49 protein-coding genes, 3 tRNA genes and 2 pseudogenes (1 of these 54 running past the window's edge) are annotated in these 57,533 nt (G+C 64.3%); 37 read left to right on the plus strand and 17 right to left on the minus strand.

The window, feature by feature from the left end:
* From RYL44_RS00465 to RYL44_RS00475, 3 genes are all read right to left on the minus strand, one after another.
* Positions 1–755 (minus strand): hypothetical protein (locus tag RYL44_RS00465; RefSeq protein ID WP_314974751.1); only part of this gene is annotated, 755 nt, incomplete at its 3' end.
* Between the two features lie 47 nt (positions 756–802).
* On the minus strand, positions 803–1,258 hold the full coding sequence (locus RYL44_RS00470) for a hypothetical protein (RefSeq protein ID WP_073982605.1): 456 nt from the start codon (positions 1,256–1,258) through the stop codon (positions 803–805).
* A gap of 108 nt (positions 1,259–1,366) precedes the next feature.
* Positions 1,367–2,929 carry a TrkH family potassium uptake protein gene (locus tag RYL44_RS00475; RefSeq protein ID WP_314974752.1) on the minus strand — a complete coding sequence of 521 codons (1,563 nt, stop codon included), beginning with the start codon at positions 2,927–2,929 and terminating at the stop codon, positions 1,367–1,369.
* Positions 2,930–3,069: 140 nt separating this feature from the next.
* Between RYL44_RS00475 and RYL44_RS00480 the strand changes: the two genes are divergently transcribed.
* The 3 genes from RYL44_RS00480 to RYL44_RS00490 all read left to right on the plus strand — a co-directional run bounded on the left by RYL44_RS00480 (position 3,070) and on the right by RYL44_RS00490 (position 4,204).
* Positions 3,070–3,288 (plus strand): helix-turn-helix domain-containing protein, encoded by a 219-nt coding sequence (locus tag RYL44_RS00480; protein WP_073982607.1) that lies wholly within the window; start codon positions 3,070–3,072, stop codon positions 3,286–3,288.
* Between the two features lie 84 nt (positions 3,289–3,372).
* Positions 3,373–3,471: a 30S ribosomal protein bS22 gene (locus tag RYL44_RS00485; RefSeq protein ID WP_003792170.1), complete on the plus strand. Its 99-nt coding sequence runs from the start codon at positions 3,373–3,375 to the stop codon at positions 3,469–3,471.
* A 64-nt stretch (positions 3,472–3,535) separates the two neighbouring features.
* A complete protein-coding gene (locus RYL44_RS00490; RefSeq protein ID WP_314974753.1) occupies positions 3,536–4,204 on the plus strand; it encodes a histidine phosphatase family protein in 669 nt (222 codons plus the stop codon).
* 69 nt (positions 4,205–4,273) lie between these two features.
* Here RYL44_RS00490 and RYL44_RS00495 read toward each other — a convergent pair whose 3' ends face one another.
* Both RYL44_RS00495 and RYL44_RS00500 read right to left on the minus strand, forming a co-directional pair.
* Complete coding sequence (locus RYL44_RS00495; RefSeq protein ID WP_314974754.1) at positions 4,274–4,636, minus strand: phospholipase; 363 nt, start codon at positions 4,634–4,636, stop codon at positions 4,274–4,276.
* A gap of 66 nt (positions 4,637–4,702) precedes the next feature.
* Positions 4,703–5,608, minus strand: a complete 906-nt coding sequence (locus RYL44_RS00500) for a ribokinase (protein WP_073982624.1) — start codon at positions 5,606–5,608, stop codon at positions 4,703–4,705.
* Positions 5,609–5,773: 165 nt separating this feature from the next.
* On the opposite strand from RYL44_RS00500, the gene RYL44_RS00505 reads away from it, so the two are divergent.
* On the plus strand, positions 5,774–7,204 hold the full coding sequence (locus RYL44_RS00505; RefSeq protein WP_314974755.1) for an MFS transporter: 1,431 nt from the start codon (positions 5,774–5,776) through the stop codon (positions 7,202–7,204).
* A 122-nt stretch (positions 7,205–7,326) separates the two neighbouring features.
* Here the strand turns inward: RYL44_RS00505 and RYL44_RS00510 are convergent, their stop codons facing one another.
* Positions 7,327–8,220 carry a 1,4-dihydroxy-2-naphthoate polyprenyltransferase gene (locus RYL44_RS00510; RefSeq protein ID WP_314974756.1) on the minus strand — a complete coding sequence of 298 codons (894 nt, stop codon included), beginning with the start codon at positions 8,218–8,220 and terminating at the stop codon, positions 7,327–7,329.
* A gap of 43 nt (positions 8,221–8,263) precedes the next feature.
* Entirely contained in the window at positions 8,264–9,586 is a 1,323-nt protein-coding gene (locus tag RYL44_RS00515) for an AMP-binding protein (protein WP_314974757.1), read from the minus strand.
* 206 nt (positions 9,587–9,792) lie between these two features.
* Here RYL44_RS00515 and RYL44_RS00520 point away from each other — a divergent pair, with 206 nt between their 5' ends.
* Positions 9,793–11,235 (plus strand): L,D-transpeptidase family protein, encoded by a 1,443-nt coding sequence (locus tag RYL44_RS00520; RefSeq protein ID WP_314974758.1) that lies wholly within the window; start codon positions 9,793–9,795, stop codon positions 11,233–11,235.
* 655 nt (positions 11,236–11,890) lie between these two features.
* Positions 11,891–13,624, plus strand: a complete 1,734-nt coding sequence (locus tag RYL44_RS00525; RefSeq protein WP_314974759.1) for a glycoside hydrolase family 13 protein — start codon at positions 11,891–11,893, stop codon at positions 13,622–13,624.
* A gap of 50 nt (positions 13,625–13,674) precedes the next feature.
* On the opposite strand, the gene RYL44_RS00530 is transcribed toward RYL44_RS00525, so the two are convergent.
* Entirely contained in the window at positions 13,675–14,391 is a 717-nt protein-coding gene (locus RYL44_RS00530) for a hypothetical protein (protein ID WP_314974760.1), read from the minus strand.
* Positions 14,392–14,623: 232 nt separating this feature from the next.
* On the opposite strand from RYL44_RS00530, the gene RYL44_RS00535 reads away from it, so the two are divergent.
* A complete protein-coding gene (locus RYL44_RS00535; RefSeq protein WP_314974761.1) occupies positions 14,624–15,790 on the plus strand; it encodes a hypothetical protein in 1,167 nt (388 codons plus the stop codon).
* A 15-nt stretch (positions 15,791–15,805) separates the two neighbouring features.
* Here the strand turns inward: RYL44_RS00535 and RYL44_RS00540 are convergent, their stop codons facing one another.
* The gene (locus RYL44_RS00540) at positions 15,806–16,786 is read right to left on the minus strand and encodes a 1,4-dihydroxy-2-naphthoyl-CoA synthase (RefSeq protein WP_314974762.1); all 981 of its coding nucleotides are present in this window, start codon (positions 16,784–16,786) and stop codon (positions 15,806–15,808) included.
* A gap of 371 nt (positions 16,787–17,157) precedes the next feature.
* On the opposite strand from RYL44_RS00540, the gene RYL44_RS00545 reads away from it, so the two are divergent.
* The 3 genes from RYL44_RS00545 to RYL44_RS00555 all read left to right on the plus strand — a co-directional run bounded on the left by RYL44_RS00545 (position 17,158) and on the right by RYL44_RS00555 (position 21,504).
* The gene (locus RYL44_RS00545; protein WP_314805935.1) at positions 17,158–18,216 is read left to right on the plus strand and encodes an o-succinylbenzoate synthase; all 1,059 of its coding nucleotides are present in this window, start codon (positions 17,158–17,160) and stop codon (positions 18,214–18,216) included.
* Between the two features lie 9 nt (positions 18,217–18,225).
* A complete protein-coding gene (gene menD / locus RYL44_RS00550; protein WP_314974763.1) occupies positions 18,226–20,040 on the plus strand; it encodes a 2-succinyl-5-enolpyruvyl-6-hydroxy-3-cyclohexene-1-carboxylic-acid synthase in 1,815 nt (604 codons plus the stop codon).
* Positions 20,041–20,163: 123 nt separating this feature from the next.
* Positions 20,164–21,504, plus strand: coding sequence for a S1C family serine protease (locus RYL44_RS00555; protein WP_314974764.1), 1,341 nt, complete (start codon positions 20,164–20,166; stop codon positions 21,502–21,504).
* A 120-nt stretch (positions 21,505–21,624) separates the two neighbouring features.
* On the opposite strand, the gene RYL44_RS00560 is transcribed toward RYL44_RS00555, so the two are convergent.
* The 5 genes and pseudogenes from RYL44_RS00560 to RYL44_RS00580 form a co-directional block, all read right to left on the minus strand.
* Positions 21,625–22,545 carry a NotI family restriction endonuclease gene (locus RYL44_RS00560; RefSeq protein WP_314974765.1) on the minus strand — a complete coding sequence of 307 codons (921 nt, stop codon included), beginning with the start codon at positions 22,543–22,545 and terminating at the stop codon, positions 21,625–21,627.
* Positions 22,545–23,723, minus strand: a complete 1,179-nt coding sequence (locus RYL44_RS00565) for a DNA cytosine methyltransferase (protein ID WP_314974766.1) — start codon at positions 23,721–23,723, stop codon at positions 22,545–22,547. Before RYL44_RS00565 ends, RYL44_RS00560 begins: the two co-directional genes overlap by 1 nt.
* A 147-nt stretch (positions 23,724–23,870) precedes the next feature.
* A pseudogene (locus RYL44_RS00570) lies at positions 23,871–24,140 on the minus strand (chorismate-binding protein); the annotation flags it as partial.
* A gap of 119 nt (positions 24,141–24,259) precedes the next feature.
* Positions 24,260–25,246, minus strand: coding sequence for a hypothetical protein (locus tag RYL44_RS00575; RefSeq protein ID WP_314974767.1), 987 nt, complete (start codon positions 25,244–25,246; stop codon positions 24,260–24,262).
* Positions 25,247–25,811: 565 nt separating this feature from the next.
* Positions 25,812–26,900: an isochorismate synthase gene (locus tag RYL44_RS00580; protein WP_314974803.1), complete on the minus strand. Its 1,089-nt coding sequence runs from the start codon at positions 26,898–26,900 to the stop codon at positions 25,812–25,814.
* Between the two features lie 196 nt (positions 26,901–27,096).
* Here RYL44_RS00580 and RYL44_RS00585 point away from each other — a divergent pair, with 196 nt between their 5' ends.
* The 17 genes from RYL44_RS00585 (at position 27,097) to RYL44_RS00665 (ending at position 46,454) form a co-directional block, all read left to right on the plus strand.
* Positions 27,097–27,804, plus strand: a complete 708-nt coding sequence (locus RYL44_RS00585) for a class I SAM-dependent methyltransferase (protein ID WP_276738871.1) — start codon at positions 27,097–27,099, stop codon at positions 27,802–27,804.
* Positions 27,805–28,121: 317 nt separating this feature from the next.
* The gene (locus tag RYL44_RS00590; protein ID WP_314974768.1) at positions 28,122–29,402 is read left to right on the plus strand and encodes a geranylgeranyl reductase family protein; all 1,281 of its coding nucleotides are present in this window, start codon (positions 28,122–28,124) and stop codon (positions 29,400–29,402) included.
* A gap of 28 nt (positions 29,403–29,430) precedes the next feature.
* Positions 29,431–29,790 carry an NADH-quinone oxidoreductase subunit A gene (locus tag RYL44_RS00595; RefSeq protein ID WP_009055563.1) on the plus strand — a complete coding sequence of 120 codons (360 nt, stop codon included), beginning with the start codon at positions 29,431–29,433 and terminating at the stop codon, positions 29,788–29,790.
* A 22-nt stretch (positions 29,791–29,812) separates the two neighbouring features.
* On the plus strand, positions 29,813–30,367 hold the full coding sequence (locus tag RYL44_RS00600) for an NADH-quinone oxidoreductase subunit B (RefSeq protein ID WP_073982686.1): 555 nt from the start codon (positions 29,813–29,815) through the stop codon (positions 30,365–30,367).
* Complete coding sequence (locus RYL44_RS00605; RefSeq protein WP_314974769.1) at positions 30,364–31,101, plus strand: NADH-quinone oxidoreductase subunit C; 738 nt, start codon at positions 30,364–30,366, stop codon at positions 31,099–31,101. Before RYL44_RS00600 ends, RYL44_RS00605 begins: the two co-directional genes overlap by 4 nt.
* A complete protein-coding gene (locus RYL44_RS00610) occupies positions 31,101–32,447 on the plus strand; it encodes an NADH-quinone oxidoreductase subunit D (protein WP_314974770.1) in 1,347 nt (448 codons plus the stop codon). The genes RYL44_RS00605 and RYL44_RS00610 overlap by 1 nt, the downstream gene beginning before the upstream one ends.
* A complete protein-coding gene (gene nuoE, locus RYL44_RS00615) occupies positions 32,444–33,220 on the plus strand; it encodes an NADH-quinone oxidoreductase subunit NuoE (RefSeq protein ID WP_314974771.1) in 777 nt (258 codons plus the stop codon). The genes RYL44_RS00610 and nuoE overlap by 4 nt, the downstream gene beginning before the upstream one ends.
* Complete coding sequence (gene nuoF, locus RYL44_RS00620; protein WP_314974772.1) at positions 33,217–34,521, plus strand: NADH-quinone oxidoreductase subunit NuoF; 1,305 nt, start codon at positions 33,217–33,219, stop codon at positions 34,519–34,521. Before nuoE ends, nuoF begins: the two co-directional genes overlap by 4 nt.
* Positions 34,518–37,079, plus strand: coding sequence for an NADH-quinone oxidoreductase subunit G (locus RYL44_RS00625; RefSeq protein ID WP_314974773.1), 2,562 nt, complete (start codon positions 34,518–34,520; stop codon positions 37,077–37,079). Before nuoF ends, RYL44_RS00625 begins: the two co-directional genes overlap by 4 nt.
* Positions 37,076–38,404: an NADH-quinone oxidoreductase subunit NuoH gene (gene nuoH / locus RYL44_RS00630; protein WP_314974774.1), complete on the plus strand. Its 1,329-nt coding sequence runs from the start codon at positions 37,076–37,078 to the stop codon at positions 38,402–38,404. Before RYL44_RS00625 ends, nuoH begins: the two co-directional genes overlap by 4 nt.
* Positions 38,397–39,047, plus strand: coding sequence for an NADH-quinone oxidoreductase subunit NuoI (nuoI, locus tag RYL44_RS00635; protein ID WP_073982693.1), 651 nt, complete (start codon positions 38,397–38,399; stop codon positions 39,045–39,047). Before nuoH ends, nuoI begins: the two co-directional genes overlap by 8 nt.
* Complete coding sequence (locus RYL44_RS00640) at positions 39,047–40,024, plus strand: NADH-quinone oxidoreductase subunit J (protein WP_314974775.1); 978 nt, start codon at positions 39,047–39,049, stop codon at positions 40,022–40,024. Before nuoI ends, RYL44_RS00640 begins: the two co-directional genes overlap by 1 nt.
* Positions 40,021–40,320: an NADH-quinone oxidoreductase subunit NuoK gene (nuoK, locus tag RYL44_RS00645; RefSeq protein ID WP_073982695.1), complete on the plus strand. Its 300-nt coding sequence runs from the start codon at positions 40,021–40,023 to the stop codon at positions 40,318–40,320. The genes RYL44_RS00640 and nuoK overlap by 4 nt, the downstream gene beginning before the upstream one ends.
* 15 nt (positions 40,321–40,335) lie before the next feature.
* A complete protein-coding gene (nuoL, locus tag RYL44_RS00650) occupies positions 40,336–42,312 on the plus strand; it encodes an NADH-quinone oxidoreductase subunit L (RefSeq protein ID WP_314974776.1) in 1,977 nt (658 codons plus the stop codon).
* Positions 42,313–42,337: 25 nt separating this feature from the next.
* On the plus strand, positions 42,338–43,879 hold the full coding sequence (locus RYL44_RS00655; RefSeq protein WP_314974777.1) for a complex I subunit 4 family protein: 1,542 nt from the start codon (positions 42,338–42,340) through the stop codon (positions 43,877–43,879).
* 11 nt (positions 43,880–43,890) lie between these two features.
* Positions 43,891–45,444, plus strand: a complete 1,554-nt coding sequence (nuoN, locus tag RYL44_RS00660) for an NADH-quinone oxidoreductase subunit NuoN (protein ID WP_314974804.1) — start codon at positions 43,891–43,893, stop codon at positions 45,442–45,444.
* Positions 45,441–46,454, plus strand: a complete 1,014-nt coding sequence (locus RYL44_RS00665) for a polyprenyl synthetase family protein (RefSeq protein WP_073982697.1) — start codon at positions 45,441–45,443, stop codon at positions 46,452–46,454. Before nuoN ends, RYL44_RS00665 begins: the two co-directional genes overlap by 4 nt.
* Positions 46,455–46,975: 521 nt before the next feature.
* On the opposite strand, the pseudogene RYL44_RS10175 reads toward RYL44_RS00665, so the two are convergent.
* Positions 46,976–47,116: pseudogene (locus tag RYL44_RS10175) on the minus strand (IS3 family transposase); the annotation flags it as partial.
* Between the two features lie 389 nt (positions 47,117–47,505).
* Between RYL44_RS10175 and RYL44_RS00670 the strand changes: the two are divergent.
* The gene (locus tag RYL44_RS00670) at positions 47,506–49,017 is read left to right on the plus strand and encodes an FAD-dependent oxidoreductase (protein ID WP_314974778.1); all 1,512 of its coding nucleotides are present in this window, start codon (positions 47,506–47,508) and stop codon (positions 49,015–49,017) included.
* Positions 49,018–49,269: 252 nt separating this feature from the next.
* Positions 49,270–50,148: a zinc metalloprotease HtpX gene (gene htpX / locus RYL44_RS00675; protein WP_314974779.1), complete on the plus strand. Its 879-nt coding sequence runs from the start codon at positions 49,270–49,272 to the stop codon at positions 50,146–50,148.
* A 460-nt stretch (positions 50,149–50,608) separates the two neighbouring features.
* Here htpX and RYL44_RS00680 read toward each other — a convergent pair whose 3' ends face one another.
* Positions 50,609–51,112: a YajQ family cyclic di-GMP-binding protein gene (locus RYL44_RS00680; RefSeq protein ID WP_314769090.1), complete on the minus strand. Its 504-nt coding sequence runs from the start codon at positions 51,110–51,112 to the stop codon at positions 50,609–50,611.
* Positions 51,113–51,211: 99 nt separating this feature from the next.
* Here RYL44_RS00680 and RYL44_RS00685 point away from each other — a divergent pair.
* The 5 genes from RYL44_RS00685 to RYL44_RS00705 all read left to right on the plus strand — a co-directional run bounded on the left by RYL44_RS00685 (position 51,212) and on the right by RYL44_RS00705 (position 52,959).
* A tRNA-Tyr gene (locus tag RYL44_RS00685) sits at positions 51,212–51,293 on the plus strand.
* 94 nt (positions 51,294–51,387) lie between these two features.
* A tRNA-Thr gene (locus RYL44_RS00690) sits at positions 51,388–51,460 on the plus strand.
* Between the two features lie 27 nt (positions 51,461–51,487).
* Positions 51,488–51,564 (plus strand) — tRNA-Met (locus tag RYL44_RS00695).
* A gap of 54 nt (positions 51,565–51,618) precedes the next feature.
* A complete protein-coding gene (gene rpmG, locus RYL44_RS00700) occupies positions 51,619–51,789 on the plus strand; it encodes a 50S ribosomal protein L33 (RefSeq protein WP_003792256.1) in 171 nt (56 codons plus the stop codon).
* A gap of 102 nt (positions 51,790–51,891) precedes the next feature.
* Positions 51,892–52,959: a sialidase family protein gene (locus RYL44_RS00705; protein ID WP_314974780.1), complete on the plus strand. Its 1,068-nt coding sequence runs from the start codon at positions 51,892–51,894 to the stop codon at positions 52,957–52,959.
* Positions 52,960–52,988: 29 nt separating this feature from the next.
* On the opposite strand, the gene RYL44_RS00710 is transcribed toward RYL44_RS00705, so the two are convergent.
* Complete coding sequence (locus tag RYL44_RS00710) at positions 52,989–53,753, minus strand: FadR/GntR family transcriptional regulator (RefSeq protein ID WP_314974781.1); 765 nt, start codon at positions 53,751–53,753, stop codon at positions 52,989–52,991.
* A gap of 67 nt (positions 53,754–53,820) precedes the next feature.
* Between RYL44_RS00710 and RYL44_RS00715 the strand changes: the two genes are divergently transcribed.
* The 3 genes from RYL44_RS00715 to RYL44_RS00725 form a co-directional block, all read left to right on the plus strand.
* On the plus strand, positions 53,821–55,362 hold the full coding sequence (locus RYL44_RS00715) for an ABC transporter substrate-binding protein (RefSeq protein WP_073982701.1): 1,542 nt from the start codon (positions 53,821–53,823) through the stop codon (positions 55,360–55,362).
* Between the two features lie 115 nt (positions 55,363–55,477).
* Positions 55,478–56,428 carry an ABC transporter permease gene (locus RYL44_RS00720; RefSeq protein WP_314769843.1) on the plus strand — a complete coding sequence of 317 codons (951 nt, stop codon included), beginning with the start codon at positions 55,478–55,480 and terminating at the stop codon, positions 56,426–56,428.
* Positions 56,429–56,431: 3 nt separating this feature from the next.
* Positions 56,432–57,533, plus strand: the 5' portion of a protein-coding gene (locus RYL44_RS00725) for a dipeptide/oligopeptide/nickel ABC transporter permease/ATP-binding protein (protein ID WP_314974782.1). The gene runs 956 nt beyond the window's last position; only the first 1,102 of its 2,058 coding nucleotides appear in the window; it begins with the start codon at positions 56,432–56,434; its stop codon lies beyond the right edge, outside the window.

The following is a 57,533-nucleotide window of genomic DNA, read 5'->3' on the forward strand; positions in this document are numbered from 1 at the left end:
AGAGTGAAGGGGTTGACGGGGAGCGTCAGGTCGGTGAACGGGCCGACGGTGCCGTCTTCGGACTCATAAAAGGCTTGTTCGGCATCGGCCTCGACGAGGGGGTCATCCGTGGTGGGGATGGTGGCCCCCTCTTCGGTGTTCCACACGCAGGTTGTCATGTGGACGTTGTCAATCAGAAGCTTGTCGAGCTCCGAATAGGACGGGCTGGCGTTGCACTGGGCGTTCCTTATATCCGTCAGCCGATATTCGAATCGCGTGAAGTGTGCGGTTTCGAAGGCGGAGGCGATCTGGTTCAGGTATTCCATGGGCGCGCGCGCCTGGAATCGTCCGTCCTCGTCGAGAGAATAGAAGGCGTGGCGTGCATCGTAGGCGTAGTCGGCAGTGAGGGTGCAAATGCCGCTCTGGTACTCAGCTGTGCTGTGGTAGTTGGGAGCGCTTCCCGACCAGAAGGTGTCTGTCAGCGTTTTGCATTCGTCCATGGTGATCTCGGAACTCGGATAGATACTCACCAGGGTCATGCCCAGTTTGCTAACGCTGACGAAATCTCCGAGGTCATCGCTGGCGCCGTACGTCAGGGACGCAGTGATCTTGACCTCGCGACCCGGTAAGAGGGGCGTGTCAGGCGCGTTGCTGACGGGGGCCGAGGGAACAGGAACGGGCGTACGTGCTGCGTTACTGGGTGAGGCGACACCAGTGACGCAGGCGAGCACCCCGACCACGCATGCCAGCGTGCGCAGCAGCGTTGTCTTTGTCATGAATCTCCTCCTGTGTGCCGGTAGCTGTAGTGGCTTCGCGGGTTCGCTTAGTAGCGTGGGGGCCGCCTTCTATTTGCGGACAGAACATCTCCTGGATATTGCTTCCAGTACGCTTTCGACTCCTCTGACTCGTAGACGGCGTCGATTCCAGAAAGGGACGTCGTGAGGCCGGCGATCGTTGTGTTCAGTTGTGTTTCCGAGACGGAGTCGGTGTTGGAGATCTGCTGGAGGGCGGTGTCCAGGTGCTGGGCGACATCGGAGGCGTTCTGAGCCATTTGCGTCAGGGCCTTGTATTCGGCGTTGAGGTATTCCTTGTAGGTTCTACCGAAGGTCGCGGGACCCTGCAGGCTGCTCCATTTTTCCGATGTTTGGCCGTCTGCCGCGGCCTTAATTTCCGCGGCGGCACTGTTGAGCTGCGCGACGATCCCATCTCCGTCGCGCGTAATGAGATCAATCCATCCCTTCCATTGTGCTCGTGTGATGTCGAGGCGGTTGTCCTCCATGATGTGTCTCCTTTGCGCGGGCATGCCCAGGTGAGGCACAGACTAGCAGAGGGGAAGGCGCGATAAAAGTCGTTTCGCTCTTTGGAAGCGGCCCGGGAGCGGTGTGCCTTAGCCGATGATCGGTTGTTCTTCAGGCATGCGGATGACGCGGGAACGTTCGCGTAGTGCGAGTGCGGCTGCGACGGTCATCGACCCGGTGCGTCCCGCGAACATGAGAGCGATGAGCACGTACTTTGCGGCCACCGGCAGGTTGGGTGTGATGCCTGTGGACAGGCCGACCGTGGCGAATGCGGAGACGGTTTCGAATAGGATGATGTCGAGGGAATGGTCTGTCATTGACATGAGGAGGACGACGGACATGGCTACCATCGCGAGGCCTAGCAGGGAGACGGCGACCGCCAGACGCACGGTTGAGGTGGGGATGCGTCGCCCGAACGTCTCGATGTCGCGGTCGCCTCGGGCTTCGGCGATGACGGCCAGGACCAGTACAGCGAAGGTCGTTACCTTCACGCCGCCCGCGGTGGAGGCGGAGCCTCCGCCGATCATCATGAGTATGTCCTGAATGAAGTGGGTCTGAGAGTGCATCGCGCCCACGTCGAGGGCGGACAGGCCAGAGGATCGCGAGTTGACGCCGGCGAGCATGGCGTTGAGGATTTTTGACGGGGTGTCGATGGCTCCCAACGTCGCAGGATTGTGCCATTCGGTCAGTGCCAGGGTGAGGGCGCCGATGAAGGCGAGGATCAGGTAGGTGGACAGCGTCAGTTTCGTGTGTAAGCGCCACCGGCGCGGGCTGCGTAGGTTCTTGGAGACGTCCATGATGACGGGGAAGCCGATTGCGCCCACGGTTGTTCCCAGGATGATGGGGATCAGTATCCACCAGTCGGTGACGTGTGGGGTGAGTCCTTCGGGTAGGATTACGAAGCCCGCGTTGTTGAATACGGAGATCGCCATGAAGACTGCGTCCCAGATGGCGCGCGCGGGGTTGATGCCCATCGTGAGGAAGCGTGGCGCGAACATGATGGCTAGGAGTGCTTGCATGCTCAGTGAGGTCGCGATGACGGCTTTGAGTAGCGTGGAGATCTGGCCCATGGCCCCGGTTCCGGTTTCCTGCGTGGCCAGCATGCGCTGGGTGAGGCCGAGGTGTCGGGAGACGGCGAAGCCGAGGATCGATGCGAGTGTCATGACGCCGAGGCCGCCGACGACGATGCCGGCGGCGATGACGGCCTGCCCGAAGGGGGACCAGTAGGTCGCAGTATCAACTGTTGTGAGACCTGTCACGCAGACGGCGGAGACGGCGGTGAAGAGAACGTCGACGAAGGGCGCGGACGTGTCGGTCGCGGACGCGATGGGCGCCATGAGCAGGAGGGTGATGACCCCGATGATGAGCGCGAAGGTGCTCAGGGCGAGTCGGGCGGGTGAGTAGCGTGCCTGCTTCGAGAGCCATGCGCGGATTCGTTGGATGTGTGATGTGGGGACTTGCGGGTGTGGGCCGCTGGGGCCGCCGGGGACCTGGCGAACGATGGGGGAAGGCTGCGGACTCAGGCTTTCAGCTGAAATCGTAGGGGACGAGGCCGTGGATCGTTTCCGTATGAGGGAGCGTGTGGCGCTGGGTTCGGTGCGTAGGCGAGGGGGCTTGGGCCGCCTGGTGTGTCGTTTGCGTGGCCGTGCCATCACTGCTCCTTAACGACTCTGCAACAAACGTGGATAAAGTTGCAGTTTCCATGTGGTTGGGCAGTAGTATATTTCGTGAGGCTACGTAAGCGGTGAACGAACGGGTTTAGCGCGCCTCGCGAGCATACTGGGAGTCATTAATGGAACAGCAGTCGGCGCCGCGCTTTATGACCGTCACGGAAGTGGCGGACATCATGCGCGTCTCTAAAATGACTGTGTACCGGTTGATTCACAGTGGGGAAATGCCCGCGATTCGCGTCGGGAAGAGCTTCCGGGTCCCAGAGGCTGCGGTCGCTCAGATGATTCAGGCAGGTATGGCGGATCACTCCGGTGGCCAGTCTCGCGTCATTGGCGGGTAGTATAGGCACGATGTGCCCGCTCCGGGCACCCATCATCAATCAGCGGTAGTACCTCTGCCGCCCACACTACGAGGGAGGAACCCCATGGGCTCCGTCATCAAGAAGCGCCGCAAGCGCATGGCGAAGAAGAAGCACCGCAAGCTCCTGCGTAAGACGCGTCACCAGCGTCGCAATAAGAAGTGAGCGAGTGGAGGCCCGGCCAGATGGCCGGGCCTCTCGTGTCTGTGGACCCCTATACTTGTCTGTTATGGACCGCACCATCATTCACGTCATGCGTCACGGAGAAGTGGACAATCCCACCGGCGTTCTGTACGGCAGGCTGCCTGGTTTTGGGCTGACGGAGCTGGGGTATCAGATGGCGGCTCGCGGTGCTGCTTATCTGGTGGATTCGGGGGCGGATATTGCCCGCGTCATCTCTTCGCCCTTGCTGCGTGCCCAGTTGACGGCGGCGCCGACTGCCGCCGCCTATGGTCTGAGCATTGCTACCGATCCGCGCCTCATTGAATCGGATAACGTCTTTGAGGGGCTTGCAGTTAATTCGAATCGCGCGATGCTGGCCAACCCGAAGTACTACAAGTATTACTGCAATCCGTTGCGTCCCTCCTGGGGGGAGCCTTATCGCGATGTCGCGTCTCGGATGAGTGCCGCGCTGTCTGCAGCGCTGCGTGAGGCCAGGGGGCGCGAGGCTTTGCTCGTTTCCCATCAGAATCCGATCGTGACGCTGACGCGTTTCATTAATGGTCAGCCTTTGGCGCACTCGCCTCAGTCGCGGCACTGTTCGCTCGCGTCTATCACGTCGTTTATTTTCTCCGGCGCCACGCTCGTGGGAACTTCCTACGTGGAACCGGCGGCGGACCTCGTCGCTCTGGCTCAGGACATGACGCCAGGTGATTCGGCGGCTGATCTTCGTCGGTGACGCGTCGGCGCCTGGTTGGATGGTGCTGAGGCTTCGTGGATTCGCGCGGGTCGCGTCGGGCTGTCTGGCTTAGCTGGCCGGGGGTTCGTCGTTGTCTTCGCCTTGCTCGCGCTTGCGCCGCTCTTCTTCGCGGCGCTTGCGTTGGATGTCGCGTTCGAGGCGGAAGAGGAACTCGGGGTCGTCGTCGGGCGCGATGGGGTGAGAGGGCTTGGTTGGGCGGCTTTGCTGCGTTTTTTCGGCGCGCGACACCCAGCGCAGAACTAGCCATACGATCGGGCCGATGGCCGCGATCGTCGCTGTGAAGAGGATGATGAGTAGCCAGATCGGTTTGGGGAGCTTGCCGGGCATCTCGTCTTCGGGCGTGCGGTGCCAGTCTGCGGCCGCGTAGATGGTGAGCGCAAGCATGACGACGAAGAAGAAAACCCTGGCCATGTCCCTAGTGTACGGGCGTGTGGTGTCTCACGCGGTCGCGTTCGCTTCCCGGGCAATTCGTTGTTCTTAGTTGCGCGTGATCGTCGGTAGTGCCGCGTAGGAGGAGGCTGCGCCTGGTGCGAGGATGGCTGTGGCTCCTGCCCGCATGCCGTCTGTTATGGCTTCGCTGAAGGGTTTGCCGAGCGTCAGTGCCGCCGCTAGTGCGCCGACGAACGCGTCGCCCGCGCCCGTGGTGTCTACGGTTTGTCCGAGGGTGATCGCTGGGGAGTGTTGGGCCTGCGCGCCCGATGCCCATGCTGTGCCTTTGCTGCCCAGCGTCACGACCACGTGGCGCGGACCCATGCCGCGCAGGGCTTGCGCCGCGCCGATCGCTTCGAGCGGGGTTGCGGGTGCGGGTAAGCCGAGTGTCAGTCCTGCTTCGGATTCGTTGACGACCAGGATGTCTACCCGTGAGAGCGTCGTCGGGTCGCTTGCGCGCACGGGTGCTAGGTTGAGGAGGACGCGCGCGCCGAAGGAGTGTGCCCATGCGAGAGCGGCGGCGTTCGCTTCGGCGGGAATCTCCGCTTGGAGGACGACGATGTCCGAGGGGGTGGGGAATAACGAGGCTTTGGCTGGTTCGATTGTTGCCGCGCGGTTTGCGCCTGCGTCCAGGATGATCGTGTTTTCTCCGTTGGCAGACACGGTGATAAGTGCGGTTCCCGAGGGGGAATCCACTTCGCGTAGGTATGAGGTGTCCACCCCGTGGGCGGCGAGGTCTGTGCGCAGGCGGTGTCCTGCTAGGTCGGTCCCGACGGCGCCGATGAAGACTGTGGGGACGCCGGAGCGCGCGGCGGCTGCTGCCTGGTTGGCTCCTTTTCCGCCGAGGCCGTAGGTCAGCGAGGATCCTGAGAGTGTTTCTCCGGGCTTGGGGAAACGGTTGACGGTGACAGTCACATCATGATTGATGGAACCGACAACGATGACGCGTGCCATGAGATCTCCTATGTGAGGGATGCTTCATTGTGTCATGTCACAGAGCGAACATACAGCGTTGGAGTGGCGAGTTTCGGCGAGTTCCCAACAGTTAAGTGTGACTTAATTGTTAAACCAGTTTCCTGCAATACTGCTAAAACGATGCTTTATGGTGAACTATTCGCCGTGCGTAGCCTTCGATACCTCGTTTCAACGCGACCGACAGCCCCTTCCTGCCGCGTCACCACCATCCCCTCCCAGGTAATCCGGACGGGGGCCACGGCCTCGTCCCCCACGCGCGGGGCCGCCACCATGCAGGCCCCAACAGGCCACGCCGCGCGCGTCCTGTTGCCCCTCCTCGGCATCTACGCACTCGGCACCGTCTCCCTGCAAGGCTTCAACCTCGTCTACCTGCGCGTCGCCGCCGACATCGGCGCCGGCGACGCGTCCGGCCTGATCACTGCCATCCCCGGCATCGTCCTCGGCGTCGCATGCTTCCTGTACGGCACCCTCGGCGACTTCATCCCTCTGCGCCGCATCGTCGACGCAGGCGTCGCCCTCATCGTCGCCGGTTCCCTCCTCGGTTTCCTCTTCTCCTCCTCCCTGGTCGGCATCATCATTGCTCGCGCCCTCCAAACCCTCGGCTACCAAGCCGCCGCGTCCGCCTACATGATCCTCGCCACCGGCATTGCTGACCCCAAGCGCCGCAGCCTCTACGTCGGCCTCATGTGCGCCGCCTTCCAGGGGGGAACCGCCATCGGCATGCTTTCAGGGGGCCTCCTCGCCGACGTCAACTGGGCGCTCCTGCTCCTCATCCCCCTCGGCGGACTCGCCTTCGCGCCCATCATGGGGCGCCGCGTCCCCGCCCGCGCCAGCGCCGGTCGCGTCGACGTCGTCGGCCTCGCAATCTTTTCCGGCCTGGCTCTCCTGCTCACCCTGGCCGCTTCCGACCCCTGCTGGTGGCTCATCGGCGGACTCATCCTCGGCGGCGTCATCTTCTGGCGCTACATCGGTCGCGCCCGCTCCCCCTTCATCACCCGCTCCTTCTTCACCAACGTCCCCTGGGCGCGCTCCGTCAGCCTCATCGTCATCATCTACTGCATGAACTTCACGGTCGCGCCCCTCATGAACGGCATCGGTGCCCTCACCTATGGGCTGAATCCCGCGCAAGTATCCATCCGGCTCCTGCCCGCCTACTGTGTCGCCCTCACCACCGCGATGACATCCGGGACCGTCATGGCCCGCATTGGACGCGGAGCCACCGTGCGCGGATGCGTCAGCCTCATCCTCGCCGGAACCGCGCTGCTCGCCCTCTTCATGAGTTCCGGCCCGTGGATCATCACCGCCTCCATGTGTCTCATCTACGCCGGCTTCGGTGCCCTCTTCACCCCCATCTACGACACCGTTTTTGCCACCGTCGCCCCCGGCCAAAACGGTCGCGCCGTCGCCATGAACGACCTGGCCATGCAAGGCAGCGCCGCCATCGGCATCGGCGTCTTCACTCCCTGGCTCGCTTCCGGTTCCTTCCACGCCATCGCCCTCGTCTGCGTCGGGGCCGCCACCACCGGCATCCTCGGCGACTGGACCCACGAATACCTCTACCGCAAGGGACGCTGACCCCCTTTCAGCGAGCGCCCGCCCCCTTTCTGAGGAGCGCTTTCTGAAGAGCGCGCCCCGGCCTCGTCAATGCGCGCGACAAGCGCCCCGTGCCCAGTGCTACACCCGACCCGGCCTCGTCCCTAGGAGAGAACCAGCGCCAGGGCAGCAAGAAGCGCCCACGCGAGCGTAAAAAACCCCGTATTGCGCAGGACCACGATCAACGCCCGACCCGATGCCCCAGTCAACACAGGCAGACTCACCCCCACCGCCCAACTGGCCGCGCCCGCACCCAATGCGCACGTTCCCAGCGGGTGCAAGCCAATCGCAACACCGAGCGCCACGATCATCCCTACCGGCACCCACGCGCAGGCCGCAAACACCCAGCGCGACGCGCGCTCGCCCAAACGCACGGCAGCCGTCGTCTTACCCGACACCCGATCCGTTGGAATATCACGGATGTTGTTCGCCATCAGCAATGCCACCGACAGAAGACCCAACGCCGACGCGCTCATCCACAGCCACCACGGCGCCGCCTGCACCTGCGTCCATGTCGTCCCCACGCACGCCAGCAAACCAAAGAATACGAACACCATCAACTCCGACAGACCGATCCCCATATAAGCGTAGGGGTGCTTGCCGCCCGTATAGAACCACGCGGCTCCCACCGCTGCGCCGCCCGCCGCGATCAGCCACCACGTACCCGACACCGCAACCAGAGTGAGTCCCGCGACACCCGCCAACGCAAAACACCCCAATGCGACCGACAGCACCGTCTTCGGCTTGGCGAGGCCACCGCCCGTCAGACGCGCCGGCCCCTGGCGATTATCATCCGTGCCGCGAATCCCGTCCGAATAATCGTTCGCATAGTTGACACCCACTTGCAGGGCCAATGCCACCACGAGCGCCAAGCACGCACGCCCCACATCAAACCCTCCCAGGTAATGCGCTGCCGCCGACCCGACGATCACGGGTGCGGCGGCAGCAGGCAGGGTGCGCAGGCGAGCGCCTTCAATCCAATCCGTCACGGTAGCCATGGCTACCAGTGTAAGTGGCGGAGCGCCGGGAGCGGACAGTAGGCTAGCGAACCCACTCCCTCTCAGTACCCACGGCCGCGTTCGCGGCCTTCGCGGCAGCAGATCGGTCGATCTTGTCGAAACCCAGATAGGGGAGAGATTCCACCGCGACGACGCGGCGCGGCGCCTGAGCGCGTCCGATGCGGGCGGCTGCGTGGTCGCGCACCGCGTTGCCCAGCTTCGCCATTTCCAGTGAATCCGACGGCATGTGGCGAGGGATAACGAGGGCCGTTACGATGTGACCCCACTTCTCATCGGGGGTCCCCAGCATCCACGCGTCAGAAATGTTTTCGTAGGAGCGCACGGCGCGGCGCACAGGCCCCGGAGCGATCGATAAGCCCCCGGAGACAATGACATCGTCCGCGCGCCCATGCACCTCAACCTTACCGGAGGCGCGGATAGAACCCATGTCGCCCGAGATAAGCCAACGGTGGCCGCCCTCCTCGAAGAATGGGCTGTCCGCGTCCAGGTAGCGCGTCATCAGGATCGGCCCGTTGAACGCCAGGCGCGTGCGCCCATCCCAATCGACCGCGCGAACGGTCACGCCGGGCATGGGTTCGCCGTCGTAGACGCAGCCGCCCGACGTTTCCGTCATGCCGTACGTCGTGCGTACTTTCAAGCCGGCATCCAGTGCCCGCTGCAGCAGGCTCTGGCTGATAGCCGCGCCGCCCACAAGGATTGTTGACAGGGAGCGAAGGGCGCTCATAATCTCCTCGCCGGCCTCCAAACATTGGACGAGCTGTGTGGGCACGAGCGAGAGATAGCTCGGCATGTCGTCCTGCGTCACGCCCGCGATCGCGGGAAGCAGAGCGTCGGGGTCAAAGCCGTCCGTTGTGTCAACGACCTGCGGGTTTGTTCCCGCGACAGCCGCGCGCAGCAGGACCATTGCGCCTGCGATGTGGTGCGTTGGCAGAGCGAGAATCCACCGTCCCGGGCCATCCAGCGTCAGCTCGGTAGCCCTGGCGGAGGCGATCAGGGCGTCGATCGACAGTCCAACGAGGCGTGGCTTGCCCGCGCTCGACCCTGACGTTGCGATGATGAGATCCACGCCGTCGAGAAAGTGCGGATCGTTTGTGATCTGATCGGCGAGACCGGGGTACTCTTCGGGTGCAAACGCCTCTTCGGGCGTCGCCGCGCAGTCGCGTAGCGTGCCCGGCGGAACCGACGCAGGATCGCGCAGAAAGACAACGGTGCGCGGTGCCGGGTGCTTCGGGTCGGCGGTGCGTTCTTCGTGCAGCTCGACGAGCTTGTGGATGGACGCGTTAGCCAACGCGACGGCATTGATCGCTGTGCCGCCAGGTACGACAAGAATTCGCGGTGCAGCCATGATGAGCCTCCCTAGATCGACGTCGAACGCGGATACTATAAGGATAAGTGTTTGTCTTCTCGCAGGTGGCGAGCCTGTTGGCGGCACTGATCACGTTTGAGGCATGAAATCTTGATATTTCGGTCATTTTTATGTGGCCAAGGACGCAGCTGAAAATTCAACCTCCTACTTTCACAAGGATACGCGAGGCGATAGGATGAACGGCGATGTTCAAGAATCTATCCTCCAAAACTAGATGGGCGATCGGCGCCGCATGCGCCCTCGTCCTCCTCGTGATCTGTGCGGTCATCGTGTACGCGGCCAACTACTCCGGTCGCGTCCTGCCTGGCACCACGGTCGCAGGGACCGCCGTTGATGGCATGACCCGTGACCAGGTCATCGCATCCGTCACCTCGCGAGCCGACGCCACGAACGTGACCCTCACCGTTGATGGAATGGCCACCACGGCCTCGCTCAACGAAGCGGGCGTCACGGTTGATGCCGACGCGACCGCCGACGAAGCTATGAAAGGCTCAACCTCCCTTCCCGCCTTCGTGCGCGCAATGTTTTCAGCGCGCTCCGTCGAACCCGTGACGACCGTCAGCGACGACTCCATCAAGAAGCTCGCGGCAACTGTTAACTCCACCCTGACCTCGGAAATGAAGGACGCGCAGGTCGTCATCGCGCAAGACGGTGAATCATTCACGGTCACGCCCTCGCAGAACGGAAACGGCGTCTCCTCCGACGAGATCGCCGCTGCCGTCAAACAGGCAGGCGCCACCCTGACCTCCGTCAGCCAGGACCTCTCCGTCTCCCAGATGGAACCCTCCATCACCACCGAAGACGCCCAGGACGCCGCGGACAAAGCCAACGACATGCTCGACACAGAGATCGACATCTCCGACGGCATTGATACCTTCACCGCCGAGCGCTCCGACAAAGTCCACTGGATCGAATTCCTCACCAAGGACGACGGTACTCTCGACGAACCCAGCATCGATGCCGTCAAGGTCGCCGACTGGGTCAACGCCCTGGCGGCCACCACCGACGTCAAGCCTGAAAACCGCGTCGAGAACGTCGACTCCTCTGGCAATGTTCTGACCACCGCCCGTGAAGGCAAGAAGGGTCTTAAAACCAACAACGCTGAGGAGATCACGAAGGGCGTCGTCGATGCTATGACTGCTGGCACCCCTTACGAGGGTCTCTTCCACTACGACGACGTCGAGTCCGGCTCCGAAACCAAGCAGGTCGCCGAAGGCGTCGAAAACCTGGCGTATCAGGCAGCCGAAGGCGAGAAGTGGGTTGACATTAACCTCTCCGAAGCCACGGTCACCGCGTACGTCGGCGGTACAGTTGCGGGCGGCCCCTTCTACATGGTCCCAGGCGCCCCCGACACGCCCACCGTGACCGGCACCTTCCACGTCTACCTCAAGTACGATGTGCAGACCATGCGCGGCGAGAACGCCGACGGTAGCAAGTATGAAACCGAAGGCGTCCCGTGGGTCACCTACTTCACCGGCTCCTACGCGATGCACGGCGCGCCCTGGCGTTCCTCCTTCGGTTGGAACGGCTACGGTGGCTCCCACGGCTGCGTGAACATGCCCGTGGACGCCGCGAAGTTCATCTACGACTGGACCGATATGGGCGACACGGTGGTCGTGCACTATTGATTGTCGGCACTGAGCATCGCGGGCCGGAACCGAGAGGTTCCGGCCCGCTCTCTGTCGCTGTGGGGTTGGCTGCGTGGCAGTGAGAGCTGCGGGCGCGGTGCTGGGCGTACTGATGGTTCTCGGATCGGTGATGCGTAGACAGATGGGTTGCGGTTTCGCGGATAGGTTGTGCGTATCCGGATAGGTTGTGCGTATCCGGATAGCTTAATAACCTATCCGGATGTTCGTTACCTATCCGGATGTTCGTTACCTGTCCGGATGTGCATGTATCAAGGTATTTCGACGCTCGTCGCGGTGTGAGGTCGTTGTGGGTGGCGCGTTGTGCACCGTGCTGGACCTGCTGGAGTGGTTCCCCCGCAATGTCGCACGCAATTTCCATGTAAACCTTTTGAATCCTGAAATTGTATCGTTGGAATTGCAACGTTTGTGGCGGATCTTGAAGATTCAAGGAAGGGAATTACGTGCGAGATTTATGGGGACACCATAGGGCGCTTGTGTCGGCGTGTCGTTGCAATTGCCCGGCTGGTGGCTGCTCGGCCTGCGAACTTGGCGCGGGCCCTGAGACGCGGTAGTCTGCGGCTGATGGCTGACAGTAAGCCGCTAGTGACACGGGGCTAGCGGCTGCGTGCGTTCCCCGACTCTTGGCAGGTGCTCCATGTTCTTCTCTCGCGATGCTCTGAACCCCGCAGGCAACGGCCCGGGTCCCGACGAGTGGTGGAAGGGCGCGGTCGTCTACCAGATCTACCCGCGCTCCTTCAAGGACTCCGACGGCGACGGCTTCGGGGACCTCGAGGGGATCCGATCCAAGCTCGACTACCTGCAGGCCCTCGGCGTGGATGTCCTGTGGCTCTCGCCGATCTACGCCTCCCCGCAGGCGGACAACGGCTACGACATCGCCGACTACTACGACATCGACCCCATGTTCGGCACGCTGTCAGACTTCGACCGGCTGCTGGAGGGCGTCCACGAGCGGGGCATGCGCCTCGTCATGGACCTGGTCGTCAACCACTCCTCCGACGAGAACCCGTGGTTCGTGGAGTCGCGCTCCTCGCGGGAGAACCCGAAGCGCGACTGGTACATCTGGCGTGACCCTCGGCCCGGGTGCGTGGGAGGCGAGGCCGGGGCGCAGCCTAACAACTGGGGGTCCTTCTTCTCCGGCTCGGCCTGGGCGTGGGACGAGGCTACGGGCCAGTACTACCTGCACCTGTTCCACAAGAAGCAGCCCGACCTGAACTGGGACAACCCCGACGTGCGCGCCGCCGTCTATCGCATGATGAACTGGTGGCTCGACCGTGGCGTTGACGGATTCCGTATGGACGTCATCAACCTGATCTCGAAGGATCCGGGCCTGCCCGACGGCGTCGTCTACCCGGGGCGCGCGTGGGGCGAGGGTTTCCCGCATTTCTCGCAAGGCCCGCACCTGCACGAATACCTCGCCGAGATGCGACGCGAGGTATTCGATGGGCGCGTCGGCACTATGACGGTTGGGGAGTGCCCGGGCGTGCGCCGCGATAACGTCCTGTTGTTCACGGACCCGGCCCGGCGCGAACTTGACATGGTGTTCCAGTTCGACCACGTCGACCTCGGCCTCGAAGCGGGGAAGTTCCACCCGCGCCCGCTGCGCCCCGGCGAGCTCGCCGACTGCCTGAGCGCCTGGCAGGAGGCCCAGGGCGAGGTCGGCTGGAACAGCCTCTACTTGGATAATCATGACCAGCCGCGCGCCGTCAGCCGTTTCGGCGACGAATCGTACCGCTACGAGTCGGCGACCGCCCTGGCCACCGCCCTGCACATGCTGCGTGGCACCCCCTACGTGTACCAGGGCGAGGAGCTCGGCATGACCAACGGGGTTTTCCATGGCCTCGACGATTTCCGTGATGTTGAGGCGCTGCGCTACTACCGCGAGGCCGTGGCGACGGGGGAGAGCCCCGAGGCCGTCCTGGCGGGTATGCGCGCGACCGGCCGCGACAACGCGCGCACGCCCGTCCAGTGGGACGCGAGCGAGCACGCCGGTTTCACGGAGGGGGACCCGTGGATTGGCGTCACCCCGAACTATCGGGAGATCAACGCCGCCTCCCAGGTCGGCGACCCGTCTTCCGTGTACGCCTACTATCGCGCGCTCGCGGACGTCCGCCACTGCCTGCCGGTGATCGCCTCCGGGATGTTCGAGAGAATTGCGACCCCTTCGCCTGCGGTCTTCGCTTACCGGCGCACCCTCGGCGAGGCCGTGGCAACGGTCTTCGTTAACCTTTCCTCACAGTCCGCGTCTCTCGGCGAGGCGGCGCGTGGGGTGGTCGGCGAGCTGCTTCTTTCCAACCGTGACCTGCCCGAGGCCGATCGGGGAGTCCCGGCAGTCCTGGAGCCGTGGGAGGCGCGCGTTTACCTCGCCTGAGGGGCGCGTGGCCCCTGGGTGCTGGCGTATTTTCGTGTACACATCATGAATCATTTATCCGGGGCGCACTCCATCGTCGGCGTCGCACCGTCGTAAGCGAAGTCGATGGTGCACGTAAACCGGGGGTGCTCGTAGTTGATCGTCCAGTAGTCGGGGTTCTTGGGGGTGGCTTCCATGCGGTAGCTGCCGGGGAAAAGGTAGTGCCAGCCTTGTGGGTTGTCGATCGATATATCCCCCACCCGCACACTGCGTAGGTTATCCGGCTCAAGCAGGCTGGTCGTTGTCCCGAAAGATGGATCTTCAATGTGCCACCAGCCGAGCTTGCCGTTGGCCTTGTCCTTCTGTGAGAGAAAGGTGACGATCGGCGCTGAGACGTCTGTTCCATCATTGAAGGAAACGTGCCCTTCGATCGAGTAGGGGTTATCGATGTTATCGACTGGCTCGATGGATATAGTGCTGGGAGCGTGCGCGTGCGCAGCATCGGACAGGAATTCAATGGAATCGCCATCGTCGTGGGGGTCTTGAAGGTATGGCGAATACGACAGCGCTTCGTCGTATTTGCCGCCTTCGATGAGTTCGATATAGCGAGTCCACGCTTCGACGCGCGTCAGGTTTGGAACGCGCGTTGAGTGCCACCAGTATCCGCCTCCTGCGATGGCGGTCACGAGGCCCACGCACGAGGCGGCGGCAACCCAGCGTTTGCGCCGCGACGGGCGCGACGGCGACTCCGTCGACGAGTCGTTCGTTGCTGTCTCGGTGCGTGTCATGGATCCTCCCAGGGCGTGCAACGGTGAAAGGTAGCAAGGGTGCTCTCGGTGATGCAAGCACCGGAACATTCCGGGGCGTCAGTTGTCGGGAGAATCCTTCAAGCGCGGTGCGTTGGTTGGGGTAGGCGTCGTGCTCCTCCTGGGTCTTGGCGATGTGGTGGGTTACTGAGGGTGCTGCCGTTCGATAATATGTGGAACGGTCAGGTTTTTCGCTCCTAGGGAGAGAGGCGTCATGACGGCGAAGGAGCTTTATCACCGCCTGTACGCGCGTGTGGTGCGCGCGCGGCTGCGCTGGTCTGTCCAGCCTCCCGTGTTTTTCGCGCGCCGCCGCTACTGGTTGACGAGCGTGGTGGCCGTCGTGGTCTTCATCGGTGCTGCGGTGTCTGTGCTCGCGTGGCGCTCCCACGAGGAGCGCGTCAACCGGGAGAGGGATAACGAGGCGCTCGCCGGTGCCACCAGCGTCGTGTCCGCCTACTGTGACGCCGTCTTGAGTGGACGCATCGACGAAGCGGCTGCGATGGATGGCCTCGCAGATTCTACGGACCCCAATTGGATGCTGAGCGATGCGGGGGAGGACTTCGCGGTTGCGGCCGGCACCTTCGTGTCCTTGTCGGTGTCCGAGGGGGAGATGTCCGCGGACAGGCTCACTGCGACCTTTGATGTCACGAGCATCCCTCGCGTCGGGATGGCAGCGCGTGAGGAGAGTATTGAGATGGTGGCGCGCCGAGACAGCGTCGACGCACCCTGGACGATCGCCACCAGCCTCGCGCAGACGGTGACGGTCGAGCTGCCCGGCGCCACGACCGACGTCCTCTTCAACGGGGCTACCATCGCTTCCTTTAACCCCGTGGCGGAGTGGCCGGTCAAAGGACGGGCCCTCACGTTGACCCTCTACCCGGGGAAGTATGAGATCGGTGCGCGCTCATTCAGCAGCGAGGCGCGCCTGAGCTCGTTGCCCGGCAAGGGTATGTTCCTGTATCGGGACGACAAACACGGCGCGGTCCAGTCCCAATTCACTGCTCTGCCCTCGCATGCCGGTGCCGTCACGGTTACTCCCTTCGCCTTCGACGCTACCGTCTTGGAAAAGCAAACAGAATACGATCTCGTGGGGCTCATCACGGAGTGTATCGACACGCAGGGAAGCTCATCGCACCTGTGCCCCGACGCGACCACAAACGCCCCACCGAGAGTCAAGCAGGCTGACCTTCGTCACGAGCTCGACTACTACGGCGTTCGTGTGACCATGGACTCTCCGACGACCTTCACGATTAAGAGTCTGCGTTTCCCGGACCCGGCGCCCGGCATGGCCGAGTCATACACGGGTAGTGGCACCATGTCCTACGACGAGAACGGTAACGAAGCGATCACCGGGATCACCCTCGCCCCGAGCCAGACCTGACAACCGCTTGGGCTCTCAGTAGTAGTAGGGGTAGTCCTCCCAGCGGGGGGCGCGGTGCTCGAGGAAGGCGTCACGCCCCTCCTGGGCCTCTGCCGTCATGTAGGCCAAGCGCGTGGCCTCGCCCGCGAAGACCTGCTGGCCAGCCAGCCCGTCATCCGCCAGGTTGAAGGCGAACTTGAGCATACGGATGGCCTGCGGGGACTTCGTCGCGATGGTCGCCGCCCACTCCAGCGCGGTCTCCTCCAGCCGCGCATGCGGGACAGCGCGGTTGATGACGCCCCAGCGCTCGGCAGTCTGCGCGTCGTAGCGCTCGGCCAGGAAGAAGATCTGGCGCGCCCTCTTATCCCCGGCCTGGCGGGCCAGCAGCGCGGAGCCGTAGCCGGCGTCGAAGGACCCCACGTTCGCGTCCGTCTGCATGAAGGCCGCGTGCTCGATGGACGCCACCGACAGGTCCGCCACCACGTTCAGCGAATGCCCGCCGCCCGCCGCCCACCCGGGAACCGCCGCGATGACGACCTTCGGCATCGTGCGGATCAGGCGCTGGACCTCCAGGATATGCAGGCGTCCGGCGCGCGCCGGGTCGATCTGCTCGCGGCGCTTCGCGGTGGCAGCCTCCGGGTCCGCGCCCTCGACCTCGTAACGGTAGCCGTCCCGGCCTCGGACCCTCTGGTCGCCCCCCGAGCAGAACGAGTATCCGCCGTCGCGCGCCGACGGCCCGTTGCCCGTCAGGATGACGGCCGCGACCTGGGAAGTCTGGCGCGCGTGGTCGAGCGCGCGGAACAGCTCGTCGACCGTGCCCGGGCGGAAGGCGTTGCGAATGTCGGGGCGATCGAAGGCGATGCGCACCACCGGCATGTCCTGGCCCTTGGGGCGTCCGTCCGCCTCGGGGCCGCGCGAAATCCCACGGTGGTAGGTGATGTCAGCGAAATCGAAGCCCTCGACCTCGCGCCAGCGGTTCGGGTCGAAGGTGTCGGAGACGAAGGGCAGAGCACTCATGTGTCGGATTCTAGTAGACGAGGCCGGGACGGGTCTGTCCCTATCCCAACCATCTCCGGTGGTTGGGAGAGCGGGGGTGGGGTGTGTCGATGCGCTGCGTCGCGCCCGGCGTGCAGGGGCTGCGCGTGCCCAACGTGCGGGCAAGCTAACCGCACGGCATGGGGGCTGTCTGAAAAGACAGGCGGCAAGTGCTCACTAGTCACATTCGTTGTGATCTGTGAGATAACCTTATTTTCCAGGCGTTTGGCATTCCGTGCGAGTCTGTCATTTCTCAATGGTTAGTTCAAAACGAACCAACAGGTGTCAGTGTAAACGAGTTGAGGAAGAAGGAATGTTGCGCGACAATATTACCGACATGTAAGGAGAGTCTGATGAACGCATCGCAGCAGGCCACGCTCATGCGCATCCCCATGCGCACGCTGAGCCGCCAGGCGCGTTACGTCCTCGAAGGCGTCGACGACATCTTGGTTTACAAGGTAGCGATGACCACGCGCTTCCGTGGCGTGACTCGCCGCGAAGGACTCCTTCTCCATGGACATGCAGGGTGGGGCGAAGCCGCCCCCTTCTGGAACTACGATGACGTCGAATCCTCGCGCTGGCTGGCCGCCGCCCTCGAATCGGCGCGCCGCTTCCCGCCGGTTCCTCGCCGCAAGTACGTGCCCGTAAACGTGACGGTCCCCGTGGTGTCCCCCGAAGAAGCCTACGAACGAGTCAAGGTCTCCGGCGGGTGCGCCACCGCGAAAATCAAGGTCGCCGAACCCGGTGTGAGCGTGAGCCGCGACTGCGCGCGCATCGCCGCCGTCGCCGACGCCCTGCGTGACACCGTCGGAGGGCAAGCCATGATCCGCCTGGACGCCAACGGCGCCTGGGAAGTCGACGAGGCACGCGCCGCTATTCCCACGATGGCTGAGGCCGCGGGCGTGGTTCCCATCGAATACGTTGAACAGCCATGCCTCACGGTGAACGAACTGGCCGAAGTACGTCGCAGCGTCGACGTGCCCATCGCCGCCGACGAATCCATCCGTCGCGCCGAAGACCCCCTCGACGTGGCCCGCAAGGAGGCCGCGGACGTCGTCATCATCAAGGTCGCGCCCCTCGGAGGCGTGCGATCCGCCCTGCGGGTCGCACGCAAGAGCGGACTCGGTGTCGTCGTCTCCTCCGCGCTCGAAACCTCCGTGGGCCTCTCCGTGGGCGTCTCCGCGGCGGCCGCCGTGCCGGGGATCCCTCGTGCGGCCGGACTAGCCACGGCCTCGTTGCTCGTCGCCGACGTCACCACCCCCCTCGTGCCCGAACGCGGCCGACTACCCGTGGGACGCCTCGAACCCGACCAGGAACTCATCGACCGGACCCCCGGCGACTCCGACCTCGCGTCCCGGTGGGGGATGCGCCTCGAAGGTATGGCCGAGCACCTGGAGGCAAGCGCCCGGTAGGCTGGGCGCATGCCCTCCGTCGATACCGCGCGCGCGATCCTGTCCACCCTGGACGCCCTGGGCGTCACCCACGTCCTGTACTGCCCCGGTTCGCGCAGCGCGCCCTTCGCCTACGCCCTCGAATCGGGTTCCTTCAGCGGGCACGCGCGCGCCGTCCTCGACGAACGCGGAGCCGGTTTTCTCGCGGTCGGCCTCGCGCGAGGCGGAGCGCTGCCCGCCATCGTCGTCACCTCCGGCACGGCCGTCGCCGAGCTCACCCCCGCTGTCCTCGAGGCCTCCCACGCGCGCCTGCCCCTCATCGTCCTGAGCGCCGACCGCCCCGGCGAACTCCGCGGCGTCGGCGCCTCCCAGACGACCGACCAGGCCCGCCTCTTCGCCGCGCACGCGCGCGCCTGCGTCGAGCTGGAACCGCAGGAACCCTCGCCCTCCCTGGTCGGCCAGGTCTCACGTGCGTTCGCCGCCGCCACCGGTGCCCCCACCGGCGTGCCCGGCCCAGTCCAGATCAACGTCGCCTTCCGCGACCCCCTCACGCCCCAATCACCGGCCTCCCGCGCGTCGGCCACGCCCGCCTCCTCCTCGATGACCGTCCCCGGCGATGCCGGCCTCCCCGGGGACGAGGCCCCGGCCTCGTTCGTCCCGCGCCCGACCCGGGTGCTCGCCGCCTCCCCTGTGCCCGAGCGCTGGGAGGACGTGGTCGGTTCTGCGACCGCCGGTCTCATCGTCGCGGGTGAGGGCGCGTCGCAGCGGGCCGCCCACTGGTCGCGGGCCTCGGGTTTCCCCCTCCTGGCCGAGCCCGCCTCCGGAGCGTGGGCCCTCGGGGGCGTGACCCCCTTCGAGCAGGCCGTCGTCTGCTCCGACCTCGCGCGCCAGGTCGACACCGTCGTCCTCACGGGGCGCCCGACCCTGTCGCGGCCCATTCACGCGCTTCTCGCACGCCCCGACGTGCGTGTCATCGTCGTGGACCCCTGCGCCCCCTGGGTCGACACTTCCGGCAACGCGACCACGGTCGTGGCCGACCTTCAGGCCCCCGAGGACCCGGTGCCGGGACGGCTCGCCGACTGGGCCTCGCGCGTGCAGGCCCTCTCCGCAGGCGCCGGGGCGCGCATCGACCAGATCCTCGCCCGCGAGTCCGGGCGCACGATGATCGACCTGGCACGCGCCGTCACCTCGGCCACGGCCGGCCCGCTCGTGCTCGGCGCTTCCAACCCCGTGCGCGCCTTCGACCTGGGCGTCGCCTCCCTGTCCGGGCGCCTCGTGTACTCCAACCGAGGCCAGGCCGGCATCGACGGGACCGTCGCCACCGCGGTCGGCGTGGCCCTCGCCCATGGCCTCGCAAGGCGCGACGAGGCCTCGGAAACCGCCACGTCCATCCCTTATACAGAAACGGCGAATGTGGTCACGGCCTCGTCGAATGAAGGCAGCGTCGACACAGTCGATGGTGAGTGGGAGGGCGCCGCCCCACGCGTCACCGCCGTCATGGGTGACCTGACCCTGTGCCACGACGCATCCTCCCTCGCGCTCGCCGCGGCCACGGGAGCCAGGCTCGACATCGTCCTCGCCGACGACTCCGGCGGCGGTATCTTCGCCACTCTCGAACACGGCCGCGCCACCACCCCCGAGGCCTACGACCGCTGGTTCGGCGTCGCCCAGAGCGTCAACTACGAGGCGCTCGCCGCCGCCTACGGCGTCGGTTTCGTGCGCGCCACCCACCCAAGGGAACTCGCCTCTATCCTTGCCGCCCCCGCGGCGGGACCCCGCCTCATCCACGCGCCCGTTGAACGGGCCACGCACCTGTACGCGGCCCTGCGCGGCGCAGCGTGTTGACGGGCGCGGCGTGCCGGTGGATGCGGTCACGGTTTTCAGGGAACTCACAGGGAGCTTCCAGTGCGCCTTGGAGGAAACGACGCATACTGGTGAACAACTTATGAACTGACACCAGAGGACACCATGAACGAGTCTCAGATTCCCGCCTCCGGCGCCGCGGCGGCGCCCGACATCCCGCCCGCAACCCCGGCGACGGAGAACCCCGCCCCCTCCGCGCAGGACACCCCAGCGGCCGGCGGCACCTACTCCGCACCCACGGGCGGAACCTACGGCGCGCCCGCGGGCCAGCCGGTGACGGAGTACCCGGCCCCGACCTCGGCCCCCGCCCCGGTCGTCATCGTCAAGAAGAAGGGACCCGGGTGGGTCGCCCTGCTCGGAGCGATGCTCCTGACGATCGTCCTGACGCTGGGCGCGATGCTCTACGTGCGCCCCGAGCTGCTGCGCGTCTCCACGCCGACCAACCTCAACAATGGCACCGTCGCGACCGTACCGGCCTCCTCCGACGCCACCGACTGGACCGCTGTCGCCTCCGCCGTTTCCCCGGTCGTCGTCACGATTTCGACACAGAGCGCGTCCACGGGAAGCACCGGATCAGGCGTCATCTACGACGCACAGGGTGACATCGTCACCAACTACCACGTCATCTCCTCCGTCCTGGGCGGCGGCCAAATCCAAGTGACTCTCGCCGACGGGCGCCTCTACGCCGCACGCGTCGTCGGCCACGACAAGACCACCGACCTGGCCGTTATTCGCCTGGAGAACCCGCCCGCGGACCTGACCGTCGCGCGCTTCGCGACGTCGGCGAACCTCGAGGTCGGCGCCCCCGTCATGGCGATCGGCGCGCCCCTGGGCCTGTCGAACACGGTCACGACCGGCATCGTCTCAGCACTCAACCGCCCCGTTGAGGTCTCCATGGACGAGGACTCCACCTCCCAGGACCAGACGCAGGCGTCCTCCGACCTGGTCGTCACCAACGCCATTCAGATCGACGCCTCCATCAACCCTGGCAACTCGGGCGGCCCGCTGTTCGACGCGACCGGCGCGGTGATCGGAATTAACTCCTCGATCAAGTCGCTCGCCACGTCCTCCGACGGCCAGGCAGGCTCCATTGGCCTGGGCTTCGCGATCCCCTCCGACCTGGTCGTCTCTGTTGCCGACCAACTGATCGCGACCGGTTCTGCCTCCCACGGCATGCTCGGCGTCACCGTCAAGGCCGCCACCGCCACGGTCGGCTCCGATACCTATGTGGGTGCCGAGGTTCAGGAGGTCTCCTCCGGCTCCGGTGCCGCCGCTGCCGGGCTGCGCTCCGGTGACGTCATCCTCAAGGTTGAAGGCCAGGAAGTCACCAGCCCGAAACAGCTCGTCGGCTACGTGCGCCGCTACAAGGCCGGCGACACCGTCACCATGACGATCGCTCGCGGTGGCTCAACGCAGGACGTGTCGGTCACGATCCAGGGGTCCTGACTCTCATCGACGAGGCTCGCCGCCCCTGCGAGGGGCGGCGAGCCTTTTGCGCGTTGAGTGGAGTTACGTGCAGTGCGCCGACGCGCCGCGACCGCTGGAAGGGCAATGGGCTGTCCTCTCCTATCGCATGCTGTATAACGCGCTCTCGAGCGAAGACCCGTAGACATCGGGTTCAGGAAGGCGGACGCGATTGAATGCGCCCTGCACCCGTTCAACGGTCGTGCAGTCGTATCCCGTCACATCAAGGGGGAGCGGAGAACCGGGTGAAACCTGCGTATCCGCAGCAAAGTCATAGCGGAGGAAATGAAGGGCACCAGGTTGTGGCGCGTAGCCGAAATCGAGATTCTCAGGTCCCCCGAGTCGCGTGAGCAAACGCTCATAGATCGGTGTTGGGGTCACAAACCAGAGACCAGATCGGCACAGGCTTTCTCGTTGCAGAATCTGTCCCTTATAGATGAGCTGCGGAATAATGCGCTTTGACACGTTCTCCCAGTTCAACCCCACCGTGGATTTGGCGATGCTGCGCTCAGTCTTGAGGAGCGCGCTTCGAGAGTCCCTGTAGTTCCCAGTTGTATCGATAGTCTGAACTTCGACGGAGGTAAACTCCGCAAGTTTTCCGTGTTCGTCGATGCGTGCGAGGACCCAGTCGGCGAAGTAACTCCCGACCCCGTCCCTCTTTGGCAGCTTGAGTTCTTTCCCCCATTTGTGTCCAAAGACGGCGACAGCACCGCCTTCTTCCAGCGCATGAGCAAGCGCTCGGCGACCTGGGTAGAGAGCCAGTTTCCTGCCAAAGGTCCTCTCAGCGATGATGTGAAGCACCTTGTACTCGTCGGCGTACAGCCGATGAGGGCAACAAATGACGGGGGTGGGTGATGAAGACTGCCTGATCGTGCAAGCGCCGGAACGCTCGCCATCTCGACCGAGAGGCTTGGTGCATAGCTCGCCAATGAAAGGACAGAACTGTTTCTCAGCCGCTTTGAGAGATGCATCCGAGTGGTCGTCGAATCGGTAGCCGAAAAACTCGTGGATGTAACCTGCCATCACGCGCTCCCAAGATGGGCTGCGATTTGCGTGCCAATCGCTTGGGCAAGCATCGGGGGGACGGCGTTACCAACCTCTGCGTACTGCTCCGCTAAGGAACCCGTGAAGTGGTACGTGTCGGGGAACGACTGAATCCTTGCGGCCTCGCGAACCGTAAATACGCGATCCTCCGAGGGATGGAAGAACGCTCCCCAGTGCGGGTCGCACTTCGTCAGAATCGTTCCGGAAAGATCGCCCCAACGCGGTCGACCGTAGCGTTTCGTGTGGTCGGACTTTCGGGCGCGCCGCATTCCAGCAGGTAATAAGTTGTGTGGGATATTTGTCCAATTTCCGCCCGGTGGGATGTGTGACAGGCGTTCAAGGTTGATTCCCGACAGGTTGCTCGAGAAATGGTTGTACACGCCGGTACTTCCCCGGCGGACCTGGTTTTGGAAGACGGAGGTCGGAGCGGAATCGTATTGGGCGATAGCATCCTGTGAGTTCAGGGGTTTTGGCGAGCGCGGGAGATCGGAGATGGCGTCGCGAAGTGTTGTAGCTGCCTGAGAGGGGGCATCCGAAAGCTGCTCAAGAATGTCTTTTCCGTGGAAATTGTGCGAAAAGTTCGCTCTGACCTGGGCGCAGTGTGTCGGCTGCGGCCACACTGTGGCCTCATTATGCGGAGTGAGGGTTCCGATGATGATTGTGCGCCACCGTGTCTGAGGTACGCCGTGGTAAGCCGCGCTCAAGATCTTCACGGACGTGTGGTAGCCATATTGCTCGAGTGACGAGGTGATCGCGGTTAGTGTCCCTCCACGCTCGAACGAGACCAATCCAGGAACATTTTCGATAAGGATCGCGCGCGGCATAAATTCCTCGGTGAAACGAAGAAACTCCCGAAAGAGATGATTGCGCGGATCCTTGTTTGAGCGGATTGGAGCGTTGATGGAGAAACCTTGGCAGGGAGGTCCTCCAGCCAGTAAATCGAGATCGCCCCTATCGAGTCCAAACCGCGAACGTACCTCGTGCGCATCAACTCGGCGGATGTCGTCAACAACGACATCAGTCTCCCGGTGGTTAAACGCGTAGGCTGCGGCGTATGTGGGATGAAGCTCAGAGGCAAATAGAGGGCGAAAGCCTGCTTGCGTGAGTCCCGTCGACAGGCCGCCGGCACCTGCGAAGAGATCGATGCTAGTGAACATGTGTCCTGGCTCTTTCGTTGTCGGGAATCTGGTTGCCTCACCGACGGAATGAGGGTGTTTGTCGTCTGCTATTCAGGGTAATGCCCCGCGTCCTCATCTGCGTCCGGGTGACGGAAGATGCGGGTACCGAGCCGCGTGGAATGCACCTCACACCCCGAGGGCGTCCAGGAGCGGGCGCATCTTGGCCTCGGTCTCGGTCAACTCCAAGTCGGGGTCCGAATCCGGCATGATGCCTGCCCCGGCAAAAAGGCGCAGGCGAGTCCTGGAGGCCAGGCCGCATCGCAGGGCGATCGCGAACTCGCCGTTGCCGGCCGTGTCGCCCCAGCCCACCGGCCCGGAGTAGCGGCCGCGCTCGGTGTCCTCCAGCTCTTCGATGAGGTGCATCGCGGCGTCACGGGAAGTGCCGCAGGCGGCGGCGATCAGCATATCGGCGGCGAATCCCCCAGCGAATACGACCTACGCCAAGCGGCCTGGATAACAGTCGCATAAACAAACTGTCAACAACGTGCGCACAACTCCACGGGGCAAACCGTGAATTACTTGAGCGGAGTGCAGTCGAGCGTGGGCTCTGCTCCGTCGTAGGCAAAGTTGATGGTGCACGTGAAGGGGGTCGCGGGGGTGAAGCTCTTGCCGGGTGTGGGGGTGGTGGGGCCTGTCGCTACTGCCAGGGGGAAGGTTGTGCCGCGCAGTGAGCTAATAATCAGGTCATTTGTCGCATCCAACGGTTCCGTACTGTATGCAAGAGCGCCACAGCGTCCTTCCTTGGTGGGATCCGGCGTGCCGGTGCGGCAAGATGCTGCGAATGCTTCGCTCTCCGTCTGAATCCAATCCTTCAGCTTGTCGCTTGGCTCAATCTTGAACAGTGTGGTCGACATGCCAGCGCGAATTTCTCCTGCCCCGTCGCCGAGAGGACGCGCGTACTCGATCGTCCAGTAGTCGGGATTCTGTGGGACGGCTTCGACACGATAGCTACCAGGAAAAAGGGAGTAAGAACCCTGTGGGTTGTCGACCGACACATCACCGATACGAATACTGCGAAGGCCAGCTGTATCGATCAAGGCACTCGTTGACCCGAACGAGGAACCACTGATCTCCCACATGCCGAGCCGACCGTTCCTCTTGTCTGTCCTATCGAGAGCGGTGCGGAAGGGACGCTGTGGGGAAGGCCCGTCATTGTATCGAATCCATCCATTAACCCAGGGATGCGGGTCGGTGCCAGTATGCCCATCCGACAAGGTTCCCTCGAAACTGACCGTGCTGGGTGCGTGAGCGTGTGCGGCGTCAGTGAGGAACGCTGTGGAGTATCGCCCGTCGAAATTGGTGACGAGATCCGGAGAGTATGCCAGAGCCTCGTCATATTTCCCATCTTTGATGAGATCCATGTAACGGTTCCACGCGTCCAAGGCCGTCAGGTCGGATAGGTACACGTAGTTGGACCAGTAGCGCGCCCCGGACGCAGCGGCCACGAGGCCAACGCACGAGGCGGCGGCAACCCAGCGCTTGCGCCATGGTGTGTTGTTCATCGATGGCTCCTCATGTGCGGGGGATGCAGGGACGATGTGCGAGGTTTGGTCTGTCGTGGTGGATTAACAGGGCGGACTCTCCGGCGACGGCTCCTACACCGTCCAACCGAAAGGCCTCAACATGCCTCATACTACCTCTTATGGCGGCAGTAACACAGGGCTCAGGCCTGTGTTGTTGGCACTTCGTTAAACGGGTGCGAGTGCCTGCGGAAAGTGGGGTGCCTGTTACGGGAGCTCGTCGTCGTTTTACGCCAGAGCATCGTCGTGCGGTGGGGCTCGTGCTGGATACGGGCTCTACAGATCGCATCTGTCGCCCCGGAATGAGGGCCGCGCGAATCGGCGTTGCGTTGCTGGGTGTGTCTCTGGCGTGGGGAGATGCGCGGATGGCCTTGTTGTCTGGGCGCTCGCGGATAGGTTTCGTCTTCGCGGATAGGTTATCCACTCGTGGATAGGTTACGAAGGTATCCGTATGTTCATAAGCTATCCGCGTGCTCGTTACCTATCCGTGTGCTCGTTACCTATCCGCGAAGGAGAGCAACGAGCTTGAGCGCGCGGCGGGCCGCCGTCACACCCCGAGGGCGTCCAGGAGCGGACGCATCTTCGCTTCCGTCTCGGTCAACTCCAAGTCGGGGTCTGAATCCGGCATGATGCCGGCCCCGGCAAACAGGCGCAGGCGCGTCCCCGACGCCAGCCCGCAGCGCAGGGCGATCGCGAACTCGCCGTCGCCCGCCGTGTCCACCCAGCCCACCGGCCCGGAGTAGCGGCCGCGCTCGGTGTCCTCCAGCTCTTCGATGAGGTGCATCGCGGCGTCGCGGGGCGTCCCGCACACAGCCGCCGTCGGATGCAACGCGGCGACCAGGTCCAGCAGGTGTGCCGACCCGAGCCGGGCGCGCACGTCTGTCGCCAGGTGCGTGACGTTGGGGAGGGCGAGCAGGAACGGGCCCTGCGCGCGCACGTCCAGGCACAGGCGCTCCAGGATGGAGGACACCGACTCCGACGCCAACTCGTGCTCGCGCAGATCCTTCGGGCTGGAGGCGAGCATCGCGCCCTCGCCCGGCTTGCAGGTACCAGCCAGGACGCGCGACGAGACAATCCCGCCGCGCGCAGCGATCAGCATCTCCGGGGACGCCCCCACCAGCGAATCCACGCTAAAACGCCACGTCGACGGATACAGCTCGGTCAGGCGCTCCAACAGGAAACGCTCATCGAAGCCCCACGAGCACCGAATCGTCATGTCGCGCGCCATCACGGCCTTGTCGGCGGCGCCCTCGCGCAGGCGAGCCGCCATCGAGCGCACCGAATCACGCCACTGGGTCCGCGACATCGACCCCTGCCCAAACGTCAAGGACTCCGGCACACGGGGAGCGGGCCTCGCCTCGGCCAGGGCAGCATCAACCGCCGCCAGCGGATCCGGGGCCTGCCCGATGCCCGCCGTGATCGCCCAACGCGCCCCGGCCTCGTCGATGAGAGTCAGCGCCGGCACGAAGGCCACCGAGCGGGCGGGGGACCGGAACGCGAAGGACGCGAACAGGACGGGGGAAGGAGCGTCGCCGGCGGGGGACGAGGCCGGGGTGGCCTCCCACGCGCGGCGCACCTGTGCGATCACGTCCGGGGCTGCGGATTCGAGCGTCAGCGCCCGCCCGAGGCCCACCATCTGGCGGCGCTCACCCAGCCACGCCGCGCCACCCGACGGCGGAAGCAGGGACGTCAGTGAGCAAGTAGACCCCGGGTGCTCGGCGGGCAGGCCCAACGCCTGAAAAACAAGGCGCGAGCAACCAAAGTCTTCATGCATGGGTCCAATGGTAGGAGCAGGGGCGGCGGCGCGCTAAAAGACGTGGGAGGATTAACGCATGACACAAGCCCCACGCGCCGACCTCACCAAGGTCCCCGAAGAGATTGCAACGATGTTCGACTCCGTCGCCACGCGTTACGACATGATGGACACGCTGATGACGGGCGGTTTGAACCATGTCTGGATGACCGCGCTGCGCAAGGCAGTCGCCCCCCACCCCGGCGAACGCATCCTCGACCTGGCAGCCGGCACGGGGGCGTCCGCGGCTGCGCTAGCCAAAGGGGGCGCCGAAGTCGTCGCCTGCGACCTATCGGAGGGCATGATTGAGGTGGGCCGCGAGCGCCACCCCGAACTCGAATTCGTCCACGGTAACGCCATGGACCTCGACTTCGAAGACGGCTCCTTCGACGCGGTCACCATCTCCTGGGGCCTGCGCAACATCCCCGATCCCGCGCTCGCGCTGCGTGAAATGGCGCGCGTCGTGCGCCCCCGCGGACGCCTCGTCATCCTAGAGTTCTCGACGCCTCCCTCGCGCGCGTTCCGCAGCCTGTACAACGTTTACCAGAAGACGGTCATGCCGACGATTGCGCGCTTGGCCTCCACGAACGACGGGGCCTACGACTACCTCGTCGAGTCGATCCGCCAGTGGCCCGCGCAGGAGGAAATCGCGCGCATGGTGGCCGCCAACGGCTGGAGCGAGGTCGAATACCGCAACCTGACCGGCGGCATCGCCTGCATGCACCGCGCCGTCAAGCCGCTCCCGTAGTCTGACTAACGACGAGGCCGGGACCCCCTGCGTGGTGCCCCGGCCTTTGTCGTGTGCAGGTAAGGCGGGTTCTGCGAGTGCGCTCGCGAGAACGAACCCCGGCGGACATTTACGACAGAGAAACGTTGCGCAAATGATGTGTGCGCGAGAGGATCGCGACGGCCCCCTCGCCCGACAATGCGCCGAAAAATGCCCCTACCCGGCGAGGTGAGGGTGACCTAGCTAGGCTGACGAGCGGATCGGGGTGACGTGCACACCTCATCCGCCTTGCACACTTGCGCGGATGCACCCGCGCGCCCACACAACGGAGGAATGCCGTGGCATCCACCATGCCCAGCGACATGAGCGCTGACGTCGTCGTCGTCGGCGCAGGCCCGGGCGGGTCCTCCACCGCCTATCACCTGGCCACAGTCGGCCTCGACGTCATCCTCCTGGAGAAAAGCCCCTTCCCGCGCGACAAAATCTGCGGCGACGGACTCACCCCCGCAGCCGTGCACGAACTCATCGCGATGGGCGTGGACACCACCGGATGGATGCGCAACCGTGGCCTCACCGTCATCGGCGGCGGCCACACCGTCCACATGGACTGGCCCGACCAAAAATCCCTGCCCGGCTACGGCATGACACGAGCCCGCGTGGACCTCGACCACGCGCTCGCGCGCCGCGCCGTCGAAGCCGGCGCCCGCCTCTACGAGGGCGTCACCGTCACCGGAGCAATCCAGGACGGCTCCGGCCGCGTCATCGGCGTCACCGCCAAAAGCGGGCGCGGCAAGGACGCTACCACCACCACGGTGCGCGCCGCCATCACCGTCGACGCCGGCGGAGTGGCCGCGCGACTGGCCACCAGCCTCGGCCTCGAAAAGAAGACGAACCGCCCCATGGGCGTCGCAGCACGCGCATACTTCGCGAGCCCCCGCGGCGACGAAGAATGGATGGAATCCCACCTCGAACTGTGGAGCGGCACCCCGGGCGCCTCCGACCTGCTGCCCGGCTACGGCTGGATCTTCCCCATGGGTAACGGCGTCGTCAACGTCGGCCTCGGCTCCGTCGCCTCGCGCGCCGGCGCCACCAACCTGCCCTACCGCGAGGTCTTCAAGACCTGGACCGCGAACCTGCCCGAAGAATGGGGCTTCACCCCCGACAACCAAATCGGCCAGCTACGCTCCGCGGCCCTGCCCATGAGCTTCAACCGCAAGCCCCACTACACCCAGGGCCTCGTCCTCGTCGGCGACGCCGGTGGCATGGTCTCCCCCTACAACGGCGAAGGCATCGCCCCCGCCATGAAAGCCGGACGCTACGCGGCCTCCTGCATCGCCCAGGCCCGCTCCCGCTCCCACCGCGCCGGCATCGACCGCGCCATGAGCGAATACCCCCACATGCTTCGCGACGAATACGGCGGCTACTACCAGCTGGGCCGCATCTTCGTCGCGCTCATCGAAAACCCGACGATCATGCGCGCCTGCACGAACGTCGGGCTGCCCATCCCGCGCCTCATGACACTCGTCCACAAGCTCCTATCGGACGGGTACGAGAGGAGCGGAGGCGACTTCGACGACCAACTCATCACCATGCTGACCAAGGTGGTGCGACCCGCATGACCACCACCACCCATAACCGGGAGGAACGATGACGAATCCCTACGTGCCGCTGCTCATCATGTCGGCAGCCGCCCTCGTCCTAGCCTTCGGAGGCCTGGTCGCCTCCGCGATCCTTGGCCCCACCAAGAAGTCCACAACCAAGGCCGACAACTACGAGTGCGGCATCCAGCCGACCAGCGCTCACCTCACCGAGGGCCGCTTCCCGGTGCGCTACTACCTGGTCGCGATGACCTTCATCATCTTCGACATCGAAGTTGTGTTCATGTACCCGTGGGCCGTCAGCTTCAACCAGCTGGGCCTGTTCGGACTGGTCGTCATGATGAGCTTCCTGGTCACCCTCTGCGTCCCCTACGCCTACGAATGGCGACGCGGCGGCCTGGATTACTGAGATATAAGTAAGGAACAGACAAGTGGGACTTGAAGAATCCCTGCCTGCGGGCATCGCGCTCACCAGCGTCGAAAAGGTCCTCGGGCTCGCACGCAAGTACAGCCAGTGGCCCGTCACCATGGGTCTGGCGTGCTGCGCCATCGAAATGATGGCCGCCGGTACCCCCCGTTTCGACATGGCGCGCTTCGGCCTCGAAGTCTTCCGCGCTTCGCCGCGTCACTCCGACATGATGATCGTGTCCGGTCGTGTCTCGCACAAGATGGCTCCCATCATCCGACGCGTCTACGACTCAATGCCCGAACCCAAGTGGGTCATCTCCATGGGCGCGTGCGCGTCCTCCGGCGGCGTCTTCAACAACTACGCCGTCGTCCAGGGCTGCGACCACATCGTCCCCGTCGACGTTTACCTGCCCGGCTGCCCGCCCCGCCCCGAGGCCCTCATCCACGCTGTCCTCGTCCTGCGTGAGCAAATCGGCAAGGAACCCCTCGGCGTCCACCGCCGCGAGATCGCCCGAGCAGCCGAGAAAGCCGCCCTCGAAGCGACCCCCACCCACCAGATGAAGGGACTCCTCGCATGAGTGACGTGTCCATCCCCGAAGGTGACGCGCCCGCCGAAGCCACCCGGGCCTCGTCCCAGCGCGGCTTCGCCCTGCCCGAACCCATCGCCCACCGCGAGGGCCTCTTCGGCGCGGGCACCGACTCCTCAACCTCCGGTTTCGGCGGCCTCGTGACCGACTCCTTCCTGCCCGGCGAGGCCTCCCGCCCCTACGGCGGCTGGTTCGACCAGGTCGTTGACGTCCTCGAAGAACTCATCGTCGCCGATGGCCTGAAGGTTTCCGACGTCATCGAAAAGGTCACCATCGACCGCGGACAGCTCGGCATCTTCATCGCCCGCGAGCACATCGCGCGCGTCGCCAAGTACCTGCGCGACGACGCCGACCTGCGCTTCGAGCTGTGCCTGGGCACCAACGGCGCGCACTACCCCCTCGATAAGGGCCGCGAGCTGCACGCCATCTACCCCCTGTACTCGATCACGCACAACCGCATGATCCGCCTCGAAGTCACGTGCCCCGACGAAGACCCCCGCATCCCCTCCATCGTTTCCGTCTACCCCGGAAACGACTGGCAAGAACGCGAAACCTGGGACCTCATCGGCATCGTCTTCACCGGGCACCCCTCGCTGACGCGCACCGCGATGCCCGACGACTGGGTTGGGCACCCCCAGCGCAAGGACTACCCGCTGGGCGGCATCCCCGTCGAATTCAAGGGCGCCGTCAACGCTTCCGCTGACGTCCGTAGGAGTGTGAACTGATGACCACCGCCTTCCACGCGCCTGCAGGCCAGGCCGACCTGCCCATCGAAGACATCCCCGAAGTCCTCACCCAGGGCGGCGACTGGGACGACGTCCTGCACGAGATCGAGGCCATCACATCCGAACGTATCGTCGTCAACCTGGGTCCCGTCCACCCCTCGACCCACGGCGTCCTGCGTCTCATCCTCGAACTTGACGGAGAAAAGGTCCGCGAGACCCGCGTCGACACCGGATACCTGCACACCGGCATCGAGAAGAACATGGAATACCGCACGTGGACCCAGGGCGTCGCCTACTGCACGCGCATGGACTACGTCGCCCCCTTCTTCCAGGAGACCGCCTACTGCCTCGGCGTCGAAAAGCTCCTCGGCATCGAAGAGGACGTACCCGAGCGCGCGACCCTCATCCGTGTCGTCATGATGGAGCTGTGTCGTATCGCCTCACACCTGGTCGCCATCGGCTCCACCGGCAACGAAATGGGCGCCACGACGATCATGACGATCGGCTTCCGCGCCCGTGAGGAAATCCTGCGCGTCTTCGAACGCATCACCGGCCTGCGCATGAACCACGAGTACATTCGCCCCGGCGGCGTCGTACAGGACATCGGCGAAGGGACGACAGACTACATCCGTGAACGACTGCGCCGGGCCCGCAAGGACATCGGCGAGCTGCAGGACATCCTGGTCGAGAACCCGATCTTTAAGAAGCGACTGTGTGACGTGGCCGTCATGCCGCTGAGCGCCCTCATGGCTCTGGGCCACACCGGCCCCGGCGTGCGCGCCGCCGGCCTGCCCCTGGACCTGCGCAAGAGCCAGCCGTACTGCGGCTACGAGAACTTCGAGTTCGACGTTCCCACACGCGACCACTCCGACGTCTACAACCGCACGATGGTTCGATTCGACGAGTGCTACCAGTCGATGCGCATCGTGTGGCAGGCCCTGGCCAAGCTCGACGAATGCGAGGGCGCGCCCACCATGGTTGCGGACCCGGAGATCGCATGGCCGGCGCGTCTGGCGGTCGCCACCGACGGCCAGGGCAACTGCGCTGAGCACGTGCGTGAAATCATGGGGGAGTCCATGGAATCCCTCATTCACCACTTCAAGCTCGTCACGGAGGGCTTCCACGTGCCCGCCGGCCAGGTCTATCAGACCGTCGAGCACGCGAAGGGCATCCTGGGCGTTCACCTCGTCTCCGACGGTGGCACCCGCCCGTTCCGCGCGCACTTCCGCGACCCCTCCTTCGCTAACCTGCAATCACTGGCCATGATGACTGAGGGCGGCCAACTGGCCGACGTGGTTGTTTCCCTGGCCGCTATCGACCCCGTTCTCGGAGGCGTTGATCGATGAGCTATACACCCGACACACTGGCACGCCTGGAGGCGGATGCCGCCCAGATTATCGCCCGCTACCCGGACGGTCACGCGCGCTCGGCACTGCTGCCCATGTTGCACCTGGTCCAGTCCGTCGACGGCTACGTCAGCCCGGACGGCATCGACTTCATCGCCGCCACGCTGGACCTGCCCCGCGCAGAGATCAGCGCGGTCGCGACCTTCTACACGCAGTACAAGCGCCACCCCACCGGCGACTACCTGGTGGGCGTGTGCACGAACGCGCTGTGCGCCGTCATGGGCGGCGACGAGATCTGGGAAAAGGTCTCCGAGAAGGTCGGCGTCGGCAGCGACGAGACCAGCGAAGACGGAAAGATCACGCTCGAGCGCATCGAGTGCAACGCGGCGTGCGACTACGCGCCCGTCGTCATGGTCAACTGGGAATTCTTCGACAACCAGACCCCGTCCTCGGCGCTGGCCATGATTGATGACATCCAGGCTGGTCGCGATATTCACCCGACGCGCGGACCGATCGTGGCACCCACGTTCAAGGAGAACGAGCGAGTCCTCGCTGGCTTCCTGGACGGCCACGAGGACGAGGGCCCCTCCGCTGGCCCCTCGACCCTGCTGGGCCGAAAGATCGCCGCGGCGAAGGGCTGGACCGAGCCGGTGGCTGACAAGGCCGCCGACCAGGCCCCCACGAAGGCCTCGAAGGCATCCACGAAGGCCACGAAGGCCCCCACGAAGGCATCCGCGAAGGCCTCGGAAAAGAAGGGAGTGAAGGCCAAGTGAGCACCACATATGTTGCGCCTGGGCCGCTGACCCCGATCCTCACGAATGGGTGGGGAGAGGAACGTTCCTGGACGCTGGACTCCTACCGGGCGCGAGGAGGCTACCGGGGCCTCGAGAAGGCCCGTACGATGGAGCCCGCCGACATCATCGCGGCCGTGAAGGATTCGGGTCTACGAGGCCGTGGCGGCGCCGGTTTCCCCTCCGGCCTCAAGTGGTCCTTCCTGCCCCCCGCTGATGGTGGTCCCCGCTATCTCGTGGTGAACGCTGACGAGTCCGAGCCGGGCACCTGCAAGGACATCCCGCTCATCATGGGCAACCCGCATGTTCTCATTGAAGGTATCGCGATCACGTCGCGTGCGATTGGTTGCGACCACGCGTTCGTCTACTTGCGCGGCGAGGTTACGCACGTGTATCGCCGTTTGCTTCAGGCTGTGCGTGAGGCCAGTGAGGCTGGCGTGCTCGGCGACCTGCGTATTACCGCTCATGCGGGCGCCGGCGCCTACATCTGCGGTGAAGAGACGGCCCTGTTGGATTCCCTTGAGGGGCGCCGAGGCCACCCGCGTCTGAAGCCCCCGTTCCCCGCGGTTGCCGGCCTGTACGCCCGTCCCACGGTGGTTAACAACGTGGAGACTATCTCCCAGGTGGCGGGTATCTTCCGTAACTCGCCTGAGTGGTATGCGTCGATGGGCACTGAGAAGTCTAAGGGTCACGGCATTTTCTCTGTGTCGGGTCACGTGGAAAACCCAGGCCAGTTCGAGGCTCCCTTCGGTATCACGATGCGTGAGCTCATTGAGATGGCGGGCGGTATCCGTTCGGGCCACCAGCTGAAGTTCTGGACCCCCGGCGGTTCTTCTACCCCGATTTTCACCGAGGATGAGCTGGATACTCCCCTGGATTATGAGTCCGTGGGCGCAGCCGGGTCGATGTTGGGTACGCGTGCGCTGCAGGTGTTCGATGAGACGGTCTCGGTTGTGCGCGTCATCGCCCGCTGGTCGGAGTTTTATCAGCATGAGTCCTGCGGTAAGTGCACGCCCTGCCGTGAAGGCACCTATTGGATGAAGCAGATTATGCTGCGTCTCGAGCGGGGTGAGGGTCGCCCCGGCGACGTGGATCTGCTTGACGAGATCGCGCATAACATTGCGGGCCGTAGCTTCTGCCCGCTGGGTGATGCTGCAGCAACCCCGATTATGTCGGGCATCAAGCGCTTCCGCGACGAGTTCGAGGCCGGGCTGGCCACGCCCGCACGCGAGCTTTTCCCCTACGAGGCGTCCGCTAACTACGCGCGAGGAGGTGGCCGATGAGCGACGCGCCCAAGATGATCGACGTCACCATCGACGACGTTCAGGTTTCTGTCCCCCAGGGTACGCTCGTGATCCGCGCGGCCGAGCAGGCCGGCATCAGGATCCCGCGTTTTTGTGATCACCCGCTCTTGGCTCCGGTGGCCGCGTGTCGCCAGTGCCTGGTCGAGGTCGGCATGCCCGACCGCAACACGGGTCAGCTGCGTTTCATGCCCAAGCCTCAGCCCTCGTGTGCGCAGACGGTTACCCCGGGCATGGTCGTCAAGACCCAGCACACCTCCAAGGTGGCGGATCGCGCTCAGCGTGGCGTCATGGAGTTCCTGCTGATCAACCACCCGCTAGACTGCCCGGTTTGCGACAAGGGCGGCGAGTGTCCCTTGCAGAACCAGGCGATGAAGGAGGGACGCGGCAAGTCCCGCTTCACGGACGCTAAGCGTACTTTCAAGAAGCCGCTGCGTCTGACCTCCCAGATTCTGCTGGATCGCGAGCGCTGCATCCTGTGCCAGCGCTGCGTGCGTTTCGGCAAGGAAATTTCGGGCGACGTGTTCATGGACCTGCAGGGTCGTGGCGGTGGCACCGCCCCCACGGACGACCATTACTTCATGGGCGAGCAGGTCGGCGGATTCGACACGACCACCCTCGGCTTCTTCGACCCTGCTGCCAAGGAGGCCCGGACCTCGTCATTGTCGTCTCCGTTCGGCACGGACGCGATCGTCGGTTCGCTCAACGAGGGTGAGCTTTCCGTCGCCGAGCGCGACGTGTCGGGCCGCGCTTTCGCGTCCTATTTTTCGGGCAACATTATCCAGATTTGCCCGGTCGGTGCTCTGACTGCCGCGTCGTACCGCTTCCGCGCGCGCCCCTTCGACTTGGTTTCCACGGCTTCGGTCACGGAACACGATGCGTCCGGCTCCGCGATCCGTCAGGATATGCGTCGCGGTGAGGTGGTGCGTCGGATGAGTGGCAACGACCCGGAGGTGAACGAAGAGTGGATCACCGACAAGGACCGCTTCGCCTTCGAGTGGGACAAGGTTGATCGTTTGACGTACCCGCTCGTGCGCGTGGATGGCGAGTTGGTGCCCACCTCCTGGTCTGACGCGCTTGACCGCGTCCGTGAGGGCCTGGAGCAGGCCGGTTCGTCCGTGGGTTTCCTGCCCGGCGGCCGCCTCACCTTCGAGGACGCGTGGGCGTGGTCGAAGTTTGCGCGCATGGTCGTGGGTTCCGATTCGATTGACTTTCGTTCGCGCCCGTCTTCCGAGGAGGAGCGCTCGTTCCTGGCCTCGTTCGTGGCGGGGTCCGGCCTCGAGGTCACGTACGCGGACCTGGAGAGCGCGGGTCAGGTTTTGTTGGTCGCTCTCGAACCTGAGGACGAGTGCGGTGCCGTGTTCCTGCGCCTGCGCAAGGCAGCGCGCAAGTCGGGCGTCAAGGTCGCGACTGTCGCGCCCTTCACCTCCAACGGTTCGCGTAAGATGAACGCGCGGGTTCTGCACGCCGCCCCCGGCGCTGAGCCGGGCGTCGTGGACTCCATTAAGGCGGGTGGCGCCTGCGCTGACCTGGCGCAGGCCCTGTCTGGCGGCGTCGTCCTCGTGGGCGAGCGCGCTGCGCAGACCCCCGGCTTGCTTTCAGCCGTCGTCGCTCTCGCGGAGCGTACGGGCGCCCGCCTCGCGTGGGTTCCTCGCCGCGCCGGTGATCGTGCCGCCGTCGAGGCCGGTCTCCTCCCGGGTCTGCTTCCCTTCGGCCGTACGATCGACGAGGCCGGGGCCGCCTCCCTGGGGTGGGGTGAGCTGCCTGAGCGCGGCTTGGATGCCGCGGCCATGATTGAGGCGGCTGCCTCCGGTGAGCTTGCGGCTCTCGTCGTCGGCGGCGTCGACGTGCGCGACTTTAGTGATCCGGCCCGCGTGCGCGCCGCGCTCGACGAGGTCCCCTTCCTGGTCTCCCTCGAGGTTCGTGCCTCTGAGGTCACTGAGCGCGCCGACGTTGTCCTTCCCGTGGCCCCCGCGGTCGAGAAGAACGGTACGTTCATCAACTGGGAGGGACGTCTGCGTCCCTTCGGCCAGGCCCGCTCCGCGACGTCCCTGACGGACCGCGACGTGCTCGTGCGCCTCACCGAGGAGTTCGATACTGACCTGGGGATCACCACCCTGGCCGACCTGTACGAGGAAGTCAACCCCCTCATGGAGTGGGACGCAGCACCGCAGGGCTTTACCCCGGTTCCGGCGCAGGTCCCCGTCACCGCCGGGAAAGGCGAGGTCGTTCTCGCTTCCCATAAGCCGATGATCGACGCCGGTCGTCTCCAGGATGGTGCCCCGTGGCTGGCCGGTTCGGCCCGCTGCCCGATCCTCCTGGCCTCGGCCGCGACGCTGGCCGCCGCGGGTATCGCACCCGGCGCGGATGCGACGCTTCAGACCGAACGTGGACGCGTCACTCTCCCGGCCGCCATCGCGGACCTGCCCGACTCCGTCGCGTGGGTGCCCGAGTGCTCGACCGGCTCCGTTATTCACGACAACCTCGGCGGTGTCGGCACCGTCGTGACCCTGCGCGCCACGCAGGAGGTGGCACGATGACACTGACCCCCTTCGCAGTCCCGGAATACACCGCCGCGGACTTTAGCCAGGAAACCTGGTGGCTCAGCCTCATCAAGGCCGTGTTCATCATCGTCTTCCTGATCGCCAACGTGCTGCTGGCCCTGTGGGTCGAGCGCAGAGGCCTGGGCCGCATGCAGACGCGTCCCGGCCCGAACGTGGCTGGTCCCCTCGGCCTGTTCCAGGCGTTCGCCGACGCCGGTAAGCTCCTCTTCAAGGAGGACATGTGGACCCGCCGAGCCGAGAGGTTCCTGTACTTCCTGGCTCCCGCGATCGCGGCTTTCGCGGCGTTCAGCGTCTACGCGGTCATCCCGATGGGTCCGAACGTGACGATCGGAAACATCTCGACGCCGCTGCAGTTGACCGACATGCCCGTCGCCTCCCTGTACATTCTGGCGATCGCCTCGCTGGGCCTGTACGGCATTGTTCTGGGTGGCTGGTCGACCCGCTCGACCCTGCCCCTGTACGGCGCCGTGCGTTCCTCCGCGCAGGTCATCTCCTATGAACTGGCCATGGGACTGTCCCTCGTGAGCGTGTTCCTCATGTCGGGCTCCATGTCAACCTCGCAGATTGTGGCCGCTCAGGGCCAGTTCTGGTGGGCGTTCACCCTGTTCCCCGCGTTCGTCATCTACTGCATCAGCGCCACCGGCGAAGTTAACCGCCTGCCCTTCGACCTGCCCGAAGCCGAAGGCGAACTCGTCGCCGGCCACATGACCGAGTACTCGTCGATGAAGTTCGGCTGGTACTACCTGTCCGAATACGTCAACATGCTCAACGTCTCGGCCGTGGCCACCACGATGTTCCTCGGCGGCTGGCACGCCCCCTGGCCGCTCTCCCACGTCGAATTCCTCAACTCCGGCTGGTGGGGGATGCTGTGGTTCTTCCTGAAAATCTGGTTCTTCATGTTCCTGCTCATCTGGACGCGCGCCACGCTGCTGCGCTTCCGCTACGACCAGTTCATGAACCTGGGGTGGAAGCGCCTCATGCCCATCGCACTGGGCTGGCTCGTGCTCGTCGCCCTCGTGCGCGGCATCACCCAGTTCGTCCAGCTCTCCACGCCGGTCCTCTTCGGCAGCGTCGGCGGACTCTTCCTGATTGCCCTGGCGATCATCTGGCTCACCGACAAACCCGAACCAGAGCCGATCCCAGCGTCCGAACGCGAATACACCGGCTTCGAAGACGGCTTCCCCGTCCCACCGCTGCCAGGACAAACCCCCATCCCCAGCCCGCGCGCCACCGTCACCATTGACGGCGAACTGGCCACGGCCTCGGCAATTAAGAACCCGAAGGAGGCCACCGATGAGTGAGAAGACCACCGACGAGGAGATGCTCTTCGAGCACGACCCCAAGGGCGCTTTCGCCCAGTTCGTCGCGCCCATGGCCGGCTACGGAGTCACCCTGTCTTCCTTCTTCCGGCCCACCGTCACCGAGCAGTACCCGCGCGAACCCGCGCGCGTCATGCCCCGCTTCCACGGACGGCACCAGCTCAACCGCTACGACGACGGCCTCGAAAAGTGCGTCGGCTGTGAACTGTGCGCTTGGGCCTGCCCCGCCGACGCGATCTTCGTGGAGGCCGCATCCAACACGCCCGACGAGCAGTACTCCGCGGGTGAGCGTTACGGTCGCGTCTACCAGATCAACTACCTGCGATGCATCTTCTGCGGCATGTGCATCGAGGCGTGCCCAACGCGCGCTCTGACGATGACGAACGACTTCGAACTCGCCAAGTACACGCGCGCGGACGACATCTACCAGAAGGAAGACCTGCTGGTCCCGCTCGCAGACGGCATGCTTGCAGCACCCCACCCGATGGTCGAGGGTAAGAATGACATCGACTACTACCGTGGGGAGGTCACCGGCCCCACCGCCGCCCAGGTCGACTGGGTCGCGAGCCGTCGGCCCGACGACCCGTCCCTCGAGACGGTAAGAGTCGTGAAGGAGACACACTGATGAACCTGTCCAACGGTTGGCCCATGATGGGGTCAACGGGGGAGATCATCCTCTTCGCATGCACGGCCATCGTCATGGTTGCCTGCGCTCTGGGTGTCCTCTTCTGTAAGAAGGCCGCACACTCGGTCATCTGCATGGTCGGCGTCATGCTCGGCCTGGCCGTCCTGTACATCGCCAATAGCGCCCCCTTCCTGGGTGTCGCGCAGATCGTCGTGTACACCGGCGCGATCCTGATGCTCTTCCTCTTTGTCATCATGCTGATCGGCATCGGCACCTCCGACGACTACGCCCGCCAGAGCCGCGGCGCGATCGTCGCGTCGGTGCTCGGCGGCCTCGGCATAATCGTGATCATGACGACCGCGATCCTGAAGTCCATGCCCGCCGCCTACGCGCCCAGAGAGGCCGACCCCTACTCCGACCAGCCGATCACCGACCTGGCGATCACCCTGTTCCAGGAGCACTGGCTGAGCATGGAACTCGCCGGTGGCCTGCTCATCACCGCCGCCGTCGGCGCGATGCTGCTCACCCACTCTGACCGCCTGCGCCCCAAAGCCGACCAAGCTGAGACGGCGCGCTCCAAGATGCGTGCCTTCGCCGACAAGGGTTCGCGCATCGGTCAGCTGCCCGCCCCCGGCGTCTACGCCCAGTCGAACGCGGCCGACGTGCCCGCCATCTCGGGTGAGACCCTCAGCGCCCTCGAAGAATCCGTGCCCCGCGTGCTGCGCGTGCGCGGCCTCGTCCGTACGATCGGTGAAGTCACCCCCGAGGTGTCCGAACAGCTCGCCATCGCGCGCAGCGAGGCTGACGCCGCCGAAGCATTCGAGGAATCGCCCTACACCATCGGGCGCACGCCCGACGTCCCCCGCTCCGGCTCCTTCGGGATGCCCGGCGCCGCCGCGCCCACCGGACTAGCCCAGCCGCGGGCCCGAAAGGCGCGCACCACCACCCCCACTGAGAAGAAGGAGGAGAGCAAATGAGTCTCGCCTGGTACCTCATCCTCGCGGGTGTGCTGTTCGCCATCGGAGCGACCACGGTCCTCGTGCGCCGCAGCGCGGTCATCGCGCTCATGGGCGTCGAAATGATGCTCAACGCCGCGAACCTCGTCCTCGTGACGTTCTCGCGCATCAATTCCAACGTCGACGGAGAGATCATGGCGTTCTTCGTCATGGTCGTGGCGGCCGCTGAAGTTGTCGTCGGCCTGTCGATCATCGTGTCCATCTACCGTTCCCGCTCGACCACGAGCGTGGACGACATGAACCTGCTGAAGAACTGAAGGAGGACGTAACTCATGACCACCTTCATGTCCGCGCAGGCTCCCAGCGCCGCCCAGACGGTCGGCGTCACCGGAGCCGCCTCCTACGCGTGGCTCCTCATCCTCATCCCGCTCGTCAGCGCAGGACTGCTTCTGCTGGCGGGACGCTCAGCCGACAAGTGGGGCCACCTGCTGGCGACCCTCGCATCCTGGTCGACCTTCGTCATCGGTGCGACCATCGCCGCCCAAATGTGGGGTTCCCCCGAAGACGCGCGTCGCTACGCGCAAACCCTCTTCACGTGGATCCCCGCCGGTGATTTCACCGTGAACTTCGGCCTGCTCGTCGATCCGCTGTCCATCACCTTCGTCCTCCTCGTCACCTTCGTCGGCTCGCTCATCCACGTGTACGCGATCGCCTACATGGAGCACGACGAGGCCCGCCGACGTTTCTTCGCCTACCTGAACTTCTTCATCGCTGCGATGCTCACGCTGGTGCTGGCCGACTCTTACGTCGGCCTCTTCGCCGGGTGGGAAGGCGTAGGCCTGGCCTCGTACCTGCTCATCGGCTTCTGGAACCACGTGCCCGCCAACGCGGTGGCCGCCAAGAAGGCGTTCGTCATGAACCGCGTCGGCGATATGGGCATGCTCATCGCCATGATGGCCATGGTCGCCTCCTTCCATTCCGTGTCCTTCGCGGACGTTTCAGCCCAGGCCTCGACGATTCCCGTCGCCTCCGCCACGTTCATCGGCTTCTTCCTGCTCGTGGCTGCCTGCGGTAAGTCCGCTCAGTTCCCACTGCAAGCATGGTTGGGCGACGCCATGGCGGGTCCCACCCCCGTGTCCGCCCTCATTCACGCGGCCACGATGGTCACCGCAGGCGTCTACCTGATCGTCCGCTCAGGCGCCATCTTCGTCGCCGCGCCCGTGGCCTCCACCGCTGTCGCCATTGTCGGTGCGATCACCCTCCTCTTCGGAGCGATCGTCGGCTGTGCGAAGGACGACATGAAGAAGGTCCTCGCAGCCTCAACCATGAGCCAGATCGGCTACATGATGCTCGGCGCGGGCCTGGGTCCCATCGGCTGGGCCTTCGCGATCTTCCACCTCTTCACGCACGGCTTCTTCAAGGCCCTCATGTTCCTCGGTGCTGGTTCCGTCATGCACGGCATGGGCGACCAGGTCAACATGCGCCGCTTTGGGGCCCTGCGCGGTGCCATGAAAGTCACGTGGCTGACCTTCATGATGGGCTGGCTCGCGATCCTCGGCGTCCCGCCCTTCGCCGGTTACTGGTCGAAGGACAAGATCATCGAGGCCGCGTTCAGCGCCCACACCTTCGCCACCACAGAAGCCACCTGGATCGGTTGGGTCTACGGAACCGTCGCGCTGGTTGGCGCCGGCGTGACAGCGTTCTACATGTCCCGCCTCTTCTTCATGACGTTCCACGGCAAGGCCCGCTGGACCACCGAAGCTGAGGGCGCGCCCGTGCACCCGCACGAGTCCGGTCCCCTCATGACGATCCCCATGATCATCCTCGCGATCGGCGCGGTTGTCCTGGGCGGTGCCCTGTCCGTGGGCGACGCGTTCGTCACCTGGCTGGCCCCCTCTATCGGCCAGCTCGAACACGGACACCCCGTCATGAACGAGTACGTTATCCAGGGAGCCACGCTCGCCCTCGTCATCGTCGGCGCGCTCATCGCGTGGATGAAGTACGGGCGCGACGAAGTCCCCACCTCCGTCCCCGCAGGTAACGCCCTGACCGAGGCCGCTCGCCGCGACCTCTACCAGGACACCGTCAACGAAACCCTGTTCATGATGCCCGCCAAAGGCCTCGTCACCGTCGCAACCGTCGGCGATGCGAGTGCCATCGATGGAGCACTGAACGGCCTCGGAGGCGGCTCGCAACTGCTCGGACGCCTCGTCGGTGTCACCCAGAACGGCCTCGTACGCACGTACGCCGCCTACATCCTGGGAGGCGTCATCCTCGCCCTGGCCATCGTCCTCGGATTCAGGCTCTAAGGGGTTTACGACAATGGAAAGTGCAATGGTTGCTGCTAACTTCCCGTGGCTGACCGTCCTCGTGGCCATCCCGGCCGCGGGCGCGGCCCTCCTCGGCTTCGTCCCGCCCCTGCGGCGCGCCGCTGGGCGCCTGGTCGCCTTAGTTATCGCCCTCGTCGAGCTCTGCCTCGGCGTGTACGTGGCCGCCACCGCGTTCAACTGGTCGGCCCCGGCCTCGTACCAGCTCTACGAGTCCCGCACGTGGATCCCGCAGATCGGCGTGACCTGGTCCGTGGCCGTTACGTCTCTCGGCCTCGTCATGATTCTCCTGGCTCTCGTCCTCGTCCCGATCGTTCTGGTCGCAGGCTGGAACGAGAACGAGGACCGAGGAGCACAGCCCGCCCTGGTCCTGTCGCTCCAGGCCTTCATGGTCCTCATCTTCGCGGCCTTCGACCTGGCGGTCTTCTACATCGCGTTCGAAGCGATGCTGGTCCCGCTCTACCTGATGATCGGACGCTACGGCCTCGGCGAGGCGTCAGCGCGCCACAAGGCCGCGATGAAGTTCCTGCTTTACTCGCTCTTCGGCGGCCTCGTCATGCTTGGTGGCATCATCTACATTTGGGCGCGCCTGGCCGCCACCCAGGCGGACACGACGGCCTTCTTCCGCATGGACACCCTCGCAGGTATCCTGCCGACCCAGTCCATGCCCGCGCAGATGGTCATCTTCGTGACCTTCATGGTCGCCTTCGCGATCAAGGCCCCGATGGTTCCCGTTCACACGTGGCTGCCTGATGCGGCCGCCGTTGCTCGCCCCGGCACGTCCGTGCTGTTGGTCGGCGTCCTGGACAAGATCGGCACCTTCGGCATGATCACGATGTGCTTGCAGCTCACCCCCGGCGCCTCCGCGTCCGCCAAGTGGGTCATGTGCGTCCTCGCTGTCGTCTCCATCCTGTGGGGCGGCCTGTCCGCCAACGGACAGAACGACATCATGCGCCTCGTGTCCTACACCTCCGTGTCGCACTTCGGGTTCATGGTGCTGGGCGTCTTCATCGGCTCGCAGATCGCCCTGGTTGGCGCCATGTTCTACATGGTCGCTCACGGCGTCTCCATCGCCGCGATGTTCCTCCTGTCCGGCTGGCTCTCGCGTCGCGGCGGCACACAGGATATGCGCGAGTACGTCGGCATGCAGAAAGTTACGCCGGTCCTCGCCGGCCTGTGGCTCTTCTCTGGGCTTGCTTCCATCGCGCTTCCAGGCCTGTCCGGCTTCGTCCCCGAGTACCTCGTGCTCATGGGCACATGGACGGTCAACGGCCCGCTGGCGCTCTTCGCGGTCCTCGGCGTCGTCATCGCCGCCCTCTACATCCTCATGCCCTACCAGCGTGTCTTCACGGGCGCGCCCGGCAAAGGCAAGGAGGACCTGGCGGACCTTGGGGCGCGCGAACGCGGCGTCATGGCACCGCTCGTGGCCGCGATGCTCATCCTTGGTATCTGGTCGGCGCCCCTCGTGAGCGCCCTGACCCCGGTTGCTTCAGACCTCGACCTGGCCACTTCGCAGGTCGGCGCCACCTCTGAAGGGAGCGCACAGTGAACGTCCTACCCATGGCTAACTTCCAGGCCCCCGAGGTTCACTGGTTGAGCCTCGCGCCTATCCTCCTCGTGCTGGGTGGTGCCGTCTTCGGCATTCTCGTTGAGGCCTTCGCCCCAGCCAAGGCGCGCCGCCCCATCGTCATCGCTCTGTCGGTCCTAGCGACCGCTGGCGCCGCCGTCATACTTGCTTTGCGTTGGGCACCTGTCCTCGCTTCCCCGGCCTCGCTGGGGGAGTACATCGAGGACCCGCTTTCGGTTGGCGCTCAGTCCATCCTCGTGATCATCGGTTTCCTGGCCGTCCTGGTCATGGCGGACCGTACCAGCGTCGGCGACGGCGCGTTTGCGGGCCAGCCCTCCGACCGTCCTGAATCGGCGGCTGAGGAACTCACGGAACGCGCAAACTACCAGCGTTCTGAAATGTTCCCGCTCACCCTCTTCTCGCTGGGCGGCATGATGATCTTCCCAGCGGCCGACAACTTCGTGACCCTGTTCGTGGCGCTCGAAGTTATGTCGCTGCCTCTGTACACCATGGCCGCGACGGCACGCTACCGTCGACAGTTGTCGTACGAGTCTGCACTCAAATACTTCGTGCTCGGCGCATTCTCCTCCGCTTTCATGCTCATGGGTATCGCGTTCCTTTTCGGGTTCGGCAACACGTTGCAGATTTCCGCGCTGGGCGCGGCTATCTCCGCTCACACGAACATGGACTGGATGGTCCTGGTTGGCGTGTTCTGCGTGATGGTGGGCTTGCTGTTTAAGGTGGGTGCCGCGCCCTTCCACGCGTGGACTCCGGACGTCTACACGGGCGCCCCGACCCCGGTGACGGGTTTCATGGCCGCAGCCGTGAAGATCGCGGCCTTCGCCGCGATGGCGCGCTTCTATCAGGCCGTTGCCGCCTACCTGCAGTGGGACTTCCTGTACGTCTTCGCGGCGGTCGCCGTGCTGACGATCATTGTCGGTACCTTCGCGGGCCTTGTGCAAGACGACGTCAAGCGGATGCTGGCCTTCTCGTCCATCGCTCATGCGGGCTTCATCCTGATGGGTATCCTCGCGATCCAGAAGGGCGGCACGGGTCATGTGTTGTTCTACACGTTGGGTTACGGCCTGGCCACGGTCGGAGCATTCGGTGTGGTTGCGCTCGTGCGCGGTCGCGATTCCGAGGGCAACGTCCTGGGTGAGGCGACGAGCATGCGTAAGTGGGCGGGTATTGGCCGCACGAACCCGTGGATTGCGGGTTCGATGCTGGTCTTCCTCCTTTCCTTCGCGGGTATCCCGCTGACCGGTGGATTCATCGGGAAGTTCGTGATTTTCTCCGATGCGATCAAGGGTGGCATCGGCTGGCTCGCGGTCGTTGGCCTCGTTGCTTCGGCGATTACCGCGTTCTACTATTTCCGCCTGGTGCGCGTCATGTTCTTCACCGAGCCTGGTGAGGATTCTGTCGTGGTTCGCTCTGAAGGCCTGTCCGCTTTGGCGATCGTGGTGTGTGCCGTCGGAACCGTTGCGCTTGGCGTGTTCCCTGGCCCCGTGTTGAGCCTGCTTGAAAAGATCGTCATACTGATCCCGTGAGTGCTCAAACACCCGATCTTCATGTTCCCGACCTCGAGGCCCGTATCACGCCGGGGCTCGAGGTCGTCGAGCGTCGTTTGCTCGAGGCGGTGTCCTCGTCTCGTGACCTCATTGACGAGATGACGCGTCATCTGGCGGTGGCGGGCGGCAAGCGGATGCGTCCGCTGCTGACCCTCGTGTGTGCGCAGTTGGGTGATCCCGAGCGCGCACTCGGCGATAAGGTCATCGCGGCCGCGACGGCTGTCGAGCTGACGCACCTGGCGTCGCTGTATCACGACGATGTCATGGATTCTGCTCCGACGCGTCGAGGGGTGCCCTCCGCCCAGCACCTTTGGGGTAATAATCGCGCGATCCTGGCGGGCGACATTCTGTTCGCTCGTGCGTCGCTGCTTATCGCCTCCCTGGGTCCTGACATGGTCGCTAGCCATGCGCGTACCTTTGAACGGCTGTGCGAGGGGCAGCTCAATGAGACGTTCGGGCCGACCGACGGGGTGGATCGTGTGGACTTCTACCTGCAGGTTTTGGCTGACAAAACGGGTTCGCTTGTGTCAGCCGCCGCGTCTTTCGGTGCGCTGCTGGCGGGCGCTGGGTCGCTCGTTAGTGATGTCTTGGCCGAGTTCGGGGAAAAGGTGGGGGTCGCCTTTCAGATCGCTGACGACGTGCTGGATCTTGCTTCGTCGGGTGAGCAGTCCGGTAAGACGCCCGGCACTGACTTGCGTGAAGGCGTGGATACGCTGCCGGTTTTGCTGCTGCGTCGCCGGGAAGCCGCCGGCACGATCGACCAGGCGGGGGAGCGCATTCTGCGGGATCTGAGCGGAGATCTGTCGTCCGATGAGGCTCTCGCGTCCGTCGTGGAGCAGTTGCGCTGCCATGACGTGCTTGGAGAGACGCGTGAGCTTGCGCGCACGTGGGCGGATGACGCGGTTGCAACGCTCGCGCCGCTGCCGAAGGGCGAGCCGAAGAAGGCGCTGGAGGCCTTCGCGCATCTCATGGTGGATCGCTTGGCTTGATTTTTTCACGAGGCCGGGGCTCGGTCGTGCTGTTGCGCGCGGCTGGCCCCGGCCTCGTCGTATGTGTGCCCCGCGTCCGGGCTCGTTGTATGTGTGCCCCGCGCCCGGGCTCGGCGTATGTGTGCCCCGCGCCCGGGCTTGATGCCGCGCAGCGCCGCGAGCCGCGCGCTCGGTGGCCCGCTCGTTGTCTGCGCCGCGAGCCGCCCGCTCGGCTCGTCGTCTCGAAGGCCCGTCAGGCCCTGCCGCCCTCGGGCCCGGTTGGCTGTCTGGGGTTCGTTGCCGCCGGGCCCAGCCAAGCCTGTCGGGTCCGTGGACGTCCTTTCGGGCAGGTCCGCATGTGAGCTTGTGGCGGGGGTCGTGCACCCGATCTGTAGGCATTGCACCCCTTCTGTTCGGGTGCAGCGCGACGTAACGGGTGCAGCGCGACGTAACGGGTGCAGCGCCACGTAAAGGGTGCAGCGCCACGTAACGGGTGCAATGCCCCTTAGCGGGTGTGTCAAATCCCGGGTTTTGTGGAGGCTTGTTGAGGCCGCTTCCTTTCGTGTTGTTGTGTGTTGATTTTCTGCTTGTTGTGGTGTGATGCCGCCCAGGGAGAGGGGGCGGCGGGTGTTGTACCAGTGGACCCAGGCGGCGGTTTCGCGTTCGCATGTCTCTCGACCTGTCCCGGTCGTGGCCGGATCGTGTATGGGGCATCGTCGTGGTTCCCCAACAATGTCGCATGCAATTTCCCTGTTAACCTTTTATGTATTGAAATAGTGTCGTTGCAATTCCAACGTTTCTGGGTGATGGGAAAAGTTCGGTCAACCGAATTGCATGCGACTTTTGGGAGGGCTGCGCAGAGGTTGCCTCTGAACCGAACATGCCCAGGCCTCGTCCGTGGGGGATCCGCCGCGCCCCGGCCTCGTCCGTGGGGGAGCCGCCCAGGCCTCGTCCCGCGCGACGGCTGAGGCTGTGTTTGGTGTCTCAGCTTAGGATGCCCTTGGCCTTGGGGCGCTAAACTTGGTGCCCAGGTGCGCGCATTCGCGCGCGGTCACGAAGAAGGAGAACTCGCTTGGCACCGCTCAACGTTGCCGTCATCGGCGCCGGTCCCGCTGGCATCTACGCGTCGGACATCCTCTCGAAGTCTGGGCTCGAGGTGAACATCGACCTGTTTGAGCGGCTTCCCGCCCCGTACGGACTGGTGCGCTACGGAGTGGCCCCCGACCATCCGCGCATCAAGCAGATCATTGTGGCCCTGTACAAGATTCTTCAGCGCGGTGACATCCGCCTGCTCGGTAATGTTGAGGTGGGCCGTGATGTGACGATCGATGACCTGCGCGACCACTACGACGCGATCATTATTGCGACCGGCGCGGACCGTGATCACCCGCTTGACATTCCTGGCGTGGACCTGCCCGAGTCGTACGGTGCCGCGGACTTCGTGTCCTGGTATGACGGCAACCCGGATTACCCGCGCACGTGGCCGCTGAAGGCTCGCGAGGTCGCGGTCTTGGGTGTTGGTAACGTGGCTTTGGACGTCTCGCGCGTCCTCGCCAAGCACGCTGAGGACATGCTCAAGACCGAGGTGCCGGCTAATGTCGCCGAGGCCCTGGCCGACAACCCGATCACGGACGTGCACGTGTTCGGCCGCCGCGGTCCGGCGCAGGTGAAGTTCACGCCGCTGGAGCTGCGCGAGCTGGGCAAGGTGCCGGACGTGGACGTCATCGTCTCGGAGGAGGACTTCGACTTCGACGAGGGCTCTGAGGAGGCGCTGCGCGCGTCGAACCAGCAGCGCCAGGTGGTTAAGACGCTGACGAACTACGCGATGGCCGATCCTGAGGAGCACACGGCGTCGCGTCGCATCCATATTCACTTGTTCCAGGCGCCCGTGGAGATCGTCGCCGACGAGCGCGGTCACGTGAAGGCGCTACGTACCGAGCGCACGGCTCTGAACGGCGACGGCACGGTGTCGGGCACGGGCGTGATCACGACGTGGCCCGTGCAGGCCGTGTACCGCGCGGTGGGCTACTATTCGTCGCCGATCCCGGGCCTGCCCTTCGACACTCGCGCTGGCGTGGTCCCTAACGTTGAGGGGCGCGTCATTGAGGGTGACACCACGAAGGATGAGTCTGCCCCTGTTATTCCTGGCGTGTATGCGACCGGCTGGATTAAGCGTGGCCCTGTTGGCCTCATTGGCTCGACGAAGTCCGACGCGCAGCAGACGATCACGCACCTCGTCGAGGATGCGTCTGAGGGGCGCCTGCATGCGAAGACTGCCGAGGTGGGGCACGATGCGATGGTGGCGCTCTTGGAGTCCCGCGGCGTCGAGTTCACCACCTGGGAGGGCTGGGAGCTCCTCGACGCCTACGAGCAGTCCTTGGGTGAGGGTTACGGTGAGCTGCCCGGTGGTCGCGGCAAGCGCGAGCGCATCAAGGTCGTGTCCCGTCGCGTGATGACCGACATTTCGCGTGGCGCGCAGGTGGACGCCGCCTCCGCCGACCTGATCGGCGAGATGGGCGAGATGGGCGTGCCCACCGCCCCCGAACGTTTCGACGACTACACGGGTCCGGGACGACGCAACTGAGGTCGTTTCGTTTCCTGACGAGGCCGTGGCCGGTTACTCCGGTTGCGGCCTCGTTTGTGTGGGGGAGGTGAAGGCGGCGGCTGTTAATGTGGCTTCGTCCGCGCGGTGGAGTTGCTGGTGCCCGAGGGGGAACGGTACTGCTGGTAGTGTGCCCAGGCTTCGTCCGCGTCCTTGTGTTTGTCTGAAAGATTCCCACTCGTGTTGCGGCTGGCTTTCAGGGCCTTCCCAGGTAACCCCTTTAGGCTCTCGATCATGGTGCATCGCAACTATCACAATGGACTGAAGACGACGCTCCTGCTGGGCGGCATGTGGGCGTTGTTGGTGTGCATTGGGGCACTCGTCGCGCAGAGCACTGGGCGTGCAGTATGGATCCTGGTGTTCGCCGGTATCGGCCTGGCACAGACCGCGTTCTCCTACTGGAATTCCGCTTCCATCGCGCTGCGTTCCATGAACGCCTACCCGGTCAGCGAGTTTGAGCGCCCTGAACTCTACGCCATTGTGCGCGAACTGTCGCAGCGCGCGGGACAGCCTATGCCCCTCATTTGGGTTGCACCCACGATGACGCCGAACGCGTTCGCGACCGGCCGCAATCCCAACAATGCGGCCGTGTGCTGTACGGAGGGTATCCTCGAAATCTTGAACGAGCGTGAGCTGCGTGGGGTCCTCGGGCACGAACTCATGCACGTGTATAACCGTGACATCCTCACCTCTTCCGTGGCAGCGGCGATGGGCGGGGTCGTGACGTCGGTCGCGCAGTTCCTGATGTTTTTTGGGGGCGGTCGCCGCGATGACGAGGACGGGGGAGTGGGCGTCCTTGGCCTGGTCGCGATGAGTATCCTCGCGCCGATCGCGTCGATGCTTATTCAGTTGTCGCTCTCGCGCACCCGCGAGTTTGACGCTGACGAAGATGGGGCGATGCTCACCCAGGATCCGTTGGCGCTCGCTTCGGCGTTACGCAAACTGGAGATGATGACGGATCGGCGTCCGATGGCCGACACTCCTCGCACTCGCACCGTCGCCGCGATGATGATCGCGAATCCTTTCAGAGGGCGTTCTTTTGCTCGCCTGTTTTCCACCCACCCGCCGATGGAGCAGCGCATCGCTCGCCTGGAGGAGATCGCGGGGTACTGAGGCCACTGGTCGCAGGCGTTGACCTGTCTGTCTGGCCGTCCGTTGGTGTTATGCGCTCACGTGTTGAGCCATGTACCGTGAGGAGTTATTAAGCGATGACGCGCGCCTACAATGGTTTCTTTGCGTCGGCGAAGCGTTTGCAATGATCGTTTCCGGCAGTGTTTCCGCGCCTGCGAGCCAAAAGTCCTAGCGTCATCAACGCGTCGCGTCGTAGGGGGCTATGAGGGCGCTCTTCGACTGCCACCTGCCGGGAACCCTGTGAGATCGGCTTGGTGATCCAGTGGAACTGGTAACAAAACGGTAGGGGGGTGACTAGGGGCAGGATCATCTCATCGCCCCGCTCCGCGTTCGCTTAACGCGTCCGCCCCGTGCCTTCCCCTGTGGCGCTTGTCCCGTCGCCCCGCGTCCGCTTACCGTAATGTGGCTCAAAGGCGGCCTGTCTGACACGTGCGGGAGGCGATTAGCGGTAGTTCACAAACTGGAGTGCGACATCTAGTTCCTCGCCCTTGGGTCCTTTCAGGAGGGCAATGATGGCCTGCAGGTCGTCGCGAGACTTGGAGGAAACGCGAAGTTCGTCACCCTGAATCTGGGCTTTGACTCCCTTGGGTCCCTCCTCACGGATCAGCTTGGAAATTTTCTTTGCGGTGTCCTGGGGGATGCCTTCCTTCAGTGGGCAGACCAGCTTGAAGAGCTTGCCGGAGGCCTTGGGTTCGCGGTCCTTGTAGTCGAGGACTTTCAGTGATAGGCCGCGGCGGATGAGCTTGGACTGCAGGACGTCGAGGATTGCCATGACGCGGGAAGCTGAGTTTGCTTCCATCGTGATTGTGTCCCCGCCAAGCGTGATGACAGCGTCGACGCCGCGGAAGTCGTAGCGGTTGGCGATCTCCTTGGCGGTCTGGTTGACGGCGTTATCGACTTCTTGGCGGTCGAGTTTGGAGACGACGTCGAAGGAGGAGTCTGCCATGAGGGGCACCTTTCGTTGGTATTCCGCTGATCTGTGTTTCGATTGGCGTTCGAGTCTATTTTAATGCTATTCTTTCACGGCACCGCGAGAGCGGCGCATGGCAGGTTACCAAAGCGGCCAAATGGACCTGACTGTAAATCAGATGCTTCGTGCTTCGGGGGTTCGAATCCCTCACCTGCCACCGCTCACTGGTTCCAGTGAGAAACGCCTGTGAGGTCATTCTCAGGTTCTGGGATTGCTTCGGCACCCGGGCATGAGATACGCTTTGCGACGTTGCCCCGATAGCTCAGTAGGCAGAGCGTCTCCATGGTAAGGAGAAGGTCAAGGGTTCGATTCCCTTTCGGGGCTCCGGTTGCGGATGTATCCGCTTCCGGCGGCGGGGTAGCTCAGCTGGTCAGAGCGCACGACTCATAATCGTGAGGTCGCGGGTTCGAGCCCCGCCCCCGCTACCAATTCTTTGATCCGACAGGTCGCATGAGCGACGAAACTAAGCGAGGGAAACAACCGTGGCAAGCAAGTCTCAGGACGTTCGCCCCAAGATCACTCTGGCCTGCTCGGAGTGCAAGGAGCGCAACTACATCACCAAGAAGAACCGTCGTAACACGCCGGATCGTCTCGAGCTGGCGAAGTATTGCCCGCGCTGCCATAAGTCGACGGCGCATCGCGAGACCCGCTGACGGTTTCTAAGCGAGAACCCCGAGGAATGTGTTTCCTCGGGGTTTTCTGTCTGTCTGTTGGGGCCTTCACGCGTGGTGTGGGTGCTCGTGTATGCTGGACAAATGAGTGAGAGGTATAACACACCTGTTCGGGTGGGTGTTCGTCAGATCGTCGCACCGATCGGCGCGGGCGAGGCGCGCATCCCAGCCCTGGTGAGGCTACCCGATGCGCGCATCCTGCTCTTCTATGATGAGCGCCCCGCCCCGGCCTCGGGCACGGGATCTGACTTCAACGGGCTGACCATGGCCTCGGACCTGCCGAACCCGAACCGGATCCGCTGGATGGAGTGCGACGCGCGCGGTGAGTGGTCGGACCCGCGTTCTTTGCCGGAGGGTGCGCCTCCCGTGTCTTCGGACGCGTGCGTCGGCGTTGATGCCGACGGTGTCATGCACCTGGCGTTTGCGTCGAGCGAGGGTGCAGTCGGCTACATGGATTCGCGTGCGCACGGTGAGCGGCTGCGGGCTTGGTGGGCGTGGGGGAGTGGGCCTGAGGACCTGACCTACGCTGACGTGACCGATGCGCTGTATGAGTGCACGGGTGCGGACGCCTTGTTTGCGACTTCTGGCGGCGCCGCGAGCGTCGACGGCGACGTCGCCATGCCCTACGTGGTGCGTGTGGGGGAGCGAACCTGCGTGCGGGTCGTCTATGCGCGGGGTGGGTGTATTGTGCGCCTTGCTGACTGCCTTGTGGGGCCGGAGGGTATCCTCCTGGATGAGACGTCGGTGACGGTGTGGGGTGGCCGCGTCGTCGCGAACTGTCGTCTGCAGGGCTTCGAGGGGCGTGGTTCGGGTGCGCGCTATCTGGCGTGGGGTGATGGTCAGTGCTGGGAGGGTGGGTGCTTGTGGGAGCTGGACGACCCGGGGTGTAATGCGTGTCAGATCGGTGATGTCTTTGTGCATCCCGGTGGGCGAGGCGCCCGGGCGTTGGGCCAGATCGTGCGAGTGAGTCCGCCGTGGCGGGGGCCGGTGCGCGCGCGGGTGGTCGCGTCGTTGGGTCGGGGCGCTTTTGGTTATTCGGATGCTCTCATTGGTGGGGGCGAGGCCGTGGTGGTCTTCGAGCGTGGGCGCGGTCTGTGGGAGGTTTCGTGTTTCCCGGAGCAATGGGAAATGGCGGTCCCGGCGCCGGGCTGAACTTGTGAACTGTGCGCCGTGACTTCTTGTCAGCGGCCTTCAATGATGGCGATGAGAGGCGCGTAGTGAGCGTCGACTGCTGCAGTGTAGGCGTCTGTATCTCCGGCTTCGCATGCTCGCAGGATGGCGGCGTGTGCGGCGGCGGTGTCGACCATTTCTTGGCGCGAGGCCGTGGCCAGTTGTGGGGTGACGCTTTGGTGGACCAGCCACATGGCTGCGACGAGTTGGTGCATGAGTGGGTTGTTGAGGTAGGCGAGCAGGCGGGAGTGGAATGCGATGTCCTCGTCGAGGTAGGAGATGCCGGCGTGTGCGTGTTTTGTCATCGTGTGCACGAGTTTCCACAGCTGTGGGTTGGAGGTGCCTGTCATGGCGCGCGTGAGGGGTAGGGCGATTCCGAGGTCGAGGGCGCGGCGTGTTTCGATGATCGAGTGCAGGGATTGGACGCCGTTGATGTCGTCGAGGGCTGCGCGCAGCACGAGTGTTTCGACGAGGGGCTGCATGGACATGTTGCCGACGTAGGAGCCTGATCCTTGTCGTACGGTGACGATGTCGAGGGCTTGGAGCTTACGTAGTGCTTCGCGTACGGAGGAGCGGGAGACTCCGAGGTCGGCGCACAGTGCTGACTCGGTGGGTAGGCGGTCGCCGGGTCGCAGCCCGTGGCGCAGGATGTAGGACTTGATTGCGTCCATTGTGACCGTGGAGCGCATATCAGTCTGCGCTGCTGCTGGGCGTTGTGTGTTGGTGGTGTCGGGTACTTGTGCTGTAATCTCTTGCACGGATTTGTCTGACAACATAGGATTAGTATAGCGAGCGGAACAAAAGATCCGCACGTTCCATTTCTCAAAGATGAGGAGCGAGAGCATGCGAATGCGCAAACACTTCGCAACCGGCGCTGCGCTGGCAGCAGCAGCCGCGATGGCCCTGACCGCTTGCGGCGGCACCGGAACGGTCGACACCGGTACTCAACTCAACGTTGGCCCGGCCTACACCACGACCGACTACGGCCCTCTGACCAGCTCAGCGCTGGCCATGGGCAGCAACTGGCAGGTCCTGGAGGGCCTGTACCGCCTGGACCGGACTGACTACAGCGTCACCCCCGCCCTGGCCTCCGGCGATCCCGTGAAGGTGTCCGACACCGAATATGAGGTCACGCTGCGTGAAGGCGCCAAGTTCTCCGACGGTACCGATGTGAGCGCCGCCGACGTCGTTGCAGCCTATGGAAAGGCCACTGCGGAAGGCTCGCTCTTCGCGCAGTTCTACACCTTCGTCGACTCAGTCGAAGCCAAGGATGACAAGACCGTCACCATCCACCTGAAGTACCCCTTCGCTGCCCTGAAGGAGCGCTTCGCGATCCTCATGGTGACCCCCGCCTCGGCTGACGCGGACGCCATGAAGGCCAAGCCGATCGGCTCGGGTCCCTACAAGTACACCGAGGTCGGCGAGCAGAAGATCGTCGCGGTTCCCAACGAACACTACAACGGCAACACCCCCGCGACCGTTGACACGATCAACTGGAACCCCCTGAAGGATGACGCTGCGCGTCTGACCGCCGCCCTCGATGGCACGATCGACGTCGTTGAGTCCGTCCCGGCGTCTTCGCAGAAGGACCTGACGGACGCCGGTTGGACCGTCGAATCCAAACCCGGCTACGGTAACGCCTTCATGATGTTCAACACGCAGAAGGCGCCCTTCGACCAGCCCGAGGTTCGTCGCGCGTTCCTGAAGGCCATCAACAAGAAGGCCATTATCGAGACCGCGTTGGACGGCGAGGCCGTTGAGGCCACCTCCTTCCTGCCCGAGGTCAGTTCCGCTTACAAGAAGCCGACGACCGACCTGTCCTATGACAAGGATGCGGCCGCGCAGCTCCTGAACGATGCGGGCGTCTCCGGTATGAAAGTCAACCTGCTCACCACGGATCACCCGTGGATCGTGGCCATGGTCCCCCAGATCACGGCTGACCTCGAGGCCCTTGGCCTGACCGTTAACCACACCAGCCAGGCGACCGGCGACCTGTACAGCAATGTGACTGACGTCAAGGATGCTGTGCCCAGCTACGACGTCATTATCGCCCCCGGTGACCCTTCGGTCTTCGGCAACGATCCCGGCATCATCATCTCCTGGTGGAACGGCAACAATAACTGGACCAAACAGCGTGACGGCTGGCAGGTCTCGGATCCTGAGTCCTTCAACCAGCTTCAGACCATCATCGAGGAGGCCGGCCAGCTCGAGGGCGATGCAGCCAACGCGAAGTGGGGCGAGGCGCAGGATCTTCTCGCCGAAAAGACCGTCCTGTACCCGCTCGTATTCCGCAACGTGCTCACCGGATCCAACCCGGCCAAGGTTCAGGGCTTCCACGCGATTCCCACGACCGGCCTGCAGTTGGTCGGCGTGAACGTTCAGTAGGCCCCCTCGGGGGCACATCGAAAGGAGGGGCGGCGCCCGCCCTGAGGCAGACGCCGCAGCCGGGCGCCACCCCTCCTTTTTCGTAACCAAAATCCGTTGAAATGGAGGTCTAGCAGTGAATAACCTTCTGCGTCTCATCGGACGACGACTGGTGGCCTTGCCGATCATGGTGGTCGGCGTGTCCTTCCTCGTCTTCTTCATCATGTCGCTGTCTCCCGTGGACCCCGCGTACTCGGCCCTGGGTGAGTCAGCGACGCCCGAAGCTCTCGAAGCCTACCGAGAACAGCACGGTCTCAACGAACCGTTTTTAGTCCAGTACGGCACGTACCTGTGGAACATGCTCCACGGCGACCTCGGTACCTACGGTGCCGGTTCCTCCAGCGTGACGGATCTGGTGGCTAAGGCCCTGCCCATCACCCTACAGTTGACATTCCTTGGTCTCTTTTTCGCCGTTCTGATCTCATTCCCCCTCGGGGTCCTTGCCGCCCTGTACCGTGATCGCTGGCCCGATCAGGTCATCCGCGTCTTCTCCGTGGTCGGCATCGGCACCCCCTCGTTCTGGCTGGCAACGCTGCTGGTCATGGCTTTCGTCGGGAAGCTCCCGGTCTCTGGTCCCCTGCCTGATGTCACGGTGAACCCGAGCGGTTGGTTCCTGCGTATGCTCCTGCCTGCGATCGCACTGGCCGTTCCTGTCGTCGGCCAGATGACGCGCGTCGTGCGTACCTCGATGGTTGAGGAACTCGACCGCGACTACGTTCGCACCGCCGTTGGCGCGGGCATCCCCAAACGCATCGTTGTGGCGCGCAATGTCCTGCGCAATGCGCTCATCACCCCGGTCACTGTTCTTGGTCTGCGCGTCGGGTACCTGATGGGCGGTGCGGTCGTCATCGAAATTATCTTCTCTATCAACGGCATGGGCACGGTCGTCCTGCTGAAGGGCATCCAGGAAAACTGGGTCACTCTGGTGCAGGGAGGCGCTCTCGTTGTTGCGATCGCCTTCATCGTCGTCAACATCATCGTCGACATGCTCTACCTGCTCATCAATCCACGTATTAGGTCGGTGTGAGGCATGACCCAGAAAGAAAGACTCGCAAAGGTCACGAAGAAGGGCGTGCGTTTCTCTCGCATTGGCGCCATGTCCATGGGATCCAAGATCGCGATGGGCGTCCTGGCGCTCGTCGTCCTCGTATCGATCCTGTCGCCCCTCATCGCCCCCTACGGACCCGATGACATCACCAGCAAGTGGTTGCCTCCCTCCAGCGAACACTTTTTCGGCACTGACCACGTGGGTCGAGATGTGTTCGCCCGCGTACTCTACGGTGGTCGTTTCTCGCTGCTGATCGGCTTGTGCTCGACGCTGGTCGCTCTCTTTTTTGGCGCGATCATCGGTTCTGTTGCCGCTGTTGTGCGTCGGAGTATCTCCGAGACGATCATGCGTATCCTTGACATCATCATGGCGGTTCCTGGTATCGCCATGGCTGCGGTGACGGTCTTGGTCTTCGGTCGTACCCTCACAAAGTCGGGTAACACGTCCGGCCTGGTCTTCATCATCATTTGTTCGATCGCTTTCGTTTACATCCCGCAGCTGGCACGTATCGTTCGCGCGAACGTGATGTCCGCCTACGGAGAGGACTATGTGCGAGCGGTCATCGTTTCCGGTGCGCGTGCCCCTTGGATTCTCGTCAAGCACGTCATGCGTAATACGGCCGCGCCGGTCCTGGTCTTTGCGACCGTTCTCGTCGCCGACGCGATCATTCTCGAGGCTTCGCTGACCTTTATTGGTTCTGGGCTCCAGGCCACCACCGTGGCCACGTGGGGTAACGTCCTGTCCGAGGCTTCCTCGAACTTGTCGGTCCTGCGAGGCATGTGGTGGACGGCCTTCTTCCCCGGCCTCTTCATTATGATCACGGTCCTGTGCTTAAACCTCCTGTCCGAGGGCATCACGGACGCGATGGTTGCGGCTCCCTCGTCGGCCGCCGTCGCCCAGGTCGACAAGGACGCTGACCGCGAGGCCGACCGCCTCCTGCTGGACCCGCGCCTGGCGTACGCCGAGCAGGCCGCTTCCCTTCAAGCTCGCCTGGATGACCTGAAGTCCGTCGAAGAAAGGCGCACTGACCGCTTTGAGGCCTCCTTCGAGAAGACGCCGCTGCTCGAAGTCAGGGACCTGTGTA

The sequence above is a fragment of the Actinomyces bouchesdurhonensis genome (assembly GCF_963540955.1).
Lineage (GTDB): Bacteria > Actinomycetota > Actinomycetes > Actinomycetales > Actinomycetaceae > Pauljensenia > Pauljensenia bouchesdurhonensis.

Bases quoted from the DNA above. Each gene is read 5' to 3' on its own strand.
- RYL44_RS00470 (WP_073982605.1), bottom strand. From the start codon at position 1,258: ATGGAGGACAACCGCCTCGACATCACACGAGCACAATGGAAGGGATGG.
- RYL44_RS00475 (WP_314974752.1), bottom strand. From the start codon at position 2,929: ATGGCACGGCCACGCAAACGACACACCAGGCGGCCCAAGCCCCCTCGC.
- RYL44_RS00480 (WP_073982607.1), top strand. From the start codon at position 3,070: ATGGAACAGCAGTCGGCGCCGCGCTTTATGACCGTCACGGAAGTGGCG.
- RYL44_RS00485 (WP_003792170.1), top strand. From the start codon at position 3,373: ATGGGCTCCGTCATCAAGAAGCGCCGCAAGCGCATGGCGAAGAAGAAG.
- RYL44_RS00490 (WP_314974753.1), top strand. From the start codon at position 3,536: ATGGACCGCACCATCATTCACGTCATGCGTCACGGAGAAGTGGACAAT.
- RYL44_RS00495 (WP_314974754.1), bottom strand. From the start codon at position 4,636: ATGGCCAGGGTTTTCTTCTTCGTCGTCATGCTTGCGCTCACCATCTAC.
- RYL44_RS00500 (WP_073982624.1), bottom strand. From the start codon at position 5,608: ATGGCACGCGTCATCGTTGTCGGTTCCATCAATCATGATGTGACTGTC.
- RYL44_RS00510 (WP_314974756.1), bottom strand. From the start codon at position 8,220: ATGGCTACCGTGACGGATTGGATTGAAGGCGCTCGCCTGCGCACCCTG.
- RYL44_RS00515 (WP_314974757.1), bottom strand. From the start codon at position 9,586: ATGGCTGCACCGCGAATTCTTGTCGTACCTGGCGGCACAGCGATCAAT.
- RYL44_RS00520 (WP_314974758.1), top strand. From the start codon at position 9,793: ATGTTCAAGAATCTATCCTCCAAAACTAGATGGGCGATCGGCGCCGCA.
- RYL44_RS00525 (WP_314974759.1), top strand. From the start codon at position 11,891: ATGTTCTTCTCTCGCGATGCTCTGAACCCCGCAGGCAACGGCCCGGGT.
- RYL44_RS00530 (WP_314974760.1), bottom strand. From the start codon at position 14,391: ATGACACGCACCGAGACAGCAACGAACGACTCGTCGACGGAGTCGCCG.
- RYL44_RS00535 (WP_314974761.1), top strand. From the start codon at position 14,624: ATGACGGCGAAGGAGCTTTATCACCGCCTGTACGCGCGTGTGGTGCGC.
- RYL44_RS00540 (WP_314974762.1), bottom strand. From the start codon at position 16,786: ATGAGTGCTCTGCCCTTCGTCTCCGACACCTTCGACCCGAACCGCTGG.
- RYL44_RS00545 (WP_314805935.1), top strand. From the start codon at position 17,158: ATGAACGCATCGCAGCAGGCCACGCTCATGCGCATCCCCATGCGCACG.
- menD (WP_314974763.1), top strand. From the start codon at position 18,226: ATGCCCTCCGTCGATACCGCGCGCGCGATCCTGTCCACCCTGGACGCC.
- RYL44_RS00555 (WP_314974764.1), top strand. From the start codon at position 20,164: ATGAACGAGTCTCAGATTCCCGCCTCCGGCGCCGCGGCGGCGCCCGAC.
- RYL44_RS00560 (WP_314974765.1), bottom strand. From the start codon at position 22,545: ATGGCAGGTTACATCCACGAGTTTTTCGGCTACCGATTCGACGACCAC.
- RYL44_RS00565 (WP_314974766.1), bottom strand. From the start codon at position 23,723: ATGTTCACTAGCATCGATCTCTTCGCAGGTGCCGGCGGCCTGTCGACG.
- RYL44_RS00575 (WP_314974767.1), bottom strand. From the start codon at position 25,246: ATGAACAACACACCATGGCGCAAGCGCTGGGTTGCCGCCGCCTCGTGC.
- RYL44_RS00580 (WP_314974803.1), bottom strand. From the start codon at position 26,900: ATGGTGGGCCTCGGGCGGGCGCTGACGCTCGAATCCGCAGCCCCGGAC.
- RYL44_RS00585 (WP_276738871.1), top strand. From the start codon at position 27,097: ATGACACAAGCCCCACGCGCCGACCTCACCAAGGTCCCCGAAGAGATT.
- RYL44_RS00595 (WP_009055563.1), top strand. From the start codon at position 29,431: ATGACGAATCCCTACGTGCCGCTGCTCATCATGTCGGCAGCCGCCCTC.
- RYL44_RS00605 (WP_314974769.1), top strand. From the start codon at position 30,364: ATGAGTGACGTGTCCATCCCCGAAGGTGACGCGCCCGCCGAAGCCACC.
- RYL44_RS00610 (WP_314974770.1), top strand. From the start codon at position 31,101: ATGACCACCGCCTTCCACGCGCCTGCAGGCCAGGCCGACCTGCCCATC.
- nuoE (WP_314974771.1), top strand. From the start codon at position 32,444: ATGAGCTATACACCCGACACACTGGCACGCCTGGAGGCGGATGCCGCC.
- RYL44_RS00625 (WP_314974773.1), top strand. From the start codon at position 34,518: ATGAGCGACGCGCCCAAGATGATCGACGTCACCATCGACGACGTTCAG.
- nuoH (WP_314974774.1), top strand. From the start codon at position 37,076: ATGACACTGACCCCCTTCGCAGTCCCGGAATACACCGCCGCGGACTTT.
- nuoI (WP_073982693.1), top strand. From the start codon at position 38,397: ATGAGTGAGAAGACCACCGACGAGGAGATGCTCTTCGAGCACGACCCC.
- RYL44_RS00640 (WP_314974775.1), top strand. From the start codon at position 39,047: ATGAACCTGTCCAACGGTTGGCCCATGATGGGGTCAACGGGGGAGATC.
- nuoK (WP_073982695.1), top strand. From the start codon at position 40,021: ATGAGTCTCGCCTGGTACCTCATCCTCGCGGGTGTGCTGTTCGCCATC.
- nuoL (WP_314974776.1), top strand. From the start codon at position 40,336: ATGACCACCTTCATGTCCGCGCAGGCTCCCAGCGCCGCCCAGACGGTC.
- RYL44_RS00655 (WP_314974777.1), top strand. From the start codon at position 42,338: ATGGTTGCTGCTAACTTCCCGTGGCTGACCGTCCTCGTGGCCATCCCG.
- nuoN (WP_314974804.1), top strand. From the start codon at position 43,891: ATGGCTAACTTCCAGGCCCCCGAGGTTCACTGGTTGAGCCTCGCGCCT.
- htpX (WP_314974779.1), top strand. From the start codon at position 49,270: ATGGTGCATCGCAACTATCACAATGGACTGAAGACGACGCTCCTGCTG.
- RYL44_RS00680 (WP_314769090.1), bottom strand. From the start codon at position 51,112: ATGGCAGACTCCTCCTTCGACGTCGTCTCCAAACTCGACCGCCAAGAA.
- RYL44_RS00705 (WP_314974780.1), top strand. From the start codon at position 51,892: ATGAGTGAGAGGTATAACACACCTGTTCGGGTGGGTGTTCGTCAGATC.
- RYL44_RS00710 (WP_314974781.1), bottom strand. From the start codon at position 53,753: ATGTTGTCAGACAAATCCGTGCAAGAGATTACAGCACAAGTACCCGAC.
- RYL44_RS00715 (WP_073982701.1), top strand. From the start codon at position 53,821: ATGCGAATGCGCAAACACTTCGCAACCGGCGCTGCGCTGGCAGCAGCA.